General features: G+C 63.7%; 34 protein-coding genes, 1 tRNA gene and 3 pseudogenes. 24 read left to right on the top strand and 14 right to left on the bottom strand.

Annotation, left to right across the window (positions count from 1 at the left end; all coding sequences use genetic code 11):
* Positions 1–107 precede the first annotated feature (107 nt).
* From NX05_RS08830 to NX05_RS08815, 4 genes are all read right to left on the bottom strand, one after another.
* On the bottom strand, positions 108–764 hold the full coding sequence (locus NX05_RS08830; RefSeq protein WP_017112196.1) for an HNH endonuclease: 657 nt from the start codon (positions 762–764) through the stop codon (positions 108–110).
* A gap of 208 nt (positions 765–972) precedes the next feature.
* Positions 973–2,766: an acyl-CoA dehydrogenase C-terminal domain-containing protein gene (locus NX05_RS08825; RefSeq protein WP_039432822.1), complete on the bottom strand. Its 1,794-nt coding sequence runs from the start codon at positions 2,764–2,766 to the stop codon at positions 973–975.
* Between the two features lie 37 nt (positions 2,767–2,803).
* Positions 2,804–3,280, bottom strand: a complete 477-nt coding sequence (locus NX05_RS08820) for an LEA/WHy family protein (RefSeq protein WP_010363493.1) — start codon at positions 3,278–3,280, stop codon at positions 2,804–2,806.
* A 115-nt stretch (positions 3,281–3,395) separates the two neighbouring features.
* Positions 3,396–3,932 (bottom strand): lipocalin family protein, encoded by a 537-nt coding sequence (locus NX05_RS08815; protein WP_039432824.1) that lies wholly within the window; start codon positions 3,930–3,932, stop codon positions 3,396–3,398.
* A gap of 181 nt (positions 3,933–4,113) precedes the next feature.
* Between NX05_RS08815 and NX05_RS08810 the strand changes: the two genes are divergently transcribed.
* Both NX05_RS08810 and NX05_RS08800 read left to right on the top strand, forming a co-directional pair.
* Positions 4,114–4,189 (top strand) — tRNA-Phe (locus NX05_RS08810).
* 464 nt (positions 4,190–4,653) lie between these two features.
* Positions 4,654–4,929: a hypothetical protein gene (locus NX05_RS08800; RefSeq protein WP_039433032.1), complete on the top strand. Its 276-nt coding sequence runs from the start codon at positions 4,654–4,656 to the stop codon at positions 4,927–4,929.
* Positions 4,930–5,253: 324 nt separating this feature from the next.
* Here NX05_RS08800 and NX05_RS08795 read toward each other — a convergent pair whose 3' ends face one another.
* A complete protein-coding gene (locus tag NX05_RS08795; protein WP_010363489.1) occupies positions 5,254–5,454 on the bottom strand; it encodes a KGG domain-containing protein in 201 nt (66 codons plus the stop codon).
* A gap of 374 nt (positions 5,455–5,828) precedes the next feature.
* On the opposite strand from NX05_RS08795, the gene NX05_RS08790 reads away from it, so the two are divergent.
* The gene (locus tag NX05_RS08790; protein ID WP_039433034.1) at positions 5,829–6,410 is read left to right on the top strand and encodes a hypothetical protein; all 582 of its coding nucleotides are present in this window, start codon (positions 5,829–5,831) and stop codon (positions 6,408–6,410) included.
* 16 nt (positions 6,411–6,426) lie between these two features.
* Here the strand turns inward: NX05_RS08790 and NX05_RS08785 are convergent, their stop codons facing one another.
* A complete protein-coding gene (locus NX05_RS08785; RefSeq protein WP_039432827.1) occupies positions 6,427–7,101 on the bottom strand; it encodes a class I SAM-dependent methyltransferase in 675 nt (224 codons plus the stop codon).
* 424 nt (positions 7,102–7,525) lie between these two features.
* Between NX05_RS08785 and NX05_RS08775 the strand changes: the two genes are divergently transcribed.
* Positions 7,526–9,151, top strand: a complete 1,626-nt coding sequence (locus NX05_RS08775; RefSeq protein WP_039432831.1) for a hybrid sensor histidine kinase/response regulator — start codon at positions 7,526–7,528, stop codon at positions 9,149–9,151.
* A gap of 439 nt (positions 9,152–9,590) precedes the next feature.
* Here NX05_RS08775 and NX05_RS08770 read toward each other — a convergent pair whose 3' ends face one another.
* From NX05_RS08770 to NX05_RS08755, 4 genes are all read right to left on the bottom strand, one after another.
* Positions 9,591–9,869 (bottom strand): oxidative damage protection protein, encoded by a 279-nt coding sequence (locus tag NX05_RS08770; protein ID WP_010363477.1) that lies wholly within the window; start codon positions 9,867–9,869, stop codon positions 9,591–9,593.
* Positions 9,870–9,893: 24 nt separating this feature from the next.
* The gene (mutY, locus tag NX05_RS08765) at positions 9,894–10,967 is read right to left on the bottom strand and encodes an A/G-specific adenine glycosylase (protein ID WP_039432842.1); all 1,074 of its coding nucleotides are present in this window, start codon (positions 10,965–10,967) and stop codon (positions 9,894–9,896) included.
* A 337-nt stretch (positions 10,968–11,304) separates the two neighbouring features.
* The gene (gene ftsY / locus NX05_RS08760; protein ID WP_039432844.1) at positions 11,305–12,957 is read right to left on the bottom strand and encodes a signal recognition particle-docking protein FtsY; all 1,653 of its coding nucleotides are present in this window, start codon (positions 12,955–12,957) and stop codon (positions 11,305–11,307) included.
* Positions 12,958–13,163: 206 nt separating this feature from the next.
* Complete coding sequence (locus tag NX05_RS08755) at positions 13,164–13,880, bottom strand: AraC family transcriptional regulator (RefSeq protein ID WP_007965956.1); 717 nt, start codon at positions 13,878–13,880, stop codon at positions 13,164–13,166.
* Positions 13,881–14,040: 160 nt separating this feature from the next.
* On the opposite strand from NX05_RS08755, the gene NX05_RS08750 reads away from it, so the two are divergent.
* The 13 genes from NX05_RS08750 to NX05_RS08690 all read left to right on the top strand — a co-directional run bounded on the left by NX05_RS08750 (position 14,041) and on the right by NX05_RS08690 (position 31,541).
* Entirely contained in the window at positions 14,041–14,979 is a 939-nt protein-coding gene (locus NX05_RS08750) for a proline racemase family protein (protein WP_010363456.1), read from the top strand.
* Positions 14,979–16,256: an NAD(P)/FAD-dependent oxidoreductase gene (locus tag NX05_RS08745; protein WP_039439281.1), complete on the top strand. Its 1,278-nt coding sequence runs from the start codon at positions 14,979–14,981 to the stop codon at positions 16,254–16,256. Before NX05_RS08750 ends, NX05_RS08745 begins: the two co-directional genes overlap by 1 nt.
* On the top strand, positions 16,253–16,498 hold the full coding sequence (locus NX05_RS08740; protein WP_039432854.1) for a 2Fe-2S iron-sulfur cluster-binding protein: 246 nt from the start codon (positions 16,253–16,255) through the stop codon (positions 16,496–16,498). Before NX05_RS08745 ends, NX05_RS08740 begins: the two co-directional genes overlap by 4 nt.
* Positions 16,491–17,804 carry an NAD(P)/FAD-dependent oxidoreductase gene (locus NX05_RS08735; RefSeq protein ID WP_172645778.1) on the top strand — a complete coding sequence of 438 codons (1,314 nt, stop codon included), beginning with the start codon at positions 16,491–16,493 and terminating at the stop codon, positions 17,802–17,804. The genes NX05_RS08740 and NX05_RS08735 overlap by 8 nt, the downstream gene beginning before the upstream one ends.
* The gene (locus NX05_RS08730; RefSeq protein WP_010363448.1) at positions 17,801–18,709 is read left to right on the top strand and encodes a dihydrodipicolinate synthase family protein; all 909 of its coding nucleotides are present in this window, start codon (positions 17,801–17,803) and stop codon (positions 18,707–18,709) included. The genes NX05_RS08735 and NX05_RS08730 overlap by 4 nt, the downstream gene beginning before the upstream one ends.
* 210 nt (positions 18,710–18,919) lie before the next feature.
* Positions 18,920–20,536, top strand: coding sequence for an aldehyde dehydrogenase family protein (locus NX05_RS08725; RefSeq protein ID WP_039432857.1), 1,617 nt, complete (start codon positions 18,920–18,922; stop codon positions 20,534–20,536).
* A complete protein-coding gene (locus NX05_RS08720; protein WP_039432859.1) occupies positions 20,533–21,732 on the top strand; it encodes a M24 family metallopeptidase in 1,200 nt (399 codons plus the stop codon). Before NX05_RS08725 ends, NX05_RS08720 begins: the two co-directional genes overlap by 4 nt.
* Positions 21,733–21,848: 116 nt before the next feature.
* A complete protein-coding gene (locus NX05_RS08715; protein ID WP_039432861.1) occupies positions 21,849–23,681 on the top strand; it encodes a DUF885 domain-containing protein in 1,833 nt (610 codons plus the stop codon).
* The gene (locus NX05_RS08710; RefSeq protein WP_039432863.1) at positions 23,678–25,543 is read left to right on the top strand and encodes a DUF885 domain-containing protein; all 1,866 of its coding nucleotides are present in this window, start codon (positions 23,678–23,680) and stop codon (positions 25,541–25,543) included. Before NX05_RS08715 ends, NX05_RS08710 begins: the two co-directional genes overlap by 4 nt.
* A gap of 56 nt (positions 25,544–25,599) precedes the next feature.
* Positions 25,600–27,186 carry an APC family permease gene (locus tag NX05_RS08705; RefSeq protein ID WP_039432866.1) on the top strand — a complete coding sequence of 529 codons (1,587 nt, stop codon included), beginning with the start codon at positions 25,600–25,602 and terminating at the stop codon, positions 27,184–27,186.
* Entirely contained in the window at positions 27,176–29,515 is a 2,340-nt protein-coding gene (locus tag NX05_RS08700; protein WP_039432869.1) for a S9 family peptidase, read from the top strand. The genes NX05_RS08705 and NX05_RS08700 overlap by 11 nt, the downstream gene beginning before the upstream one ends.
* Positions 29,515–31,152 (top strand): DUF5597 domain-containing protein, encoded by a 1,638-nt coding sequence (locus NX05_RS08695; protein ID WP_080764643.1) that lies wholly within the window; start codon positions 29,515–29,517, stop codon positions 31,150–31,152. The genes NX05_RS08700 and NX05_RS08695 overlap by 1 nt, the downstream gene beginning before the upstream one ends.
* Positions 31,153–31,244: 92 nt before the next feature.
* Positions 31,245–31,541, top strand: a complete 297-nt coding sequence (locus tag NX05_RS08690; protein WP_010363428.1) for a flagellar basal body rod protein FlgC — start codon at positions 31,245–31,247, stop codon at positions 31,539–31,541.
* Positions 31,542–32,060: 519 nt separating this feature from the next.
* Here the strand turns inward: NX05_RS08690 and NX05_RS08685 are convergent.
* Together NX05_RS08685 and NX05_RS08680 are read right to left on the bottom strand one after the other, a co-directional pair.
* Positions 32,061–32,483 (bottom strand): annotated as a pseudogene (locus NX05_RS08685) (DUF5694 domain-containing protein); the annotation flags it as partial.
* 132 nt (positions 32,484–32,615) lie between these two features.
* A complete protein-coding gene (locus tag NX05_RS08680) occupies positions 32,616–34,187 on the bottom strand; it encodes a S53 family peptidase (protein ID WP_039432877.1) in 1,572 nt (523 codons plus the stop codon).
* A 456-nt stretch (positions 34,188–34,643) separates the two neighbouring features.
* On the opposite strand from NX05_RS08680, the gene NX05_RS08675 reads away from it, so the two are divergent.
* The 7 genes and pseudogenes from NX05_RS08675 to NX05_RS08640 all read left to right on the top strand — a co-directional run bounded on the left by NX05_RS08675 (position 34,644) and on the right by NX05_RS08640 (position 55,054).
* Positions 34,644–37,001, top strand: coding sequence for a glucosidase family protein (locus NX05_RS08675; RefSeq protein ID WP_039432880.1), 2,358 nt, complete (start codon positions 34,644–34,646; stop codon positions 36,999–37,001).
* 500 nt (positions 37,002–37,501) lie between these two features.
* Positions 37,502–40,323 (top strand): annotated as a pseudogene (locus tag NX05_RS08670) (TonB-dependent receptor domain-containing protein).
* A gap of 237 nt (positions 40,324–40,560) precedes the next feature.
* Positions 40,561–44,919 (top strand): Ig-like domain-containing protein, encoded by a 4,359-nt coding sequence (locus tag NX05_RS08665; protein WP_039432883.1) that lies wholly within the window; start codon positions 40,561–40,563, stop codon positions 44,917–44,919.
* Positions 44,916–46,502 (top strand): family 43 glycosylhydrolase, encoded by a 1,587-nt coding sequence (locus NX05_RS08660; RefSeq protein WP_039432886.1) that lies wholly within the window; start codon positions 44,916–44,918, stop codon positions 46,500–46,502. Before NX05_RS08665 ends, NX05_RS08660 begins: the two co-directional genes overlap by 4 nt.
* Positions 46,503–46,817: 315 nt before the next feature.
* A pseudogene (locus tag NX05_RS08655) lies at positions 46,818–49,158 on the top strand (S9 family peptidase).
* A gap of 477 nt (positions 49,159–49,635) precedes the next feature.
* A complete protein-coding gene (locus tag NX05_RS08645) occupies positions 49,636–52,530 on the top strand; it encodes a TonB-dependent receptor domain-containing protein (protein ID WP_039432890.1) in 2,895 nt (964 codons plus the stop codon).
* A gap of 148 nt (positions 52,531–52,678) precedes the next feature.
* The gene (locus NX05_RS08640) at positions 52,679–55,054 is read left to right on the top strand and encodes a glycoside hydrolase family 127 protein (RefSeq protein WP_039432891.1); all 2,376 of its coding nucleotides are present in this window, start codon (positions 52,679–52,681) and stop codon (positions 55,052–55,054) included.
* A 232-nt stretch (positions 55,055–55,286) separates the two neighbouring features.
* Here NX05_RS08640 and NX05_RS08635 read toward each other — a convergent pair whose 3' ends face one another.
* Together NX05_RS08635 and NX05_RS08630 are read right to left on the bottom strand one after the other, a co-directional pair.
* Entirely contained in the window at positions 55,287–55,682 is a 396-nt protein-coding gene (locus NX05_RS08635) for a SymE family type I addiction module toxin (protein ID WP_039432894.1), read from the bottom strand.
* 910 nt (positions 55,683–56,592) lie between these two features.
* On the bottom strand, positions 56,593–57,671 hold a 1,079-nt coding region (locus NX05_RS08630; RefSeq protein ID WP_162231358.1), incomplete at its 5' end, for an RHS repeat domain-containing protein.

The raw sequence follows: 57,671 nt of genomic DNA, 5'->3' as shown, positions 1-57,671 counted from the left end.
CCGCTAATGGCGCAACAGCAGCTCCACCCCCGTGGATGTGTTGACGCTCATTGGAAGCTTACGCAGGCCGCTGAGCAGCCACGCGCCGCGACGCGGAACGCGCCGGCCTACAGCGACAGCTTGGAGCGCTTGGGCAGCTGCGCACGCAGGAACGCCATCTGATCGGACAGGATGTTGCGATTGGACAGGATCAGATGCTCGATCCAGCTCGGCCGGTACGGCACCGCCAGCAGCGGCATATGCGCCTGCTGCGGAGTGCGGTTGGCCTTGCGCGAGTTGCATTGGAAGCAGGCGGTCACCACGTTTTCCCAACTGTCGCGGCCGCCCTTGGAAACCGGCATGACATGATCGCGGGTCAGGTGCGGGCGGCTGAAATGCTGGCCGCAGTACATGCACAACTGCGAATCGCGTGCGAACAGCGCGGTGTTGCTGAGGGTGGGGGTCGGGTCCAGCGCGCGCGAACGGGCATGCCCGCGTGCGGCGATGATGGGGTGCAATTCCAGCGTGCTGCGCTCGCCAGTCAGGCGCGAGATGCCACCGTGGATCTGCATGCAGGGCTCGCCCAGCGTCCACGACACCGCATCGCGGGCGTACAGGCAGGCAGCGTCTTGCCAGTTGATCCAGTCCAGCACGCGGCCGTGCGCATCGAGAGACAGTAGGCGAAGCGTGGGGAGTCGTTGGATCGCAGTGACAGCGCTGCCCGCGTCCGGGGCAGAGCTGCCTCCGGGGACGATCACATCACGAATGTGCGTGTCTGTCTCCATCGGAAGAACAGCTTATACCCGATCGTTGACAGTTTGTGTATCGCAGCGAACGGACGGCGCTGAAGCGTGTGTGCTCAGGTAAGGTGTAGCTTAAGAGGGCGTCCTCACATGGCCGGCATCGATCCGGCCCATCGCCTCGCATGACGCGCCTCGCATGCTGTCAGAAGCGCGCTTGCGCTCCTACAAGGTTCGTGGGTCGCAGAGAGCCTCAGCCTTCGCCGAACAATTCCGCTTCCAGCGTCATCAACGGTGCGGCGCCGCTGCGGATGGTGGCTGCATGCGTCAGCGTGCGCGGCAGGATGCGGGCGAAGTAGAAGCGTGCGGTCTCGCGCTTGGCACGCTTGAAGTCCTCGCCATGCGCCGACGCATCGGCCGCGGCCACGCTGCGTGCCCACCAGTACGCCAGCACTACATAGCCCGAATAAAACAAGTAGTCGTAGCTCGCAGCGCCGAGTTCGTCCGGGTTGCGCGCGGCGCGGTCGAGCACATCGCGGGTCAGCATCGCCCACTCGCTGCACTTGTCGCGCAGCGGCTTGATGAACTCGGCCAGCGCCGCGTTGCCGTCCTGTGCCTTGGCGAAGGTTTCCACATCGGCCAGGAACAGCTTCAGCCCGGCGGCCTGGCTGGCGGCGGTCTTGCGGCCGATCAGGTCCAGCGCCTGGATGCTGGTGGTGCCTTCGTAGATGGTGGTGATGCGCGCATCGCGGGCCAATTGCTCCATGCCGTATTCGCGGATGTAGCCGTGGCCGCCGAAGCACTGCAGCGCGTGGTAGGTGTTCTCGATCGACCACTCGGTCTGGCAGGCCTTGGAGATCGGGGTGAGGAAGCTCACCAGCGTCTCGGCATCGGTGCGTTCTTGTTCGGTTCCGCCGCGGTGAGCCACGTCCACTAGGCTGGCCGCGTGCAGCGCCAGCAGGCGGCTGCCTTCGGTCAGCGACTTGATGGTCAGCAGCATGCGGCGCACGTCCGGGTGCACGATGATCGGGTCGGCCGGCTTGTCCGGGAACTTGGCGCCGCTGAGTGCGCGCGACTGCAGGCGTTCGCGGCTGTAGCGCAGCGCATTCTGATAGGCGCGCTCAGATAGCCCGATGCCTTGCAAGCCCACGCCCAGGCGTGCGGTATTCATCATCGTAAACATGGCCTGCAGGCCCTTGTGCGGCTGACCCACCAGATAGCCTTGCGCACCCTCGAAATTCATCACGCAGGTCACCGAACCCTTGATGCCCATCTTGTGCTCGACGGAGCCGCAATGCAGCGCGTTGCGTTCGCCCACGGTGCCGTCGCGGTCCACCTTGAACTTGGGAGTGACGAACAACGAGATGCCCTTGGCGCCGGCCGGTGCGTCCGGCAGCTTGGCCAGCACCAGGTGCACGATGTTGTCGGTGAGGTCGTGCTCGCCGGCGGTGATGAAGATATTGGTGCCGGTGATGGCATAGCTGCCATCGGCATTGGGTTCGGCGCGGGTCTTGAGCAGGCCCAGGTCGGTGCCGCAATGCGGTTCGGTCAGGCACATGGTGCCGGTCCAGCGGCCGTCGATCAGCGGCTTGAGGAAGACGTCCTGCTGCCAGGCTTCACCGTGCTGACGCAGCGCTTCCATCGCGCCATGCGAGAGCAGCGGGAAGTTGCCCCAGGCCAGATTGGCGGCATTGATCATCTCGCTCAGCGGCACGCCCAGTGTGTGCGGCATGCCCTGGCCGCCGAATTGCGGCTCGGCGGTGAGCCCGTTCCAGCCGCCTTCCACGAACTGCTCGTAGGCAGCGCGGAAGCCAGGCGGGGTGGTGACTGCATGGGTGCTCTTGTCGAATGCGCAGCCGATCTCGTCGCCCACGCTGTTGAGCGGCGCCAGCACCTGCGAGGTGAAGCGGCCAGCTTCTTCGAGCACGGCATCGATGATGTCGGTGCTGGCATCGGCATAGCCGAGCCGGGCGAACAAGGCTTGCGCGCCGAGCACATCGTGCAGGGCGAAGCGGAAATCGGTCAGCGGGGCGGTATAGCTGCTCATGCGGGATACTTGAAGCGGGTGCGGGAAGGCGTGCGCGTCAGCGCAGCACGCCGTTGAGGCCGGGGGCCGGGCTGAGCGTGTTGCGCGATTCCACAGTGAAATCGCGCTGCTTCTTGTCTTGCGGGGTCGCCCAGACGGTGCCCTTGAGCATGTACGGAAACGAGCGGCCGCCAGCCAACACATCGGCCACGGTGATGCGGCCCAGCGAGGTGGGTTGGACGGTGACGGTGACCACGTCGGCGGTTTCCGGGCCGATCGACATGCCGACGGTCTGATCGAGCTTGCCGGCCAACTGATCGCCGGCAGAGATTTCCAGCGCCACGCGTTCAAACTGCATCGGGATGCTGCTGTAGTTCTGCAGGCGCAGGTCGACCGACCAGGAGCCGTCGGCACGCACGGTCAGTTGCTGGATGCTGGCAGCCGGCTCGGACACCCGGCGCACCGCGCCGCTGCAGGCGCTCAGCAGCAGCCCGCAGGCCAGCGACACAAGAAGAAGGCGATAGGCACGACGCATGTACTCGGGTCCTTGGCGGAATGAGGCGGCGCCAAGAATACTACGCAGTACGGTCGCTGCTACTGAGCGCGCGCGGCGTCGGTGGCGGCGCAGCGGGCTGGGGCGCGGGCGAGCCTCACAACAACGGCGCGGCCACGATCAACGGCGACAGGTCGTAGCCCATTTTGGTGGCCTGCGCCTTGAGCCGTTCGAACTGTGTGCGCTGCATCTGTGGCGAGCGCGACAGGATCCACAGGTACTTGCGATCCGGCTCGCCGACCACCGCCCATTGGTAATCCGGGTCGAGCGCGATCACCCAGTAGTCGGCCCACACCAGCGGCAACCAGCCCAGCCATTCCGGGGCGAAGCGCACCTGCAACTGCCCGGGCTGGCCCTGGACCGGGCGCGCCACGCCGTCGGCTTGGGTCAGGCTGCCATCGGCGGTGCGGCAGCCGTTACGCACGCCGATCAAGCCATCGTCGCGCAATGTATAGCTGGCGGTGATGTCGCTGCGGCATTTCTTCTGGAACGACACTGGCAGGTGCGCAATCTCGTGCCACTGGCCGGCGTAGCGCGAGATGTCCAGTTGCGGCACCGCACGCACCGACTGTTGCGCAAACGCTGTCAGCGGCAGCAGGGCGACGAACGACAACAGCAGGCGGGGCAGGCGCATGACAATCTCCGGTGGACGCGTGCAGGCTAGGCCATGCACCCGGCCGCGCGGCGTGAACCGGTGCAAGAAACGCCGGCGCCGACAGCCGCAGGCAACAAACGTGGTCAGAGCGCTTGCCCAAACTGCGCCTGCTCGCTATAGTGCGCGTCCTCGCAACGCAGGCACCGTGTTGCAGGTAAGTGGCCGAGTAGCTCAGTTGGTAGAGCAGGGGATTGAAAATCCCCGTGTCGGCGGTTCGATTCCGTCCTCGGCCACCATATCGAAGTAGTGCAGCGCAGGCATTTCGCCACTTCTGCGCGCTGCCGATCCCAACGCCTTCAACTGATTCAATCCGATGTTGCACAAGTTGCGAAACTCGCTGGCCTGAATGCGTCTATCGCCTGGTGTTCCGGCGACAAAGCGGTTGTCGGAGCTGATGGTCACCGCTGCCGTGGCCGCCAAGCACGTAAGGGTGACCGTCTTTCAAGACCGTAACGTACGAGTACTTGAAGTTCGCGTAGCCGGCGTCATCATCACGGCCCAAGAAACAGCGACCGCCCAGCGCAACGATCAGCTACGCGTAATGTTCCGTGCCCATGAGGTGACTCACCCATCGCGCAGCCGCTAACTGGCGCGTGATTGGGGGCATCAGGCATGCCTAGGTGTCTGGGTGCGCATACTCGTTTAGGCGATGCAATCGATTTCCACGCAGTCTTCAAATGCACGTGGCGATACTGCGCGCATGACGCACAAGACACTCCGACGCACCTTGATCCACGGCTACTGCGGTGAATTTCGCGTGGAGACCCTGGAAAGCCAGGCGCCTGGCGCGACACAGTGGCTCTCGACCGCGTTCGTCTACCACCGAGACCGCGCCGCACCCGTCGCCACGATCGAGGGTGCGGGGCAGGGCGAATACCGCGGCGATGCACGCGAGCAGGCGCTGCGCGTGGGCTCCTGTTTAGCTGAGTTTCTGAACCCCAAGGAATACCGCAGCTGCGAGCTGAAACGCAGCTGACGACTCGCTAGCTTTACGCTGCTGCAATGACGTAGCTAAATGGCAGTGGAAGATGACGGCGCGAGCGTCGGCCGCCTCGCAATTTATGGCGACCTACGCATGCATTGCATGCGCTGCACTGGGCGAGATGCCGGATGCACTCTTGTGCGTGGCCTCAGCGACAATCGCTTGCGCGGATGTGTTTCCAGACGCTTGCACACGTCCTGTTGTCATCATGCACGACGTTGCCGGGCGCGGCCTTCAGTTTTCGTGTGGCGTTTAAAAAGCGCTTCCGGAAGAGTGGAAGCTCCCGGAAGCGCTGTGGTAGTTGCAGCGTTGCGCTGCTCAGCGGTTGTTGCCGCCACCGCTTGCCTGGCCGCCTTTCTTGCCGGCTTCGCGGGCTTCTTCCGAGCTGAACTCGTGGGCGTTGCCGCTTTCGTGAGCTGCCTTGCCGCCCTTGGAGGCGATTTCGCGCTGCTTGTCTTCGTCCATCGAAGCAAAGCCGCGGTTGCTGGTGCCACTCTTGTTGTCGTTTTGATTTGCCATTGCAGATCTCGTTTTGTTTGTTGGGGAATGCACCATTGGACGCCGTGGTGCGAGGCCAGCATCGCCGTGGACGCATCAATCGGACGTGGGCATTTCGGCAGCCACGTGTGAGCCGGCAAGCGGGCTTGACGATCGGTCTTCACCGTCAAAAAACGTGTTGCCGCGAAGGAATGCTGCAAACGCTCGACAGTATGTGGATGCATCCAAGCGTGTGTGCTGCAGGGCACGCGGCGGTGGTGCGATGACACGGCCCTGCACGTTGCAGGCGCATGCCGTCGCACCGCTGCAGTAAGGCTGGCTATGCTGGCAGGCTCAACGCAGAACAGGACATGGTGATGACGACACAATGCGGTAGGTGGGCAACAGCGATGGCCATTGCGGCAGCCGTGGCTATGCCAGCTGACGCCACCACGTTGCCTGCGGGCGCCGCCAAATTACTGCCTGCCGGGCAGTCGGTGATGAGTATCGCCAGCGCAGATCTAACAGGCGATGGTCGGCAGGATTACGTGGTTGCGTTGCGCGCAGCTGACGAAAGTACATCTGATGCGCTGCGGTCCAGCGGGCGCGCTGCACCTGCACGCACCTTGCTGGTGTTGGTCGCCAATGCAGATGGCGGCTTTGTCGAAGCCGGGCGGAATACGCAGGTGATCTTCAAGGCCGACGAGGGCGGTCAGTGCGATCCTTTTTCGGATGGCGACCAAGGCCTAGTCGCGAAGGGTGCCTATTTCACCGTGCAAAATGGCGTGGCATGCGGCCAGCACTGGACCGACTACATCACCTTTCGCTACGACCGCAGCCGCCGCGCGTTCGTGTTCCACAAGCGTGTGATCGAAGCATGGGAAATGAACACCCGGGACACGCCCGATGTCGATGCGCTGCGGCTGAGTGAGCACAAGGAAATCGCCGCCGATCCGCGCAAGCCGGTACTGCTGTCTGCGTACACGCCTGCGCCATGATGACGCCGCTGCGCGATCAGCTGCCTGCCGGCCACCAGTTGTCCATGTTGCGCCGGTAGACGAACAGGCGCGGTGCCTTGGCCACCTGCGCCGAGGCCTGGCGTTCGCCGGCGGTCAACGAGAAGCCGATGTCGGCCAGCATGCGCGATAGCGCGTTGGCGTTACCGCGGCCGGGGTCGCTGATGACGATCTCGCAGGACGGTTTGGCCAGCGCTGGGATCAACTTGGCCAGCATGGTGGCGTGGCGTGTTTCATAGAGCACGTCGCTGGCGATGATCATGTCGAACTGGCCCATGTTCGGCGCGCCGGCGTCCCAGTCGAGACGGCGATACGGCACCGATTCCAGCGCATTGAGCGCAGCGTTGTAGGCCAGGAACACTTCTGCCAACGGGTGGTGGTCGCTGGCCACCACATCGGCGCCGCGTCTGCGCAACACCAGGCTCGCCAGGCCCAGGCCGCAGCCAAGCTCAAGAATGCGCTTGCCCTCGATCGGGCGCGTGGCCATGGCCTCAGCCAACAGCTGGCCAGCGGGCCAGACTTGGCCGAACAGGCTCCATTGCGCGGATGAGATGCCGGCTTTGGCGGCTGTCTCGTCAGGGTCGGCGTATTGCTGTTTGTCGGCCAGCGCCCGGATGACGTAGGTCAGCTGCCCGAAAGTCAGCTCGTGGATCTGGGTTTGGTAGCCCGGCATGGTGACATCGCATTGTCGCCAGACGACAGGCGCTGGCGTGAAAAGAACGCGCGCTGGCTCAGCCGGAACCGACCGTCAAGCGCAAGAGCTGCGTACTGCCCGCGCATGCTACGGCAAAACCAGGTGCATGCACGCTTGCGCACGCAGCGCGCGCGTGGCTTTCAGCACGCATTTCAGGGCGATGGCGCGACGCTGCGGGCCTGCAGCTCAGAGGGGATCCGCACCTGTGGCGCCGATGTTGGGCAAGCGCACATGCATCTGACGCGGCCTGGCCGGCGCAGTCAGCAGCGAACGATGTCCTAGCAGCCAATTTGGGTTGGACTAGCGAGCGCTCCCGTACGGGAAAGGCTCATGGATGTGACGAATCGCATCACCGGACCCAACTAGACTGTGGCTACGGGAATGGCCCTGCGGAGAACATCACTTGAACGATCCCGGTCACGGCGAGCTACGGGCGCCTCACCTCAGCGAATCTCGCAGCCTGCCTGTCGAGAAGCATCGCTCGGACATCTTTTTTGCCGCGGTGGAAACCACGCGTATGCCGATGACGGTGACCGACCCGCATCTTCCGGATAACCCCATCGTGTTCGCCAACCGCGCGTTCCTGGAGATGACCGGCTATTCGGCCGATGAAGTCATCGGCAACAACTGCCGCTTCCTGCAGGGGCCGGAGACCGACCCGGCCAGTATCAGCGATCTGCGCGAATCCATCGAAACCCGCAGCGAATTCGCCACCGAGGTTCTCAATTACCGCAAGGATGGCTCGTCGTTCTGGAATGCCTTGTTCGTCTCGCCGGTGTTCGATGACAAGGGCAACCTGGTGTATTTCTTCGGTTCGCAGCTGGATGTGAGCAGACGCCGCGATGCCGAAGATGCGTTGCGTCAAGCGCAGAAAATGGAAGCGCTGGGCCAGCTCACCGGCGGCATTGCGCACGATTTCAATAATTTGCTGCAGGTGATGTCCGGACATCTGGAAGTGATTCAGATGATGGCCAGCGCCGGCGGCGGCAACAAAGCCGAGCGCATCGCCTTCAGTGCCGAACATGCGGCGGCGGCCGCTGCAAAAGCGGCGACATTGACCCAGCAATTGCTGGCGTTTTCGCGCAAGCAAAAATTGCGCGGTCGGGTGGTCAACCTCAACGGGTTGGTCGCTGGCATGAACAATATGGCCGAGCGCGCGCTGGGCGGCGGCATTACCTTGCGCCAGTCGCTGGAAGACGGGCTGTGGAATTGCCAGATCGACACCACCCAGGCAGAAGTGGCGCTGTTGAACGTGTTGATCAACGCACGCGACGCGATGGCGCATGCCGAGCGCAAGGAAGTGACCGTGCAGACCCAGAACGTGGAGGTCACCAGTCACGATCTGGCGATGTATCACCAGTTGGCGCCCGGCCGTTATGTCAGCATTGCGGTGAGCGACACCGGCTCGGGCATGCCGCCGGAAGTGGTCAGCCGGGTGATGGAGCCGTTCTTTACTACCAAGGACGAAGGGCAGGGCACCGGCCTGGGTTTGTCCATGGTGTACGGCTTCGTCAAGCAGTCTGGCGGTACCGTGCGCATCTATAGCGAGGTGGGCGAGGGCACCACGGTGCGGCTGTATTTCCCCGCATCCAGCGAATTCGAAAACGACTTGCAGGCAGCCAAAAGCCGCTCGATCGACAAGGGCGGCAGCGAAACCATCCTGGTGGTGGAAGACAAGCAGGACGTGGCGGTGGTGGCGCGGATGTTTCTGGAAAATGCCGGTTATCGCATCTTGTCGGCGTCGAGCGGACGCGAGGCGGTCGAGGTATTGGAAAAGAACCCGGAGGTGGATGCGCTGTTCACCGACCTGATCATGCCCGGCGGCATGAACGGTGTGATGCTCGCCCGTGAAGCACGCCGCATGTTGCCGAAGATCAAGATCCTGCTCACCACCGGCTATGCCGACGCCAGTATCCAGCGCACCGATGTGGGCGGCGCCGAGTTCGATGTGGTCAACAAGCCCTACACGCAGAAGGAATTGCTCAAGCGCATCCGCATGCTGCTGGATGGGCCGACGGGTGTGGGCTGAGACGTTGGGATAAGACTGCGATGCCGCTGCTGCAGGCGGCATCGCATGGCGACTGGTGTTGGATTTTTAGATTGTTTCAGTCCGCCAACTCTGCGTATGCATCAGCAATAGACAGTGAAGGATGTGATCGCGGCGACATCGTCAGCGGCCCCCGATGCGCCAGGCAGTGGAGGCCGCCGCGTATTCGCCGTCCGATGGATCACATACCAATGCCCGGCGCGTTGGCAAAGCCACCAAAGCAATCAAAGCAATCAAAGCCAAGCGGGCCATCGTGCGCCGACGATGACTCCAATACGGCGTTCGACGGTCTGACCATGGCAGGTCATCCGCGCGACGGGTTGCAGGAACTGCTGGTTAGCTCCTCATGCGCAAAAAGCGTCCGGGCCGCAAGCTATAGGTGCAAATCTCAACTCCCCAATCCCGAATCCCGGACCTCAACCTACTCCTCGCCAAGCGGTGCCACATACCCCTCGGGCTTGTCGGCATTGCGCTCGAACAGAAACTTCTGCAGCTCGGCTTCGAGAAACGCGCGGTGTTTGGGGTCGCGTGGCGACAGCCGGTTTTCGTTGATCAGCATGGTCTGATGTGCCAGCCACGCTTGCCAGGCGGTCTTGCCGATCTGCGCAAAGATGCGCTGGCCGAGTTCGCCTGGATACGGCACGAAATCCAGCCCTTCGGCATCGCTTTGCTGGTATTGGCAGAACACGGTACGGGACATGCGGATTCCTTATGGGAGACGCGCTTATAACGCGTCGAGCAACTTGCGGATCGGCGCCGGCAGGCCCAGCGATGCGAGATCGGCAGGCGCCACCCAGCGTAGATCGTCATTGTCGCGTACCGTGGCACGCAGCGCGACCTTACGCAGGCGCAAGGGCTGCAGATGCAGGCGGTAATGGCTGAAGGTGTGCACGATCAACGACATCTCGTCGGCACGCTCGTAGTCGCCGTCGATATGCGCGGCGAACCAGGCGCGCATGCCGCTATCGGTCTCGGCCTGCGGCAGCGTCCATAGCGAGGCCCAGATGCCGGTCGGCGGGCGACGCTGCAGCAAGATGTGGCCCTGGGCATTCTGCAGCAGCAGTGCGATGGCTTCGCGTTCGGGCAACTGCTTGCCAGGTTTGGGCGTAGGCAGTGCTTCGACCAGGCCATCGCGGCGTGCGCTGCAATCGTTCTGCAGTGGGCACAACACGCATGCGGGTTTGGCGCGCGTGCACAGGGTGGCGCCAAAATCCATTTGCGCCTGGGTGTAGTCGGCCAAGCGGCCAGCCGGGACGTGCGCGACATGCGTGGTGGCCAGTTGCCATAGCTGTTTTTCGATCACCGGCAGGCCGGGATAGCCGGCGATGCCGTGGAAGCGCGTGAGCACGCGTTTGACGTTGCCGTCCATGATGGCAAAGGGATCATTCCAGGCCTGGCTCAGGATGGCGCCCGCAGTGCTGCGTCCGATGCCTGGCAGCGCGAGCAATGCATCGAAGTTGCGTGGCAATTCGCCACCATGCAGGGTGACACATTGTGTGGCAGCGGCATGCAGATTGCGTGCGCGGGCGTAGTAGCCCAGCCCGGCCCAGTGCGCCATCACGGTGTCGTTGTCGGCTGCCGCCAGATCCGCCAGCGCAGGGAAGCGCGCCACGAACTTGTTGAAGTATGGAATGACTACGGCAACCTGGGTCTGTTGCAGCATGATTTCCGACAGCCACACCCGATACGGCGCGCGCGGGTGCTGCCAGGGCAGATCGTGACGGCCGTGGCCGTCGAACCAGTGCAGCAGACGGTCGACGAAGGCGTCAGCGGACGGTGTGGTGCGGTTGGCTGACATGAGCTCTGGTGGCGTTGGGGCGTGGCTGCGGGACGCAGGTTGGAGGTGTTGCGCGGGTCCTGCATGGCGTTTATTCACCGCAGCGGGAACATAAGGCCGACCAGGCACGTTCGCAGAAAAATCCTTCATCGCCAGGCCAATGCGATACGGCCGGCGCGTGGTGGTAAACCACCGCAGCATCGGCGCGGGACTGCTTTGGTAATGCTGCAGGCATGGGTGGAGCAAACTCCAGCTCGCGTCTTGCCTGCGACCAAGCGTGCGACACCTGCCGCACCGTGCAACCTGCCCGTCGCGCCTGCGCGCACAGCGGCTGCAGGTGCGTGCAGGCATCTTCCAATCAACCGCCCAATGCTTCCGGCAGCAGCGCGTCGACGAAGGCGACCGGGTCGAATACGCGCAGATCTTCCGGGCGCTCGCCAATGCCGGCAAAGCGGATCGGAATATTGAACTCGCGCGCCAGTGCGAACACCACGCCGCCCTTGGCGGTGCCATCGAGCTTGGTCACGACCAGACCGGTGACACCAACTGCAGCATGGAACTGGCGCAGCTGGGAAATGGCGTTCTGGCCGGTGGTGCCGTCGATGACCATCAACACTTCGTGCGGCGCGGCGGCATCGATCTTGCCAAGCACGCGGCGGATCTTGCCCAGCTCGTTCATCAGCCCGGTCTGGGTGTGCAGGCGCCCGGCGGTGTCGGCGATCAACACATCGGTGCCGCGTGCCTTGGCTGCCTGCAACGCGTCGAACGCCACCGACGCAGCATCGGCGTTCTGCCCTTGCGCGATCACAGACACGCCGTTGCGATCACCCCAAGCCTGCAACTGCGCCACGGCAGCGGCACGGAAGGTGTCGCCGGCGGCTAGCATCAGGCTGTTGCCTTCGTCCTTGAAACGCTTGGCGAGCTTGCCGATGGTGGTGGTCTTGCCAACGCCGTTGACGCCGACGGTGAGCACCACGAACGGCTTCACCGAGCGGTCGATGACCAGTGGCTTGGAGACAGGCTGCAGCAGTGCGATGAGATCGGCGCGCAGTGCCTTGAACATTGCCTGCGCATCGACGAATTCGCGCGACTTCATGCGCTTGCGCAGGCCTTCGATCAATGCGGTGGTAGCGCCGATGCCGACGTCGGCGGTGATCAGCGCAGTTTCGATTTCATCCAGTAGATCGTCGTCGAGCTTGGGGTTGCGCGAGAACAGGCCGCCGAAGCTGCGTGCAAAGGTGCTGTTGCGCAGGCGCTCGCGCCAGCCGGTTTTGCCTGCCGGCGCAGCAGGGAGGGCGTCGCGCTGGCCGACGATGCTGTCGCTGTCCTGCGTGGTCGGCAGCGGTGCGCTGACGATGGCCGGCGCGGTGACTGTCGGCGCAGCAGTTGCCGGAGTGGCAGCAATGGGAGCTGCGGCAACTGGTGGAGCGATAGGTGCAGGCGCTGCAACCGGGGGAGCGACGACTGGCGGCGTAGCAACCGGCGCTGCGACCACGGCAGGCGCTGCGCTTTGCGGCGGCGTTGCCGGTTGCGCGGGCGCAGCGTCAGGTAGCGTCGGTGTGGTCTGCGGCTGCATCACCACCGGTGGCACCACGACGGTGACTGGTGTGCTTGGCGCACTAGCGGGAATCGGATCTGGCAGCGCCTGCAATGCGGTCGGCGCAGGCGCCGCCGGGGCCACAGGGGTGCTCGTAACGGCCGCAATGCTCTGCGCTTGACCAGTGCGTGCAGCGATCTCCTGCGCAAGCTGGTCGGCGGGCGTGGCGGCAGGCGGCGCAGCGACAGGGGCTGCAGGTTCGGTACGCGGCGCAGCAGGAGTGGCTGGAGCGATAACCGGCGCTGCGGCTGTGTCTATCGCTGGTTGGGCATTCGGCATCGCCTCAACCGGCGAGGCCGGCGTGGCGGCAGACGGCGCGGTGGGAAATGCAGCTGCCAGTTCTTCCAGGCTGTAGCGCGAGGTACGCGAACTGTCGGGCGTGGTTGGCTTGTTACGGCGAAAAAAGCTGGCCATTGGCAACGCAGTAGGGGAAACCGGAAATTCTATCATCCGGGCCTTGTGGCGCCTTGACGCGCCCTTCAGCGCAACACGCTGTGTGAGCGCATCGCATGTACCGCGACGGCCGCTTGTGTGGCGACTCAGCTGCGCTCGCCAACACGAGGCAAATCCTGCCGAATTCGGCATTTGTGCCGGCTATGTGTCAATGCGAACTTCTGTCCTTATAACTGACCTTTCAGTGCACGGTAATCGCGTGGCGTCATGCCGACGGTGGCCTTGAACTGACGCGCAAAGGCGCTCTGGTCGGCAAAGCCGCAGCGTTGCCCGATGCTGGCGATGCTGTCGTCGCCGTACAACAGCCGCATCGCTGATTCGATACGCAATTTGGTCAACAGTTGCTGCGGGGTGACCTGAAAGACGCGGCGGAAGTGGCGTTCCAACTGCGCCACCGACAGCCCGGCCAGGTCTGCAAGGCTTTGCACGCGCAGGTTGTCGCCGAAGTTGGCCTGCATGTGTTCCATCACCTGGCTCAAGCGTTCGTAAGCGGAGTGACGGCTATCGGGCTGGCCCAGATCGCGCGAGATACCAACCACGCCGATCACCTCATTGGCCTCGCACAGCGGGCGTTTGAACGTCAGGCACCAGCCCGGCAGGCGATTGGGATACAGATGCACCTCGAGCTGGTTGTCGATGAGCTCGCCACACAGCACGCGGCGGTCCTGCATCATGTAGCTGCCGCCCAGCGGCAAGGGGAAGACTTCCAGCGGTGAACGGCCGATGATCTCGCTGCGCAGCTTACGTCCCAGCCGGCGCACCAGGGTCAGGTTGCAGTGGGTGTAGCGGCCCTCACTGTCCTTGATGAAGAACACCACATCCGGCAGTGCGTCGAACAGCGTCTGCATTTCCAGGGCGGGTAGGTTGAGATCCATCAGGGTCATGGTAGCGGTCACGATTAGACGGTTGCACGAATGTGCAACCCAGCAATGATCCTAGCGCAAACGCGCGGCTGTGATTGGGGTTGGCGATTGTGCAGATTTCCGCATTTTCACTTCGCATTGGGCGCTAGTCGTCCGCAGGCTGGCAGTGGGAGCATGAGCCATGCACACCATCGACGTCATCGACTCCCATACGGCCGGCGAGCCCACCCGCGTGGTCCTCTCCGGTTTCCCCGATCTGGGCGATGGCGACCTGGCGCAATGCCGCGAGCGTTTCCGCAGCGAGTTCGACCAGTGGCGCAGCGCCATCGCCTGCGAACCGCGTGGGTCGGACACCATGGTGGGCGCCCTGTTGCTGCCGCCGCGCGAGCCGGGTGCCTGCACCGGGGCGATCTTCTTCAATAACGTGGGCTACCTGGGCATGTGCGGGCACGGCACCATCGGCGTGGTACGCACGCTTGCCGAACTGGGGCGCATCGCGCCGGGCCAGCACCGGATCGAGACGCCGGTGGGCACGGTGGGCGTGGAGCTGGCCGACGACGGCACGGTGTCGGTGGACAATGTCGAGAGCTATCGCTTTGCCAGCGGCGTGGAGGTCGAGGTGCCGGGGCATGGTCAGGTGCGTGGCGACGTGGCCTGGGGCGGCAACTGGTTCTTCATCACCGAGCAGGCGCCATGTGCACTGGATCTGGCGCATCAACGCGAGTTGACTACCTACACCGAAGCGATTCGGCTGGCCCTGGAAGCGGCCGGTATCACGGGCGAAGCCGGTGGCGAGATCGACCATATCGAAGTCAATAGCGCCGCGCCCGATGGCAGCGGTGTGGCGCGCAATTTCGTGCTGTGCCCTGGCTTGGCCTACGACCGCTCGCCGTGCGGTACCGGCACCAGCGCCAAGCTGGCGTGTCTGGCGGCCGACGGCAAGCTGGCCGAAGGCGAGCGCTGGGTGCAGCAGGGGATTCTGGGCAGCGCCTTCGAAGGCAGTTATCGCGTGAGCGGGCGCGGCATTGCGCCGCGCATCAGCGGGCAGGCCTTCATCACTGCGCGCTCGCAATTGGTGATCGACCCGGCCGATCCGTTCGCCTGGGGCATCGTGGCCTGATGGATGTCGTGCGGCCCGCGCCGGTGGTTGCGTCGGCCACGTCGTCGGCCGATGCGGTGTCTGCTGCAATAGCGGAGACGTCTGCGGCGCTGTCTGCGTCGACATCGGCACCTGGACTGGGCGGCGACTGCGAATCCGTTTCGGCAACGTCTGCCGCTTCCACGCGGCGCAGTTACGACCTGATCGTGATCGGCGCCGGCATCGTGGGCGCCGCCTGCGCCGAAGCCGCGGCGGGCGAGGGATTGCGCGTGGCGATCGTCGAGCCGGGACCGATCGGCGGCGGCTCCACCGCAGCGGCGATGGGGCACCTAGTGGCGATGGACGACGACCCGGCCGAGCTGGCGTTGTCGGCGTATTCGCTGCGGTTGTGGGAGCGCTTCGCCACGCTGAGCGAAGCCGAATTCAGCCGCTGCGGCACGCTGTGGGTGGCCCGCGACGCGCGCGAATTGGCGGCGGTGCCGGCCAAGATCGCGCGCCTGGCAACGGCCGGCCTGCATGCCGAAGCGATCGATGCAGCGCAGCTGTATGCGCTGGAACCACAGTTGGTACTCGGCTTGGCTGGCGGCATGCGCGTGCCTGATGAAGCTGTGGTGTATCCGCCGCGGGTGGCGCGCCATTTGGTGAGTTTGGCCTGTAGGTCCGGCGCCCGGCTGTTTGCCGGACGTCGCGTGGCGCAGTTGCAGGCGCATGCGGTGCGCCTGGACGATGGGCAGGTGCTCTCGGGCCCGGTGTTGGTCGCCAGCGGTGTGGCCTTGCCGCAGTTGCTGCCTGAGCTGGCATTGCGCCCGCGCAAAGGCCACTTAGTCATCACCGACCGGCACCCGGGGTTGATTCAGCATCAGCTACTGGAACTCGGTTACGCCGATTCGGCGCATGGTGCCGACGACACCAGCGTGGCCTTCAATGTGCAGCCGCGGCCAACCGGGCAGATTCTGATCGGCTCGTCGCGCCAGTTCGGCGAGCACGATCGTGCACTGTCGATGCCGGTGCTGCAGCAGATGTTGCAACGCGCGTTCGCGTATTTGCCGGTGCTGCGCGAGTTGCAGGCGATCCGCGTGTGGACCGGGTTGCGTCCCGCCACGCCGGACGGGCGCCCGTATTTAGGGGCTGTGCCCGGCCGGCGCGATGTGTGGGTGGCCGCAGGCCACGAGGGGCTAGGGGTCACCACGGCGCTGGGGAGCGCACGGGTGATCGTGGATAGTCTGCTCGGGCGGACCCCGGCCATCGACCCGGCGCCGTATGCACCGGCGCGTGCCGTGCAAGGTGCGCCCGCATGAGCGCGACCGTGCGTCTGCATGTGGATGCGCAGTTGGTCGACGTGCCGGCCGGTGCCAGCGTGGCGGCTGCCGTGGCGCAGGCTACGCTGCGGTTCCGCGAATCCAGCGGCGGGCAACCGCGCGCGCCGTTATGCGGCATGGGCGTGTGTTTCGAATGTCGCGTGCGCATTGATGGCGTCGGTCAGCAACGCGCGTGCCTGGTGGATGCGCGCGATGGCATGCAGGTGCGAACCGGTGGCTGAGCGTGTGCTGCATTTCGACGTGTTGGTGATCGGCGCCGGCCCCGCCGGGCTGGCGGCGGCGCAGGCGGCGGCCAGCCAAGGCGTGCGCGTGGGCGTGGTGGACATGCAGCCGCGTGCTGGCGGGCAGGTATGGCGCCGCGACATGCACCATGGCGCGCCGGCCGATGCGCGCGCACTGCTGCAGCAAGTGGCGGGCAATGCAGCAATTACGGTGCTGACGCGCACGCAAATTTTGCTGGCGCAACCGGGCTGGCTATTGGCCGATGGCCCGGACGGCACGCTGCAACTGCACTACGCCGCGTTGGTGCTGGCCACCGGTGCGCGCGAATTGCTGCTGCCGTTTCCAGGCTGGACTCTGCCCGGCGTCACCGGTGCCGGCGCGGCGCAGGCGCTGGCCAAGCAGGGTTGGCCGCTTGCCGGCAAGCGTGTGCTGGTGGCTGGGAGCGGCCCCTTGCTGTTGGCCAGTGCGGCCACGTTGCAACGGCATGGCGCGCAGGTGCTCGGCATCCACGAACAAACCTCGGCAGCGGCGTTGCGCAAGTTCGCGCTGCAATTGTGGCGCTGGCCGAGTAAAGCCGCGCAGGCCGCGGCGTTGCGCCTGCAGCTGCATGCAGTGGCGTATCGCGCCGGCAGCGTTGTGGTTGCCGCGCATGGCGACACGCAGCTGCGCGAAGTCGAACTCGAAGGGCCCACCGGCCGCACGCGTGTTGCCTGCGATCAATTGGCGGTGGGCTATGGCCTGGTGCCCAACACCGAGCTTGCGCAATTGCTGGGTTGCCAGCTGCAGGCATACGGCGCGCACCAGCAGGTGCAGGTAGATGCGTTGCTGCGTACCAGCGTCACCCAGATATTTGCCGCCGGCGAAGCCTGCGGCATCGGCGGGCGCGATTGCGCATTGATTGAAGGTGCGATGGCCGGGTATATGGCCGCCGATGCCCCGGACGCTGCGCTGCGCCTGCAACCAAGGCGTCATGCGGCGCGTGCGTTTGCCGATCTGCTGCAGCAGCAATTCGCGCTGGATCCACGCATCCGCACGCTGGCACAACCGGACACGCTGATCTGCCGCTGCGAAGACGTGCCGCTGGGCGCGCTGGACAGCTTCAACGATGCACGCGATGCCAAGCTCGCGTCGCGCTGCGGCATGGGCGCCTGCCAGGGTCGCATCTGCGGGACTGCGCTGGCCGAACTGGGCCGTTGCCCGCCCGATCTTTCCACCGACGCCGGCCGCCGGCCGCCGTTGTTCCCGGTCCGCCTCGCGGCGCTGGCCGACTCGTTCACTTCCGACTCGCAAGGGAATCATCCATGAGCATTGCTGCGTTCTGGCACGGCGTGTTGCCAGCCATCACCACCCCGTTCACCGCTAACGGCGACATCGACCACGACTTCCTCGGCAAGCACGCCAACCAGTTGGTGGATGCCGGTTGCACCGCAATCGTGCCGCTGGGCTCGTTGGGCGAAGCGGCCACCTTGAGCGTGGAAGACAAGCTGGCGATCCTGCGCACGCTGGTGACCGCCTTGAACGGCCGCGTGCCGGTGGTGCCGGGTATCGCCAGCCTTGCCACCGGAGAAGCAGTCGCGCTAGCCAAAGCGGCCAAGGACATCGGCTGCGGCGGCTTGATGGTGCTGCCGCCGTACGTGTATTCCACCGATTGGCGCGAGATGGGCGCGCATGTGCGCGCGGTGATCGCCGCAACCGATCTGCCGGTGATCCTGTACAACAATCCGGTCGCCTACAAGACCGATTTCGGCCCGGCGCAGATCGCCGAGCTGGCTGCCGAATTCCCGAACCTGCAGGCAGTGAAGGAGTCCTCCGGCGACGTGCGCCGTTTCGCCGCGCTGCAGGAATTGCTGGGCGATCGCCTGGCGCTGCTGGTCGGCATGGACGATGCCATCGTCGAGGGTCTGAGCATGGGCGCCAAGGGCTGGATTGCCGGCCTGGTCAATGCGTATCCAAAAGAATCGGTACGCCTGTTCGAACTCGCCCGCGATGGCGGTTACCCGGCGGCCAAGGAGCTTTACCACTGGTTCCTGCCGCTGCTGCGTCTGGATACCGTGCCCACCTTCGTGCAGCTGATCAAATTGGTGCAGGCAAAAGTAGGCATGGGCAGCGAGCAGGTGCGTGCACCGCGCCTGGTGGTGGCTGGCGCCGAGCGCGATGCTGCGTTGAAGGTGATTGACCATGCCATCGCCACTGCGCCCAAGTTGTCTTGATGGCGCAATGACGCTGTCATCGCACGCTGTGCCTGCGGGTGAGCGCAGGATGCGGCCTGTGCCGATTCGCACCACGCGCCGTACCTATGCGTGGTGCGATGCGTCCGCCGCTGCGGATGTGGCACCCAGTGCTGCATCCGTATCACCTTTTTGGTCGGCCGCTGGCGCACAGTGCGCAGGCCCTGCATCCCTGTCATCGAAGGTGCCGCAATGAACGACACGAACCACTCCACTCCCGCGACCAAAGCAGAGATTCTGCTGGGTGGCCAATGGCAACCCAGCCGTGCCCCCACCGGCCGCTTCCGCGCCGCCAACCCGGCCACCGGTGAGCCGATCGGGCCGCATTTTCCGATCAGTGGTGCGGACGATGTGGAAGCGGCCGTCGTTGCGGCGCAGGCAGTGACAGCGGAACTCGCGGCCGCGCCGGTCGAGCGCATCGCGGCCTTTCTGGACCGCTACGCTGACGCACTGGATGCCGATGCCGACACCTTGGTTGCACTGGCGCATGCCGAGACGGCGTTGCCGGCGCCCACCCGCCTGCGCGGCAACGAACTGCCGCGCACCAGCGGGCAATTACGTCAGGCCGCAAACGCGGTACGTAGTTACAGCTGGACCCAGCCCATCATCGACAGCGCGGCAGATCTGCGTTCGCACCTGGCGCCGCTGGGCAAGCCGGTGTTGGTATTTGGCCCAAACAATTTCCCGTTCGCGTTCAATGCAATTGCCGGCAGCGACTTCGCCTCGGCGATTGCCGCGCGCAACCCGGTCATCGCCAAGGCGCATCCGCTGCATCCGGCCACCAGCCAGCGCATGGCGCAGCTGGCGCATCAGGCGCTGGTCGCGGCCGGTCTTCCTGCGGCGGCCGTGCAGCTGCTGTATCACTTCGACAATGCCATCGGTGTGCGTTTAGCAGGTGATGCGCGACTGGGCGCGATTGGCTTTACCGGCAGCCGTGCCGGTGGGCTGGCGCTGAAGGCAGCCGCAGACGCAGCGGGCGTGCCGTTCTATGCCGAGCTGTCCAGCGTCAACCCGGTGTTCCTGTTGCCCGGCGCGCTGGCCGAACGCGGCGATGCGCTTGCGCAGGAATTCTTCGCATCCTGCACGCTTGGCAGCGGCCAGTTCTGCACCAATCCCGGCGTGGTGGTTGTGCCGCACGGTGCGGCGGGCGATGCATTCGTGGCAGCCACCAAGGCGCATTTCGAAGCGGCCATGCCGATGGTGCTGTTCTCCGCCTCCGGCGTCCACGGTGTGCAACGTGGCGTGGCGGACCTGCGTGCTGCCGGTGCCAGCATGCTGGCCGGCGGTCACACCGGCGAGGATGGCTACCGCTATGCACCCACCTTGTTGAGCGTGGGTGCGCAGGCCTTCATTGCCAAGCCGCATGCGCTGCAGGCCGAAGCCTTCGGCCCGGTGAGCCTGTTGGTGCGCGCAGCCGATGTGGCGCAAATGGCCCAGGTTGCTGCTGCGTTCGAAGGCAATCTCACCGGTACGCTGTACCGCGCCGCCGACGGCACCGACGATGCGGCTTGGCAGGCCATCGCCCCGGTGCTGCGCGCGCGTGTAGGGCGCTTGATCAACAGCAAGATGCCGACCGGCGTGGCGGTGAGCGCAGCGCAGAATCATGGCGGCCCGTTTCCGAGCACCGGGCATCCGGGATTCACTGCGGTGGGCATGCCCGGCGCCATCCGCCGTTTTGCCGCCTTGCACAGTTACGACGCGGTGCCCGATGCGCTGTTGCCCGCCGAATTGCGCCAGCGCAATCCGGGTGGTGTGCAGCGTCTGGTTGATGGGCAATGGAGCACCGCCGATCTTGGAGCGGGCGCATGAGCAGCCAGATCGGCGGGCTGTCGCTGGAGCAGGCGCGCGCGCAACTGGCACCGTGGAACCAACGCGCCGCGCCGATCGCCGCAGACGAATACGAGCGCCGCATCGAGCGCGCGCGCAGTCTGATGCGTGCGCATGGCGTGGATGCGCTATTGATCGGCGCCGGCACGTCGCTGCGCTACTTCACCGGCGTGCCGTGGGGCGCGAGCGAACGTCTGGTGGCGTTGCTGCTGATGCTGGACGGCGACCCGGTGTTGATCTGCCCCGCATTTGAAGAAGGCTCGCTGGATGCGGTGCTGAAGATCCCGGTGGCCAAATACCTGTGGGAAGAACACGACGACCCATATGCGCTGGTGGTGCAGGCCATGGACGAGCGCCATGCGCATGCCTTGGCGCTGGACCCGGGCATTGCATTCGCCGTGCACACTGGTCTGCGTGCGCATCTGGGCAAAGCCATTCGCGATGCCGGCTCCATCATTGACGGCTGCCGCATGTGCAAGTCGCCGGCCGAGTTGGCATTGATGCAGCAGGCCTGCGACATGACCATGCTGGTGCAGCGGCTGGCCGCCGGCATCGCACACGAGGGCATCGGCACCGATCAAGTGGTGCGCTTCATTGATGAGGCGCATCGTGCGCTGGGCGCGGATAACGGCTCGACTTTCTGCATCGTGCAGTACGGCCATGCCACCGCGTTTCCGCATGGCATTCCCGGCGTGCAACACCTGCGCGAAGGCGAGCTGGTGTTGATCGATACCGGCTGCACCGTGCAGGGCTACCACTCCGACATCACCCGCACCTGGATCTATGGCGCCCCCAACGCTGCGCAGCAACGCATCTGGGACCTGGAACAGGCCGCGCAGGCGGCGGCGTTTGCGGCAATTCGCCCTGGGGTGGCGTGCGAGGCGGTGGACCAGGCGGCACGTACCGTATTGGAAGCTGCCGGGCTCGGGCCCGACTATCGGCTGCCAGGCCTGCCGCATCGCACCGGTCACGGCTGCGGTTTAGCGATTCACGAGGCGCCGTATCTGGTGCGCGGCAATGCGCTGCCGCTGCAGCCGGGCATGTGCGCCAGCAACGAGCCGATGATCGTGGTGCCGGAGCAGTTCGGTGTGCGCTTGGAAGACCATTTCTACGTTACCGACGATGGCGCGCAGTGGTTCACGCCGCCATCGGTGGCGATCGATCAACCGTTTGCGTGAGCCTGCACAGGCTCACGCATCCGTAGGAGCGCGCTTGCGCGCGAATGGCTTCCTCGGTAACGCCCATCGCGCGCAAGCGCGCTCCTACGGCCGCCATTGCATCTTGGAGTAACTGCATGAACCACCTGCGTCCTGTCACCATCGGTCCGGTTGTAGCCGGTCTACTCGCAGCCGCGTTGTTCACCGCCTGCAAGCCGGCGCCGCCCGCAGCGGAGCAGGTGGCGGCGCCGGCTTCCGCCTCGAACAGCGAGCAAGCTGCCAAGGCGTTCGATGCGCTGCTGGACAAGCAGTGGCAGTACCAACTGCAGCACAACCCGGAGTTCGCCAGCATCATCGGCGACAAGCGCTATAACGACCTCTGGAGCGATTACTCGCTGGAGGCCGTGCAGGCAGACCGCACCGCAACCGCCGACCTGCTCAAGCAGTTCGAAGCAGTGGATGCCAAGACGCTGGATGCGCAACGCCAGCTCAGCCTGCAGATGATGCTGGGCCAGTTGCGCGACAAGCTGGAAGGCATCGATCTGAAGACCTATGCAATGCCGCTGGAGCCGATTGGTGGCATACAGCTGGCGCTGGCCGGGTATGGCGATGCATTCCCGTTTGAAAACGCCAAGGACTACCAGGATTACATCAAGCGCTTGCAGACACTGCCGACGGTGATCGAGCAGGTCATCGCAGTGTCGCGGCAGGGGGCAAAAGATGGCCTTACCGAGCCGCGTTATTTGCTGGAGCGCATGCCCGAGCAGATCGACAAGATTGCCGGGTTGACCGGGGAGCAGAGTCCGTTCGCCTCGCCGTTGAAAAAGCTCGACGCTGCCGTACCGGCTGATCAACGCGATGCGTTGCGCAAACAATTGCTCGCAGCGATCGATCAAAACGTGCGCCCGGCGTACAGCAAATTGGCCGCGTTCGTGCGCGACGAATACGCCGCGCAAGGGCGCGCGCAGGAGGGCTTATGGTCGCTACCCGACGGTGATCGCCGTTATCGCTATGCCATCCATACCCAGACCACCACCGACATGGCGCCGGAGGAAATCCACCAGATCGGTTTGAAGGAGGTCGCGCGCATCGAAGGCGAGATGACGGTGATTGCCAAAGCGCAGGGCTTTGCCGATCTGGCCAGCTTCCGCAAGGCAGTGGAAACCGACAAGCGCCACTACGCCACCTCTGGCGAGCAAATTTTGCAGCAGTACCGGCAGTACATCGCGGCGATGGAACCGGAGCTGCCCAAGTTGTTCGGCCATCTGCCCAAGACGCCGCTGGAAGTGCAGGCGATGCCGGCATTCCGGCGCACCGCACCCGGCGCCGAGTACTGGCAGAGCAATCCCGAAGGCACCAAACCGGCGATCGTGAAGGTCAACACCAGTGACTTCGCCAGCCGTACGCTGATCAATATCGAAACCACCGCCTATCACGAAGGCGTGCCGGGCCATCACCTGCAGATTTCGCTCGCGCAGACGCTGCCGTTGCCGCCGTTCCGCCAGCAGGCCGGCTACAACGCGTATATCGAAGGCTGGGCGCTGTATGCCGAACGCCTCGGCAAGGAGATCGGTTTCTTCAAGGACCCGTATAACGATTACGGGCGTCTGTCCGGCGAGTTATTGCGCGCAAACCGTTTGGTGCTCGATACCGGTGTGCATTACAAGCACTGGAATCGCCAGCAAATGGTGGATTTCTTCCACGCCCATCCGTCAGATGACGAGCCCAGCATCCAGTCCGAAACCGACCGCTACATCGTGTGGCCGGGCCAGGCACTGGGCTACAAGCTCGGTCAGTTGCAGATTTTGGCGCTGCGTGCGGAAGCGGAAAAGGAACTGGGCGAGCGCTTCGATGTACGCGCCTTCCACGACGCAGTGCTCGGCGGCGGCGCGATGCCGCTGGCGATGCTGCAGCAACGCGTGCGGCACTGGATTGCCCAGGCTAAGGCAGCACCGGAGGCAAAAAAATGACGAGGGGCAGCGTATTACGCGCGAGTGCAATGAGCCTACTGATTGCAGCCAGCCTGAGCGGCGTTGCGCTGCCCACGCAGGCGGCCGACGCTGTTGCTGCGCCCACGCAGAACACCGCATCGGCACGCTTCAAGGCCCTGTACACGCGCGAATGGCGCTGGCGGCAGGCCCAGGCGTCCGGCGCGGTGGATGAGGATAACCAGGCCACGCAGGAGCAGCAATCCGACCATCTGCCCAAGGTCGATGTCGCCACGCAGAACCTGCGCACGGCCTATTGGCAACAAGCGTTGAGGGAACTGGATACCATTCCGCAGGCACAGTTGTCGGCCGAAGATCAGGTGAGTTACCAGGTGTACCGGCAGCAGTTACAGGTGTTGCTGAACCAGCAGCATTTTCGCGCCTGGGAAATGCCGTTTAACAGCGACTCGGCGTTCTGGAGCGATCTGGGGTTCAGCGCCGAAGCCAAGCTGCGCACGCGCGAGGATTACCAGCGCTATCTGAAGATGCTGGCCGACATCCCGCGCTATTTCACCGAGCACACCGACAATATGCGCGCCGGGCTGGCGCGCGGTTTTAGCCAGCCTCGGGTCACGATGACCGGGCGCGACCAATCCATCGCCGATGTGGCGCAGGCCAAAGGTGAGGCCAATCGGTTCTACGCACCGTTCAAGCAAATGCCGGCAACGCTGCCGGCCGATGTGCAGGCACAGCTGCGCCAGGAGGCGGTCAAGGCCATCGATACGCAGGTGGTGCCGGCGTACGCCAAATTGCTGGACTTCATCCGCAATGAGTACCAGCCGCGCGCGCGCACCACGCTGGCTGGCGAAGCGTTGCCGGACGGGCAAGCGTATTACCGCGCGCAGATTCGCGAGTTCACCACGCTGGATCTGAGCCCCGATCAGATCCACCAGATCGGCTTGCAGGAAGTGGCCAAGCTGCGCACGCAGATGGACCAGACCATCGCTGCCAGCGGCTTCAAGCCGCCGGCCGGGCAGGCGGTGTTTCCGGCGTTTCTGCATTTTTTGCGTACCGACCCGCAGTTCTACGCCAAGACCCCGGAAGAGTTGCTCAAGCAGGCAGCCTGGATCGCCAAGCGTGTGGACGCCAAGGTGGGCGACTACGTCGGCCGGCTGCCGCGCCGGCGGTTTGCGATCGAGCCGGTGCCGCCGGAGCTTGCGCCGTTTTACACCGGTGGCCGCGGGGGACCGGGCATTTATTTGGTCAACACCTACAACCTGCCGTCGCGGCCGCTGTACAACCTGACCGCGCTCACGCTGCATGAGTCCTCGCCGGGCCACGCACTGCAGATGCCGCTGGCGGCAGAGGCGCAGGGCTTGCCGGAGTTCCGGCGTTACGGCTACATCTCTGCCTACGGCGAGGGTTGGGCGCTGTATTCGGAGTATCTGGGCCAGGAAATGGGCATGTACGACACGCCCTATGACCGCTTCGGGTATCTGACCTACCAGATGTGGCGCGCCTGCCGCTTGGTGATCGATACCGGCATCCATCACAAGGGCTGGACGCGCGAACAAGCGCAGGCCTACCTGCGCGACAACACCGCGCTGAGTGAGCACGAAGTGACCACCGAGGTGGACCGCTACATCGCCTGGCCGGGACAGGCGCTGTCGTACTACCTGGGCGAGTTGAAGATGCTGGAACTGCGCCACAAGGCAGAAGCTGCACTCGGCGAGAAGTTCGACCTGCGCAACTTCCACGATGCGCTGCTGCAGACCGGTTCGGTGCCATTGCCGGTGCTGGAAGCACGCATCGACCGCTTCATCGCCGATGGTGGCGCGTCGCCATATCCAGTCGACGACGCTGCAGACGTCTCGGCAGAGGCCAAAACGTCTGCCAGCGACTAATGCGTGCGCCACGCCTTTATTGAAATAACCGCGCTTTCCTCACTTCGGGGCGACGTATGACCACACACGGTGCGACTACACAAGGCAAGTTCCACAAGCGGCTTAGCCTGACCGACCTGACCTTTATCGGGCTGGGTTCGATCTTCGGCTCCGGGTGGTTATTTTCGGCCAGCCATGTCTCCTCGATTGCAGGACCAGCCGGCATCGTGTCGTGGATTTTGGGCGGCCTCGCGGTGCTGCTGCTCGGGCTGGTGTATTGCGAGCTCGGTGCGGCCTTGCCGCGCGCGGGCGGGGTGGTGCGCTACCCGGAGTATTCGCATGGTGCCTTGCTCGGCTCGTTGACCGGCTTCATCACCTTGATCGCATTTTCCAGCTTGATTGCGATCGAAGTGGAAGCCGCGCGGCAATACGCAGCAGCGTGGTTCCCGTGGCTGAGTCAGCCGAACAGTACGCATCCCAGCATCTGGGGCTGGCTGGTGCAGCTGGCCTTGCTGGTGCTGTTTTTCCTGCTCAACTATTTCAGCGTCAAGACCTTTGCGCTGGCCAACAACATCGTCAGCATCTTCAAGTTTCTGGTGCCGATCCTGGTGATCGTGCTGCTGATGAAGGATTTCAATGCAGACAATCTCACCGTGCATGGGTTCGCACCCTCGGGCATGGCCGGGGTGGAAGCGGCGATCTCGGCCGGCGGGATTATCTTCGCGTATCTGGGGCTGACCCCGATCGTATCGGTGGCCAGCGAGGTGCGCGACCCGCAGCGCAATATTCCGATTGCGCTGATCCTGTCGGTGGCGTTATCCACGGTGATTTACGTGCTGCTGCAGCTGGCGTTTTTGGGCGGCATTCCGGCCGCGCAACTCGCACAAGGCTGGGCGGGCATCGACAAGGCCTTCTCGCTGCCGTACCACGATATCGCACTGGTCTTGGGCATGGCGTGGCTGGCTGCGCTGGTGATCTGCGATGCGATGGTGTCGCCCAGCGGTACCGGCAACATCTACATGAATGCCACGCCGCGCGTGGTGTATGGCTGGGCGCGGAGCGGGGGATTCTTGCCGGTGCTGACGCGGGTGGACCCGGTGTCCGGCATCCCGCGTCCGGCGTTGTGGTTGAGTCTGGGCTTATCGATCTTCTGGACGCTGCCTTTCCCTTCGTGGGAAACGCTGATCGGCGTGGTATCGGCCGCCTTGGTGCTGAGCTACGCGGTGGCGCCGGTCACCGTGGCAGCCTTGCGCCGTAGCGCACCGGACTTGCCGCGCCCATTTTTCGTGCGCGGCCTGACGGTGCTGGGGCCGCTGTCGTTCATGGTGGCGGCGTTGATTGTGTACTGGTCCACCTGGCCAACCCTGTCGTGGCTGCTCGGCTTGCAGGTGCTCGCATTCGCGCTGTACGTGCTGTATCGCTTGCCTTCGCGTGAGGGGCGCACGCGCTTGTTGCGGCAGGTACGCGCATCGTTGTGGCTGATCGTGTTCTTCGTGCTGGTGATGCTGGTGTCGTGGGCCGGTACGTTCGGGGGACATGGCTGGATCGCGCATCCGTTCGATACGCTGAGCGTGGCGGTGATGGCGTTCTTCATCTACCACTGGGGCGCACGCAGTGGTTTGCGCAGTGACGAGCTGGCGCTGGAGGAAGACGATGGGGAGTGATGCACGCCGCAGCGCGTGCGGTTTGTGTGGGTGGCGTGTGTTGGCCGCGTGCGTGATGGTGGTGTCGGGTGCTGTGCAGGCTGCCCCCAGCGTTGCCGACTACCAACGCTCGCTGGGTCTGCGCGAGCAGTGGATGACGCTGACAGAGAATGTCGCCTGGCCGGCGCAGTGGCAGGACGATGGCAGGTTTTATTATCGCAAGACGGTGCCGGGTGGCTTCGCGTTCGTCAGTGCCGATGTGGCCACGCTGCAGAAGCAGCCGGCCTTCGATCAGGCGCGCGTGGCGCAGGGCCTGACTGCGGCAACCGGCAAGACCTATGCGCCGTTGCGTCTGCCGTTCGAGCGGTTTTTCTTTTCGAAAGAGGGCGCGCGTAGCGATGGCGCCATTGTCTTCGCACTTGAAGACGAAGCCTGGCGCTGCACGCTGACCACCTACCACTGCGCGCCCGATGCACGTCCGCAGCAACAGTCACGTCCACGCGGCTTCGGCGTGGTACGCGACCCACTCGTGCCGGCCGACGCCACGCCGCGTCGTTCGCCGGATGCCAACTGGGAGGTACTGGCCGATGGCTGGAACCTGATGCTGCGCCGTGTCGCCGATGGGCAGGTAACCCGGCTCAGCAGCGACGGCCGCGCCGATGATTATTTCGATCTGGAGAGTGTTGCCTGGTCGCCGGATTCGCAGCAATTGGCGGTCTATCGTGTGCGTCCCGGGCTTGCCCGTCGTGTCACCCGTGTAGAGGCTGCGCCTGCCGGTGGCGGGCAACCGCTGGTGCACACCCAGCTGTACCCCAAGCCGGGCGATGCGGTGGATGTGGAGCGGCCGGTGCTGTTCGCGCTCGACGGAACACTGCGCGATGTGGAGACGGGTTTGTTCGATAACCCGTATTCGCTGTCGCCGCTGCAGTGGCGCAGCGATGGGCGCAGTGTGGCGTTCGAGTACGTGCAGCGTGGTTTTCAACGCATGCGCGTGATCGCAGTGGATGCCCGCACTGCGCGCGCGCATGTGCCCGTTGGTGAAGATGCCCCCACCTTCGTGTATGCCGACCGCAGCTTTCGCCACGATGTCGATGGGCGCGGCGATGAGGTGCTGTGGATTTCCGAACGTGACGGCTGGCGGCACCTGTATCTGTTCGATGGGCGTAACGGCAAGCTGAAACGCCAGCTCACCCGCGGGCCGTGGGTGGTGCGCGATGTACTGCGCGTGGACGATACGCAGCGCCGCGTCTGGTTCACCGCCAGCGGCATGGATGCGGGCAAAGATCCGTACTATCGGCAACTGTACAGCGTGGACTTCGACGGCCGTCGGTTGACGCGCCTGACCCACGCTGATGCCGACCATGATGTAGCGATTGCCGATGATGGCCTGCATTACGTCGACGTCTATTCGCGTCCGAACCTGCCGCCGGTGATGGAGCTGCACGCCATCGATGGGCAACTGCTGCACACCGTGGAGCGCGGCACGATCGACACGCTGCAGGCCGCCGGCTGGCGCGCCCCGGAGACCTTCGTTGCCAAGGGGCGCGACGGCAGGACCGACATTTGGGGCATGGTGGTACGCCCGCGCGATTACGACCCGCGCAAACGCTACCCGGTGATCGAAAACATCTACGCCGGGCCGCATGATGCGTTCGTGCCCAAGACGTTCTGGCCGTTCGGTTATCACTCCGGCGGTGACAAGCAGATCGGCATGCAGGCGCAGGCCGATCTGGGTTTCATCGTGGTGATGATCGATGGCATGGGCACCGCCAATCGCTCCAAGGCGTTTCACGATGTGGCGTGGAAAAACCTGGGCGATTCCGGCTTTGCCGATCGCATCGCCTGGCATCGCGCACTGGCCGCCAAGGATCCGTCTTACGACATCAGTCGCGTTGGTATCTACGGCGCCTCGGCGGGCGGGCAGAGCACGCTGGGTGCGCTGGAACGTCACCCAGAGTTTTACAAGGTGGGCGTGGCCTTCGCTGGCTGCTACGACAACCGCATGGACAAGATCAGCTGGAATGAGCAGTGGATGGGCTGGCCGGTGGATGCGAGCTACGCTGACGCGTCTGGCGTGGTCAATGCAAGCAAGCTGCAGGGCGACCTGTTGCTGATCGTGGGCGAGCAGGACAGCAATGTGGATCCGGCGTCCACCGCGCAAGTGGTCGATGCCTTGATCAAGGCCGGCAAAGAGTTCGACCTGCTCAATGTGCCCGGTGGCGAGCATTCGGTAGGCCGCTCCAGCGGGCCGATCGATTACGTGCAACGCCGCCAGTACGACTTCTTCGTGCGCCACCTGCGCAACGAACCCACGCCGCACTGGAATTCGCTGCCATCGGAGGCGCAATGATGCGTCTGTTTGCTCGATTCAAGCCACAACGGCGCGGCCTGGTTGCCGCTCTTTTGTGGTTCATCGCGTTGCTGGCGGGCAGCATGCCGCTGCTTGCCGCCGCCGAAGAACTGCCACGGTTCTTCACCAAAGACGGCCGCCATGCGGTGTTTGTCGATGGTGCGCCGTACACCATCCTGGCCGCGCAACTGCATAACTCCAGCGCGTGGCCGGCGGTATTGCCGCAAGCCCTGGACGACGTGGTGGCGCTGCATGCCAATACGGTGGAAGCACCGGTGTATTGGGAGCAGTTCGAGCCGGCGCAGGGCCGATTTGACAGCACTAATGTGGACGCGCTGATTGCCGGCGCCCGCAAGCGTGGCCTGCGTGTGGCCTTGCTGTGGTTCGGCAGCTGGAAGAATGGCCAGATGCATTACGTGCCGGAATGGATCAAGCGCGACGCGGCAACGTACCCGCGCATGCGCGATGCCAATGGCGAGCCGGTGGATGTGTTGTCGCCACATGTGGCCGCCAACATGCAGGCCGACGCGCGTGCATTCACTGCATTGATGCAGCACCTACGCAAAGTGGATGGCGACCGCCACACCGTGATTCTGGTGCAGGTTGAAAACGAGCCGGGCGCAATTGGCACGGTGCGCGACCATGGCCCGGCAGGGGAGGCCGCATTCGCGCAACCGGTCCCGGCCGCGATTGCGCGCGCCTTGGGCAAACCGCAGGGCAGCTGGCAGCAGTTGTTCGGCGCCGAGGCTGCGGAAGCCTTCAACGCCTATGCAACCGCCACGTACATCGAGCAAGTGGCCGCCGCCGGCAAGCGTGCGTATCCGCTGCCGTTCTACGTCAACACCTGGCTGCGCTACAAGGGCAAGCGCTATCCAGGCATGGACTATCCCTCTGGCGGTGCCACGGTGAACGTGTTCGCGCTGTGGCGCGCGGCCACGCCGTCGATCGATTTCATCGGCACCGACATCTACACCAACGATTACAACGAATACACCAAGGTCATCGGCCAGTACGCGCGGCCCGACAACCCGGCCTGGGTCTCGGAAACCGGCTTCGAGGCTGCCACCGCACCGTATCTGTTTCATGTGCTGGGGCAGGGAGGCGTCGGCTTTTCGGTTTTCGGCATGGATGGCAATCTTGATAGCGAAGCCAACCGCGCCGCGGTGGCAGCGCATGCTGCCAACTTCAAATTGCTGGCGCCGATGCAACGGGTTCTGGCGCAGGCCGCTTTCGACGGCCGGCTGCAGGCGGTGGCCGAGCAACCCGGCGCACCGCAGCGCACGCTGCGCTTCGGCGAGTGGAAGGCCAAGGTTTCGTTTGGTGCGCCCATGTGGGGCGATGCGCCGGCCATCCTGCCCGGCAACGACGACCACGCAGGCCGGCTGCTGGTGGCCCAACTGGGGCCGGAGGAGTTTCTGGTGACCGGTATGGCCGCACGCATTGAATTTTTCCGCGATGCAGCCGATACCCGTCATGGACAACTGTTGCGGGTAGAGCAGGGGCGATATGTCGATGGGCGCTGGCAGATGGAAAAGCAGCTTAACGGCGACCAGACCGACTACGGCCTCAACTTCGGGCGTGTGGATGCGGACGGCAACGTGCCTGTGGTGTTGCGGGTGTGGGTAGGTACTTACTGAGCCTTGCTGATCGTGTCGTTGCCGCCTCCCGCCTGATGTCTGCAATGGGTTGGGCCTTGTTCGAATTCACTCACCGCCACACCGGAGCCACCATGAGCATCAGCAGCATCGCAAGTTCCGGAATGCAGGTCGCCGCACTGCGTCAGCAGGTGGCGGCCAGCAATGTCGCCCGTCAGCCGGTGGACGGCAGCCCGCGCCAGTCTGTCGCGGCTAGTACGCAGGCCAATGGCGGCGTGGCTGCCAACGTGGTCAATGCCAGTGCTGACCCGTCTGCGCCGGCCAGCGATCTGGTCGAAGGTCTATCGGCCCGCAACGATTTTCAGGCCAATGCCAACGTGTTGCGGCGTTCCGACGAGATGCTGGGTAGCTTGTTGGATGTGTTGACCTAAGCGGTTTGGCCTACACGACGACGGTCGTCGACCTGTTGCATCGGGTGCAAGGCGTGTCTCGCGAGGGGCGAGGGCACCGCGCCCTCCACGCTTCGAGTCTGCAGGATCCTTGCCTGCCCACCATCGCAGGACACGCTGCAAGTACGTCCCTGTAAGCTCCGGGGCGGCATCCATGCCGCCAAGGGTCCTGCGACCGTGAGCGGGCAAGGACCAGTCGCGATGGTCGGTGCGCATGGTTCGGCAAAGCAACCGGCAGACGGCTTTGCCCTTTTCCTTCGCTTTCAAAAAAACCACCAGCCAACTGTCTGGTGTGTGTCGTCACTGCTTGCGGGACCGTTGACGGCATGGATGCCACCATCGAGCCCCATGGACGGGTTACTGCGTGTCCCGCAAGCGGCGATGGCACTGCGCACTCGACGCGTCGATCTCCTTGCAACGCAGACGCGATGCGGGCAGCACGCATTCAAATAATCAGGCGTTGATCTGGAGCGTCATACTGAAATCGCTGTACTCACAGCCTCATTGCCCATCATCGCCCAGCACCTGTGCCGCATCCACGATATCCACGCCCTGCAGCTGTCCCAGCCAGTTGTCGAACCAGGGTTTGTGCATCGCGCCGACCACCGCCAATACCCTTGCGCCGGGTTGGTCGGCAAAGCTGGCATGCACGTTAGACACCATGCGCAGGTTGCGGATTTCCCAACCAGACACGTAGCGATAGCCGTAGTGCTCCTGCGAGCCTTCGCTCAGCGCCGCGCGAAAATCCACGCTAATGGCCAGTTGCTGGCTGGCCGGTAGATTGATCGCGCGGTACAGCTCCAGCAGTTTGCCTTCGCCAGCCAGCTGGCCTTCATGCTCACGCATGGCACGTGCACGTGGCGCGGCCTTGTCCCAGGCCGCCTGAATCGCCTTGCCATAGGCCGCCGGATCGCCCAGATCGATGGCGACGATGCCTTCGATCAAGCCAGGATCGCCAATGCGCTGCCTACGGCGCGCACTCGGAAGGCGATGCTGCCGACCCCTAACTGACAACTGCCCACAACCCGGCATCAAGCGACTAGCGCTCAGCACGTCTCACTCAGGCTGCAGCAACGCCGTCAACCGCGCGCCGTATGGCACTCCAAGCCCAGTGTTTGCATCCCAACCGGTGGATGCGCGGAAGCCGCCGTTGTTGCCAGCAACGATGTCGCGGAAGGCATCCGGTTGGCCGTACAGGCGCGGTAGCACGAAGTGAGGCTGCATGCGGTTTGCGCCGTAGATGCGCGCAAGTAGGGCCGCCCATAACGGTGCGGCCGCGCTGGTGCCGCCCATCACCGCCGGCTGCCCGTTGATCGACAGGTAGTAGCCGGTCTGTGCATCGGCGTTGGCCGCCACATCAGGGACGCCGCGCATGCTCAATTGGCGTGACTGCTGCTGTAGATCGGTGAGACGCAGATCCTTCTGCCAGGCTGGTCGTGCAAAGAACCTGCTTTCTCCGCCGCCACCGTTCGCCCATGCCTGCTCGTTAGCGCTGTCTGCCGTCACCTGTAGCCGGGTGCCGCCGCAGGCGAGGACGAACGGGCTGGATGCGGGGAAGCAGACATTCAAGCCCGGCTGCCCGTTGCTGGCGCCATCGTCGCCTGCGGCGATGCACACGGTGATGCCCATCAATGCAGCGGCCCGAAACGCACAGTCGTAGGCCTGGCGCGATTGCGGCGTCCATTGCGATTCGGTGAAGCCCCAGCTGATGGCGATGATGCCGGGAGAGTGCTCGGCATCGTGGATGGCGGCGTTGATCGCTTCCAGGAAGCCGTTGTCGGTGTTGGGCGCGAAATACACCACCAGTTTGGCACCCGGCACGAGTGTGCCGGCGATCTGGATATCCATTTGCGCTTCGACATCGGCATTTGCAGTGCCGTGACTGACGGTATTGGTGGCGCCGGGTAACAGCACATCCACCAACGTCGGCATGGGGACTTGTAGCTGCGCAAAATAAGCGGCCATCTGCTCGCCTACATAGCCACCGCCCAGCGCGATGATGCCGATGCACTGCCCGCGACCGTCGTGCTCGGGAAAGCCGTACAACTGCGCCAGCTGCGGCGGCGTGTAATGCATGATGGGGCCATCTTCCTTTGCTACCGGCGTGCGTGGCCGCGTCGCGGTTGGCAGGGATGCGGTTGCGTCAGGCGCGCTGGGCAGTGTCTGTGCCTGCTGGCGCGCATCCAGCCCCAGCACCGCGGTGACGATGCCGGTTAATGCCTGTGGAATCGACACAGGGCCGGTGCGGCCGCGATAGCGCAATGTGCCGTGCACGTATTCGCGCAGGCAGACCTGGAACGCGGCTTCGCATTGCTGCACGGTGCCTTCAAGAATCATGTTGCCGCTGTCTGCGTGCGTGCGCTCGACGGTCAACCCATAGCTGGCGGCAAAGTCGGCAACGGCCTGCAGATCTGCGGCACTGGCGGCGAAGCGTTCGCTGAACTCCGCGCGCGTGAACGCAACCGGCAGCGTGTTGGCTTGCAGTTGCAAGAGCACATCGGCGGCGGCATTCAGTGCCGGCATGCGCACCGCGAGCAGCACGCGCAGGCGTTCGTCCTGTGGCGGTTGTCCAGCCTCCGTGGTGAAGGGTGCGGTGTGGCGCTCACTGCCAGTGAGAATCGTGTGCATGCAGGGGAAGTCCATGTAGGTGGGTGAGCCGATAGTGGTTGGTGCAGAAGCGGAGGTACCCCGCTGCAGGAATACCGAAGCAAGCGCTACCGCAGACATCACTGCATTCTGCATGCAATGCGATGCCTTGGGTGTATGTGCGGCTGCTGCCACGTTCGATTGATCGCAACACGACGTGTTGACCTGTTGATCGTTAGATATCCTGGTCGGCTGCTAGCGACGGCAGGGAGGTGCAACACGGTCATGTCACCGGCATGCGCCTCAGATGCAGCGACAGCGCGCCGCGTGGTTTGCAGGGCCGGCGACCTGGTGCATCCAGGGCCACTGCGAATACGACGGTAATCGGCCCACACACCGTGGCGGTGTGCAGATTTCCGCACGGGTGTCTGACCGCTGTCACAAGACGTGATGCGTGAAGGCGCGCACGATGGGCCACGATCATTCGAGGGCGCAACGATGGACCGTAGAACCTTTCTGCGTCAGGGCATGGCGGCGACTGCGGCCGTGGGTACAGGTGCTGCGCTGGCACTACCTGCCACGGCAGCAATGGCAACCACCGCGCCGGCGCCAGCGCTTCCCCGCCTGGAACCGTTGCCTTCGGCGGCGCATGTCGGCAACACGCTGTGCAGCTTTACCCACCTGCAACAGCAGTGGACCGTCTACGAGCATCTGGACGATCCGCAAGGACAGCTCACATTGTGGAGCGACAGCGGCATGCTGCGGCTGGACAAGCGCACCGAGCCGGCCTATCCGGCCGAGGGTAAGCCGTACTTCGGGTTGCCGCTAGCCGAAGTGGCGATGGCCGAAGCCGACCTGCTGGCCGACCGTCTGCTGCGCGATGGCGACCCGGACGAGGCACAGGTGCGCGATGTGGCGCCGCCGCCTGGGTCCTTGCTCGACCCCAAAGATAACGGCGGCCGTTGGCCGTGGACCACCTTCGTCGGCACACGTGAAAGCCTGGACACCATGCCGATCCTGCCCAACGGGCGTAGCCGCACCTCGCGACCGGAGCATGCCTTCAAGGAGTTGGGTGAGGAGGCGCTGATCAGACGCCGCGAAGAAGGCATGCTCGGTGGCTGGATGCCGGCAGTGCGCAAGGTGATGCGCCGCAAGGGCGAACCGGACAGCTGGTACGACGTGCTGGTGTTTGCCGATGTGCGTGCACGCGATCGCTTTGTGGTGCAGACCTGGCATCGCACGATGAAGGTACAGGCAGGCGCCATCGTCGCGGTGCACTACACACACAGCTACCCCGAATTTGCGCCATCACGTAGCGCCGCCACGGCCGAACAGTTCTATGCGGCGTTGATCGATTTCGCTGCGTACTGGCAGCAGGCGCTGGACGGAACCGTGCAGGCGAAGCTTCCCGATGCCAGCTGGAACGACATGGCGCAGTTCGCGTTCGCGCGCGAGTTGGTGGTACGCCCCGGCGGCGATTACCCCAAGTACGGCGCGGTGGAGCGCGACTACTACGGCAACGAATACGACGGCTTCCAGGACACGTTCACCAGTTCGCTCTACGCCAATCTGGAGTGGGGCCGCTTCGCACAAGCTGCTGCGGTACTCGACAATTACTTCGATGACTTCGTGCAGGACGATGGCTTGCCGAATATGCGCGGGCCGGAGGTAGGGCAATTCGGGCTGACCTTGTCGTTGCTGGCGCGGTACCTGCGTTACACCGGCGATGCGCCACGGCTGCGTCGCTTGTTGCCCAAGATCGCCGCTACCGCGCAGGTGTTATGCGCCTTGCACGACCAGGCGCTGGCGTTGCCGCGCAGCGCACATGGCCATGGCCTGCTGCACGGTTGGAACGAATCCGATGCCTGCCTGTTTCCCGATCCATCGCTGTGGTGGAAGCCTTATTACGCCAACAGCGCATTGACTATTCGCGGCTGGGAAGACATCGCACAGGTGTGGAGCACGCTCGGCGGCGATGCAGGCCAGGCCACGCAGTGGCAGCGCCGCGCGAAGCAGCTGCGTGCACGGCTGGAAGCCAGCCTGCGTGCCAACGTGCGTCGCGACCTCTCGCCGCCGTATGTGGGCCCGCTGCCCGGCACCAAACTGACCTTCCGCCAATCGCTGCTGCAGGAAAAACCCAGCGAACAGCAATGGCCGCACCGTGCCTATGCCGAACTGCTGCAGGCCGATGTATTGCCGGACGACCTGGCCAATCTGGTGATCGATTGCGTGCGCGGCCATGGCGGCACAAGTATCGGCGTGGTCGCCAATATCGCGCCGCCCGAGCCAGGCAGCCGCGATCTGCTCGGTTTCATTTCCTATGGGTATGCGCAACAGCTGCTGCGGCTGGATCGCATCGAAGAATATCTGCTGTTCGTTTACGCGCACCGCTATCAGGTGCACACGCGTGGCAGCTGGACGGCCGGCGAAGTCAGTGGCATCACCGGTGGCATGCCGTTGTTCTGCATCCCCGCGCAAATGACCATCCCGCTGCTGCTGCGCTGGATGTTGGTCAGCGACGACAGCCTGGGCGAACAGCTGTTTCTTGCCCGCGCGGTACCGCGCGCATGGTTGGGCAGCGGTGCGCCAGTGGGCATCACCGCTGCGCCCACGCGCTGGGGCACGGTTACGCTGATGTTGCGCAACGATGCTGCGGCGCGTTGCATCAGTGCCGATGTGCAGCTGCCGGAGCGTGCGACCAAACGCACCTGGCTGACCCTGCGCGCACCCGCAGGCACGCGCCTGCAACGTGTGCTGGTCGATGGCAAGCCGGTGCGGCCGCAGGGCCCGCATGCAGATCGCGTCGCCTTGCCCGGCACTGCTGCGTTGGTGAAAGTGCAGGCGTGGTACGTGTGATCGCAGCCGCGCGACGAGCAAGCGTCGCTGACCCGCGGCTGCCTCGCAAAAGATTCAGTGGCTGTGGTGCTGCAGACGAAGCCCACCACAGTGCCCAACACCGTCCGCGCACAAGTGCTGTTGTCGATCGCAAGAGACCAGGGCACATCGGATGGCCGCACCGGCGTGTTGATGCTTAGGCAATAAAGGTATGCCCGGAAACGGGCGCAAGCACGCGATTTTCCGCACGCGGCTCGACTAAATTCGTCAAGACGGCGCGGCGGTGTTGCCGCAAGATTTTTTTAACGTAACGCGTGTATGCCAAAGCACCAGCTCTCAGGGGAGAGCAGTGTCGTTGCAGTTGCAGTCCTTGCATTCGTAGATACCTGCCGTTGAGCCGGCAGGCCGGTGCAGTTTCTGTCGTGATCGATTTCCCATCTGTGCGCTGTTCCGGTGCGGCTTGGCCGTGCGCGGTCGCGCACGAAGGTGGGCCATTCCCTGTGTCAGCACAAGGATTTCAGATGTCGCCCAGCCGCGCTGCTGTTCTTCCCAAACGACTTGCCTTGCAGACCACCACGCTCGCTAGCGCGTTGATGTTCGTGCTGGCGGCCACCGCCGTGCCAGCTGCCGCGCAACAGCGCAGCGATGGCGCAGACGATGACACCCAGACCTTGGATAAGGTCAGCGTCACTGGCACCCATCTGCGCCGCGTCGATGCCGAAACCGCCAGCCCGGTGGTGGTGATCGACCGCCAGCGCATCGAAGACAGCGGGCAGAGTACGCTGGGACAACTGCTGCAGCGCTTGCCCATGATGGCCGGCTTCCAGACCGGGCCTGCGCTTAATTCCAGCTTCAGTCACGGCCGCGCGCTGGTATCGCTCCGTAATCTTGGGCCCGAACGCACGCTGGTGCTGGTCAACGGCCATCGCATGGCGGGGCCTGCCAGCAGCGTGGCATCGGCACCGGGCGTGGACGTCAATGCCATCCCCGCGGCGATGGTGGAGCGGGTGGAAGTACTCACCGACGGCGCCTCGTCGGTGTATGGCTCCGACGCAATCGGCGGCGTGGTCAATGTCATTCTCAAGGACAAATACGACGGTTTTGCAGCCACCGTGGACTACGCGCAGAGCATGCATGGCGATGCCAACCGGCGCACGCTCGGGCTGGAATGGGGCAAGAGCTGGGAGCGCGGCGGACTGATTTTGGGGCTTAGTCGCAACTCGATGAATCCGGTGTTCAATCGCGACCGCAGTTACGCGGCCAAGGCGGTGGAATATCTCGATGGGCAGGTCAGCGAGATCCGCGGTGGCAATACCCGTGCCTTCCTGACCGACGGGCGCGTGCTGACACCGGTGAGTGGCGTTGCGCCGGGTCCGGTCGGCGAAGATGCCTTCCGCCCCTACAATCGGGCCACCGACAGCTACAACGTCTACGACACGCAGTACCTGATCACCCCAATCGAGCGCACCAACGCCTCGCTGCACGGCAGTTTCGACTTCACTTCGAGCGTGCAGGGCTACATCGACGTCTTCTGGACGCGCAGCAAGACGGTCTCGCGGCTGGATGCCTATGGCCTGGAAATGCAGGACGCAGTGGACAACTACTACAACCCGTTCGGCGATCAACTGGACGGCTATTATGTGCGCTCCCCGCAGGCCAATACCCGCGTCTACACCTCCACCATGTTCCAGACCAATATCGTTGCCGGCCTGCGTGGGCGCGTCGCCGACAGCAGCTGGCAGTGGGATGCGGCGGCCGGCTATGCGAACTACAAGGACACCTTGGTACGTAACGGATTCTCGGTGACATCCAAATTGAACAACGCGGTTGGCGCCTCGTTCCTGGACAGCGATGGAGCGGTCAAGTGCGGCGCGCCCGGTGCGGTGATTGCCGGCTGCACGCCGATCAACGTCTTCAATCCCAACGATCCGGCCACCATCGCCGCATTGCGAGACACCCAGCTGGCGGTGGATCTGATCGACAAGAGCCAGATGCGCTTTGTCGATATCAGCGCCAACGGCGATCTGTTCACACTGCCAGCCGGCGCGGTGCAGGCCGCGGTCGGCCTGGTGTATCGCACCAATAAGTTCGCGCAGGGCACGACAAGTGATGTGGCCGCTGCCGATGCCGATGGCAATTGCGACTACAACGACGGCTGCATCCTCAAGCAGGGGCGCGACGAGTCGGTGAGAGAGGCCTATGCAGAATTGCTGGTGCCGCTGCTGAAGGATGCGCCGCTCGCAAACGAATTGAATCTGAATCTCGGCTCGCGCTATTCCAAGTACGACGCCTGGGGCAGCACCACCAACAGCAAGGTCGCGATCGAGTGGCGGCCGGTTGGGAATCTATTGCTGCGCGCCACCGGCTCGCAGGTCTTCCGCGCGCCAGCGTTGGGCGATTTGTATGGCTCGCCCTACAACAGTGTGATCGACAATACCGGCGACTTTCAGGACCCGACCCGTGCACGGGCTTCACCGGTGCGCCAAATCCAGCCTGCGCAAATGTGCCCAACGACGGCAGCTTCACCAACGCCGCGCAGTTCAACGTGGTGACCTCCGGCGCCAACAATGTGGGCTTCAAACTCAAGCCCGAGCGTGGCCGTTCCTACAATGTCGGCTTGGTCTATGACCCGGATCAGGTACGAGGGTTATCGCTCAACGTGGACAGCTGGCGAGTCGTGCTGGACGACATGCTGAGCGGCGTGGGCTTACAACAAGTGGTCAATGATTGCTTCGACGGCAGCGAAGCCGCGTTCTGCCCGCTGATTCAACGCGATGCCGCGGGCCAGCTGACGCGCGTGTCGGTGCCGTTCGCGTACAACAGCGGCAAGGTCGATATTCGCGGCTATGACGGCGGCATCCATTACACGTTGGCCGATACCGCCTGGGGCGCGTTTGCGGCGGGGGTGGATGCCACGTTCTTTTCCAGCTATCGCTTTGCGGGCGATACGCATAACTACGTTGGCGAAAATTCCAGCTGGGGCAACATGCCGCGCTGGCGCGCAGTGGCCAATCTGGCCTGGGACAAAGGCCCGTGGCATGCGAGCTGGAATACACGTTACCTGGGTCGTACCGTCAACGGCAGCCAGTACGAAAATTTCTGCGCCGACACCAATGCCGACGGCAGTTGCGCCTATTTCCGGATCGGCTCGGTGGTGTATCACGACGCCTCGTTGAGCCGGAAGATTACATCGCTGCATGGCACGCTTGCGGTGGGCGTCGACAATCTGGGCGACCGTCAGCCACCACGGTTCTACAGCTACTCCAATGCGGCCAATACCGAAGCGAGCACGTATGACACCTTGGGGCGGTATTTCTGGAGCCGGCTACGAGTAGAGTTTTAGATCGGCGAGTAAAACTTCGCGAGCAGTCGTCGGGCGGGCCTGGACGGCACGCAGAGATGTTCGCTTTGCGTCCCCGTATTTCGTGTTGAGGCATGTGTTGCCAGCACAAATAACTATGGTGAGCAACGCTGCGTTACGTGGGGTGCCATGTAGTGGGGAGTACCGCAGTTGTCTATCGTCCGATGCGTGCCAGCCGCCGCATCGACCGCGCTGTCTGCACGCTAATGGGATGGATGGATGAAGGAGTTACGTTGGACGTCGTTTCTGGCTCGGCACCGGCGCTGGTTGCGCTTGACCCGGCGCGCCGGCGCCGCTGCGCTGTTATGGACATGCATCATGTTTGGCTGGCCACTTGCAGTCGCACAGCAAGCCCCGATCGCCCAGCCCAACGCGATGCTCGGCGAGCCACTGTTCCGCGGCCTGGACCACCCGATGCCCGACAGTGCCGTGCCGTTTGCACCGGGCGGGCAACTGGCGCGGATTTATGCTGCCGATGTTGCGCATGGGGCAGGGCAGGCGCCGGGCAATGATTTCTGGATCGACCGCATGCTGGCGCGTGAAGGAACCGGCGGTGGCTTCGACGATCGCAACGACTGGCTGTTTACCCGTGGGCGTGCCGCATATTTGACGTATCACGCGCCTGATGCGCCGGGATTCGTCGGGCAGGTAGCGTACTGGCATTCCACCGATTACGACGCGCTGTTCCACATCTACACCGCGCTGGGCAAGCGTCGTGTCCAATGGAAGGAGCGTTCGCAGCTGCGGCGGCAGACGCCGAGTTATTTCACGACAGTGTTCGAAGATGCCGGCGCGGGCGTGCGCATGCAGTTGGTCAAGTACATCACCGAGCAGAACGTGGCGGTTGCCAGCGTCGTGCTATCCAGTCTGGATGGCGCGGCGCATTCGGTATCGCTGCAAGCAGTCTCCCCGATTACCCAGCGTGCCGATGGCAAGGAGCTGACCGGCGCATTCGACGCCTACAACCACATCACAACGGTATTTCCGCGTCTATCCGGCGATGGATTCCATGTCGAGGGGCAACGCCTGGTTCGCGAGGTGGACATTCCCGCCAGCGGCGAAACCGCAGCAATCAAGTTGCAGCTTGGCATGCTCACCCACGAGTTGCCCGAAGCGCGCGCCGAGTACACGCGCATTGCCGCGCAAACGCCGCAGCAGGCCTACCAGCAGCATGTGGCCAGCTATAACCACTGGTGGGTGGACAACCTGCCGTACCTGGACACGCCCAACGAGAACATCAGCAAGAGCCTGTTCTACCGTTGGTGGGTGCTGCGCTTCAACTTTCTCGATGCCAACGTCCCCGGCAACGACTACCAGTTTCCGGTCGCCATCGAGGGCGTGCTTGGCTACGACAATGCCATCGTGTTGACGGCCGGGATGTTCCTGGACGATCTGAAATACCTGCGCAATCCGCTTTACGCCTATGGCACCTGGCTCAGCGCGGGCGAAACCGCGGGCGGTGGCAAGTACACCGACAACCCGGGCTCGCCGGAGAACTGGTCCAATTCCTACGCGCAATACATCACGGCCGCGGCATGGCGGTCGATGCAGATCCACGGCGGGCCGGCGGCACTGGCGGGCAAACTGGCACGTTATGGCAGCGGTGACGTGGATGGTGTGTTGGCCGCCTACGATCTCAATCACAACGGCTTGATCGAATACGACTGGGCGGCGATGACCGGGAACGACGCCGATGCGGTGTCGTTCGATTGGGCCGACCAGCATGGCCAGATTCGCATGGACCGTACCGAAAGCGCCTACGTCTACGCCAATGCACAGGCGGCGGCGCAGGCGGCGACACTCGCCGGCGATACGGCGACTGCGCAGCGCATGTGGGCCACCGCACGCCGCATTCGCAAGGCCGCGCTGGAGGTGTTGTGGCAGGATCACAGTGACACGCCCGATTCGGTCGGCCTGTATGGCGATCTGCTCAAGCATCGCCAGGCCGACGGGCCGCGGTTGGCGGTCGATTGGAAGGAAACCAACAACTACTATCCCTTCAGCGTGGGCTTGATACCCAAGCAGGGCGATACTGACTACGATCCCAAGTATGTGCGCGCGCTGCGGCTGTTCGCCGACGCAGCGCAATATCCGCTATTTCCGTTCTACACCGCCAACCAGGTGGACATGCGCGCGCGTGGCAGCGGCCCCGATGTGGGCAGCAATAATTTCTCCACCATCAATGCGACCGTGGCATTCCGTTTGTTCGGCTCTGTCTTGCGCGATTACCCCAGCCCGTATTTGAACGCGCAGAGCTATCGCAAATTGCTGTACTGGAACGCGTGGGCGCCCTTCATCAATGGCGACAACCGCTATCCGGACCAGAACGAATTCTGGGCCAAGGGCAGTGCCAGGACCGGCGGCAAGATCGGCTATCGCTCATGGATCCACCACACCCAGCTGGGCGCAACCAACTTCACCATGATCGAGGATGCGATGGGCTTTCGCCCGCGCAGCGACGGCAAGATCGAGTTGTATCCGATCGATATCGGTTGGGATCATTTTGCCGCCGATAATCTGCGCTATCGCGACCGCAATCTGAGCATTGTCTGGGATCGCGATGGCAGCCACTACGGCGGGCGCATCCCGAAGGGCTACAGCGTCTATCTGGATGGCCGCTTGGCATTCCGCGTGGATCGGCTGGCACACGTGATCTACGACCCGACCAGCGGGCAGGTGAGTGCCGCGCCGGATGCAGTCAATCGCATTGGCGCAGCGCACGTGCTTGAATCGCATCCTGCGTCAGTGGCGTCGATGACACAGGTGTCGTTCGCTGATGGCACGCGGATCGCGCAAGTGCTGGCCAAGGCCGGTGTGGATGTGACGTTGCCGCCAGCGCATAGCCGGAACCTGGCGCAGGGCGCGCGTGTCAGCGCCAGTTTTGCTGCTGCTGGTTTGCCAGCAACGGCGGCAGTGGACGGTAGTACTGCCAGTACGCCGTTCTGGGGCACCGCAGGCTCGCCGTCGGCCAGCGACTGGATTGCACTGGACCTGGGCGGTATGCGGACGCTGGATCAAGTGGTGCTGTACCTCTATCGCAGCTCGTCGCCGGGCGGCGATCAGAATGGCTTTCCGTCCGGAACGCAGCCTGGCTACGCGGCACCGTGGATTTACACCGTGCAATATCAGGACGGCGGCGGGACGTGGAAGACCGTTCCCGGGCAGGTGCGCGATACCACGATGGCCGAAGGCAATCGCAATCGGGTGCGCTTTCCGGCGATCCATACCGCTGCGCTGCGCGTGGTCGTCACCCATGCCGGTGCCGCGCGTACCGGCATCAAGGAAATCCAGGTGTTCGATAGCGGCTTGCCAGCCCCGGCATTTGCCGGCAATACCCCGCCGCAGGTGCAGGCATGGCAGTTGGACACGCCCGGCGCCGACGGCGCGGTGGTGCTGCAGGCACGCGTTGGCGATGACGGCTTGCCCAATGGCACGCTGCAGGCGCGCTGGCGCGTGCAGCAGGCACCGGAAGGCGGCGATGCGGTGTTTGCCGACGCAGCTGCGCTGCAGACCTCGGTGCGCTTCACCCGTGCCGGGCAGTACACCTTGCGCCTGGTTGCCAGCGATGGGGCGCTGATGGGGCATGCCGATGTGCAGGTCAACGCACCTGCCTCTCGCCCGCTACAGCGTATTCCGTTGCAGGCCATGGCCAGTGTCAGTGCGCAACTCACCGGCATGCAGTACCGCGTGCAGTCCTTGAACGATGGGTTTATCCCACAGGCAGGCAGCTTTCCCAGTGGCAACCTGCGCTGGGGCAGCTATGGGCTCGACCAGCCAGCCACGGTGTGGCTGCAGTATCAATGGCCACGCCCGGTGCGGCTGTCGTCCAGTGCGCTCTATCTGTGGAACGACCAGCCCAACGGCGGTGTGGCCGCGCCTGCCGGCTGGAAGTTGCAGATGTTGCAGGATGGACGTTGGCAGGACATCGTCAGCACCAGCGGGTACCCGATTGCGGCAGCAGCCACCGGCGCCGCAAGCACCGCCAGCTTTGCGCCGGTGGTGACCACCGCGCTGCGCGTGGTGTTGACGACTCAGACCACGGCCAACGGACATGCCGCCATTGGTGTGGACGAATGGCAGGCGCTGTCGGAGTTGCCCAAACAGATGGAGGCGATCGATCTACGCACAGCCCCTTGGCAGCTACCGACGCTGCCACAGGAGATCACCGCGTTCTTTGCCGATGGCAGTGTGCTGCCGGTGGCAGTTCAATGGTCCGAGCTGACCGCCAGCCGCCTGGGCCACGAAGGTACGGTGGAACTGCAAGGCCTGGTCGAAGGCGCGATTCCCATCAAGGCCACTATCTGGATACGCGCAACGCCGCCCGGGCAGATCAACACCGTGCAGCCGCTGCCGACGGTGACTGCGGTGGTCGGGCATGCGCCGACGCTACCGGGTTTTGTCACGGTGCAATACAACGATGGCTCGCGTGAACGCCTGCCGGTGCAATGGCCCACGCTGCAAGCCGCACGTTACGCACAGCCTGGCGAGATCCAACTCACCGGCACCGCGCAAGGGCGTGCACCCATTGGAAAAGTGTCGGTGCCGCTGGTGTTGCAGATCAAGGCGGTGACGCCATGATGCGTGCGTTCTTCCGCGTGGTCGTGCTGGCCTGCGGGGTTTCGCTGGCCAGCGCTCCGGCCTGCGCCATGCAGCCGCCGCAGGGAACGCAGCTGCACGCACCCGGCAATCCCGTCCTCGCCGACGGCAGCGAATATTCCGCTGACCCTGCGCCGCTGGTAGCCGATGGCAAGCTGTACATCATTGCCGGCCGCGATACTGCTGCTCCCAATCTCAATGCCTTCGTCATGCCTGGCTGGCAACTATTCGTCAGCAGCGATCCGGCCAGCGGCGAGTGGACCCACTACCGCGATTTGCTACGGCCCCAGCAAGTCTTTGCCTGGGCAGACAAGCGGTATGCCTACGCGTCCCAGATCGTGCAGGGCCCAGATGGGCGCTATTACCTGTATGCGCCGGTGCAGCAGCGCGATTCGCCCAACGACGATCCTTTCGCAATCGGCGTGGCCGTGGCCGACAGTCCACTCGGCCCGTGGACCGATGCACACCCGCAAGGTCCGGTGGTCTCGCAGTCGGTGCCGGGCCGCAACGACATACAGAACATCGACCCGACCGTGATGGTGGACGACGACGGACGGGGGTATCTGTATTGGGGCACCTTCGGCGCGTTGTACGGCGTGGAGCTGCAGCGCGACATGGTCACCTTCAAGGGCACGCCAGTCCTGGTGGACACGCTGGACGGCTATTTCGAAGCACCCTGGTTGTTCAAGCGCAACGGCACCTACTACCTGGCGTATGCGGCCAATAATGCCGGACGTCTTTCGCCATGCACGCCCACGCTGTATCACGCGTGCATCGCCTATGCGAGCGCGCCAACACCGCTCGGCCCGTGGACGTACCGCGGCATCGTGTTGCCGCCGGTGTCCTCCACCACCTCGCATCCGGGCATCGTTGAATTTCAAGGCCAGTGGTATCTGGTGTATCACACTGCCGACGCGCAGGGCGGCGGGCATTTCCGCCGCAGCGTGGCGATCGACCGGCTGCAATGGGACGACAGCACGCAACCGGCCAGCATCCGCACCGTTGTGCCGACGCGGCGCCCCATGCCGCCGGTGCCGCCCATGCGCAATCAAGCGCCGTCGGCCTATGCAACTGCGTCCAATGGCCCGGATATTCCCGTGCAGTACTGGATCGCCGCACTCAACGACGGCATCGTCAAAGCCAACCCATTGCCGCCGGAGATGTGGGCCAGCTGGACGGACAACAACCCACCGCAGCAATGGCTGCAATACAGTTGGGCGCAACCGATCACCGTGAATCGCACGCGCGTCGTGTTCTGGGCCGATCACCCGGCAGGTGCCGACGTCGGCGTGGCGCCGCCAGCGCGCTGGCATCTGGAATACCGGCACGCGGGGCGATGGCAGCCGGTGCAGCCGAGCGATGGCTATGGCACGCGCACCGATCACGATGAAGCGGTGTCGTTTGCGCCGGTAACAACGCGTTGCGTGCGTGTGGTGATGGATGCCTCTGGCAACGCTGCCAGCTACGCTGCGCTGGCGGTGCAGGAGTGGGAAGTGCTGGCCCCACAGCCACAACGCTTGCCACACGCCACTGCCGCCGACAGCAAGCGTTGCGATGCGCCGTGAAGCAACGGACAAATTCCCGCGTGCGGCAGTCGAACGGGTGCTGATGGTGCACAGGCGGCGGAGTGCACTGGCGGTGGATGACGATTCGGAGTCCATGTGCCGGACGTACGTGTCTCATGAGGGCGCACCAGGTTTTTCAGGCGCGCTTATGCGCTTCACACAACATAATCAGCAGAGGTTCCGGACGCAGGTAGCCGGCGCACCGGCACTCACTAGCGACCTGCTGCAACGGACATCGAGTGTGTTTGCCGCAGCGATTGCACTCACCGGCTCGGCCGTCGTCCTTCAACGCCACGCTGTCATTCCACACATTCCATGAGGTCGCAGGTGCCACATCTCCCCGCCACGCGCTTAAGCGCCATCGCAGCGTGGTGCGTCGCTCTCGCACTCATGCCGCTCCTGCCAGCGACTGCAGCGCCCTTGGCCGCGCCCACGCCAGCGCAGTACGCGCTGGCGATGGGCTTGTCCGATCATTACGCCGCGCTGGTGGACCGGCAGCCCACGGCGCCGGTGTGGGTGGATGCCGGGCATTTATCGGCGTGGCGTGGCGCGCAGCAACCAGCTGCCGGCGATCGAATACCGCTTGGTGGATGCCGCGAGCGGCCGCAACGCATTGGCCTTCGACCATGCACGGCTGGCCGCAGCATTGACGCAGGCCGGTGCCAAGGCGGTCGATGCAACGCAACTGCAGCTTGAGGAGCCCACCCTGGAACAGCAGCGCCTGAGCTTCCAGTTGGCGAAGCTGGGCTGGCAATGCGATCTGCAGCGCTATCGCTGTGCGCATCTGCCCGAACGCGACGTGCCGGCCGAATCGATGGACATGCGCCTGCCGCTCAAGCAGGGCGAACGCCAGGCCAAATTGTCGCCGGATGGTCGCTGGCGCGCCTGGGTGGAGCAGGCCAATCTGGTCATCGCGCCGGTCGGCAGTCACGAGCGCAACGTGCTCAGCCACGATGGCAGCGCAGAAGATTACTACGCACTCGACAGCGTGGTGTGGTCGCCGGATTCGCAGCATCTGGCGGCGTATCGGGTCAAGGCGCCACCGCCGCGCATGGTGTATTACATCGAATCGGCGCCCGCCGATCAGCTGCAGCCGAAGTTGCATCAACAGGTCTACCCCAAGCCGGGCGATGTGTTGCCGGTGATGCAACCAGTGTTGTTCGACGTCGCCACGCACGCGGCGCATCCGGTGGCGATGACCTTGCTGCCCAATGCCTTCACCTTGAGCGAGATGGTCTGGTGGAAGGACAGCCGCGGGCTCACCTTTGAATACAACGCACGCGGTCACCAGCTGTACCGGGTGATTGAAGTGGACGCACGCACGGCCGCCGCGCGCACGCTGGTCGAAGAAACATCGCCCACCTTCATCGAATACTCCGAGCTCAGTGGCGAGCATGAAAGCGGTGGCAAGCACGCGCGCCAAGATCTGGACGATGGCGCGCAGATCGTGTGGGCATCCGAGCGCGATGGCTGGGAGCATCTGTATCTGTACGACGGCCACAGCGGCGAGGCGATCCGCCAGATCACCCGTGGCAAATGGGTGGTACGCAAGCTCGATCGCATCGACGAAGCCGCAGGGCAGGTGTACTTCACTGCCTCCGGCATGCAGCCCGGCGAAGACCCGTATTATCGCCACGCCTATCGCATCGGCCTGGATGGCAGCGGGTTGACCGCTTTAACGCCGGTTGCGGCCGATCATGAGGTGCGTTATTCGCCGGATGGCAAATGGATGCTGGACCTGTATTCGCGGGTGGACCTGGGCCCGGTACTGGAGTTGCGGCGCAGCGTAGATGGCAGCCTGGCACGCACCGTGGAGCACACGGATCTGAGTCGCCTGCTGGCGGCCGGGTGGCAAGCGCCGCTGCCGTTCCACACCACCGGGCGCGATGACAAGACCGAGATCTGGGGCGTCATCTATCGCCCGCAGCGGCTCGATCCGCAGCAGCACTACCGCGTCATCGAAGACATCTATGCCGGCCCGCAGGGCTCATTCGTCCCCAAGAGTTTCAGCACCGCCACACCGTCACTCACCGGTCTGGGGTTTGCGGTGGCGTCCATCGATGGCATGGGTACCAACAACCGCTCGCGCGCCTTCCATGATGTGGCCTGGCGCAATCTCAAGGACGCCGGGTTGCCGGATCGTATTGCCTGGCACAAGGCCGCCGCCGCGCGCTACCCGTGGTACGACATCGACGGCGGTGTTGGTGTGTACGGCACCTCGGCAGGCGGGCAGAACGCATTGGGGGCGCTGCTGTTTCATCCGGAATTCTATGTGGCGGGCGTGGCCAATTCCGGTTGTCACGACAACCGCATGGACAAGATCTGGTGGAACGAACAGTGGATGGGCTGGCCGGTGGGCCCGTGGTACGCCGAATCGTCGAACGTGGAGAATGCCGCGCGCCTGCAGGGGCATCTGCTGCTGGTCACCGGCGACATGGACATGAATGTCGACCCGGCCAGCACCTTCCAGGTGGCCGACCGCTTGATCAAGGCCGGCAAGGATTTCGATTTGCTGGTCGTGCCCGGCGGTGATCATGGTGCCGGCGGTGATTACGGCAGGCGCCGTTTGCTGGATTTTTTCGTGCGCTGGATGCAGCAAACGCCAACGCCGGAGTGGAATCGCACCACAGCAGCGCCGGGGGCAACGGCGCGGTGATGCGTGCGCGCTGGGGGCGCGCGCATTGGCCTGAGCACGATGCGCCGGTCTGCGCGCCGATTCTTGCCATCTTCATCTGCACCCACAATCACCGCACAGCAGTGCGCATGCGTGCGAGCGCGACCGCAGTCATGCCACGACGCATGATCGTTCAGTTGCGAAACATGCTGTTTTCCGCATGCGCTGTCGCCAAATGCGACAAGACGTAGCGTCTACGCACAGGCACATTGTGACCAACTGCTGAAACTGGAGCGCATGGGCGCATCCAGTGCGAAATGCACAGTCTTTCTGACAATGCGCGTTGCTACGTGACCGTTCGGTCGCCTGCGTCGCTCCTTGTCTGCGTGTCTGCACCACGGCCGCGGCCAGCGGTTGGCTGCAGCATGCGTCCGCCATCTACGTCGACCTGCGCCGCTGTCTGCCGGCACGGGCGTGTGTTGCCCATCGTTTGTCTGTCTTACCACTCAGGAGCCTTGCATGCCGATGTTGCTGTTGCCTCTCTCCCGTAACACCGGCGCGATCACGCGGCCGTTGCCGAGCATGCTTACTACCGCGCTGTTGCTGGCGCTATCGGCAGGTGCGGCAGCGCCGGTGTCTGCGCAACAGGCCACCGGCGGCGATGCAACGCAGACCCTGGACAGCGTGGTCGTCACCGGCTCGCGCTTGCGCCGCGTGGACACCGAAACCGCCAACCCGGTGGTCACCGTTAGCCAGGAACAGATCGCTGCCACCGGCAAAGCGACCGTGGGCGATTTATTGCAGGAACTGCCATCCATCGCCGGCAACGCCACCAATCCTTACACCAACAACGGTGGCGGCACCGGCGCTTCGGCGATCTCGTTGCGTGGCTTGGGCGACAAACGCACGCTGGTGCTGGTCAACGGCATCCGCCTGGCCTACAACGACGTCAACGCCATTCCTTCCAGCATGATCGAACGCATCGAAGTGCTCAGCGACGGCGCTTCTGCGGTGTACGGCTCCGATGCAATCGGCGGCGTGGTCAACTTCATCCTGCGCTCGCGCTTTGATGGCGTGCAGTTCAGCAGCGACTTCGGCACCAGTAGCGAGGGCGATGGCAACCGTCGCAACTTTACCCTGACCACCGGCAAGACCTGGGAGCGCGGCAGCCTGATCGGCGGCCTGTCGTATCACAACATCGACCCAGTGTCTGCAGCGGCGCGCGATTACTCCAAGGACGCGCTCGCGCTGACCAATGGCCAACCGGTGAAGCAGGGCTCCTCTGCCACGCCCACCGGCACGGTCAATTTCAACGATGGGTCGGATCAATCGCAGCTGCTCGCGCAGTCCAATGGCTGCGGGCGCGTCACCCTCAACAGCGGCGTCAGCGGGCGCGCCGGCCCGAACGATTTCCACTGTTACAGCGCCAGCGCAGACTCCTACAACTACCAGCCGTTCAACCTGTTGCAGACCCCGCAAAAGCGCACCAATGCCTTCTTGCTGGGCACCTATCGCTTCAGCGACAGCGTCGAGGGCTACGTCAATACCTGGTTTAGTAAAACCGAATCGGCTTCGATCATTGCGCCAATTCCGATCTTCTCCAATGGCGACAACATCCTGGTGTCGGCACAAAGTTACTACAATCCGTTTGGCGTCAATTTCGGTACCGATCGCACCACTGGCACCTCCTACAACGACCTCAATACACGGGCCACCGTGCTGGGCAATCGCAGCTACCAGTACAACACCTACAACTTCCAGATCAGCCCGGGCCTGCGCGGCCGCTTTGGCGACACCTCCTGGCAATGGGATGCCACCTTCAACTATGGCAAGGTCAAGCAGAAGTCGAGCAACAACGGCTTTCTCGACTATGCCGCGTTCAATCAAGCCATCGGCCCGTCGTTCCTGGACAGCGACGGCACCGTCAAGTGCGGGAGCGCGGGCGCGGCGATTGCCGGCTGCACGCCGTTGAATTTCTTCAACCTCAACGACAGTTCCAACCTGGCGACGTTGCAGGGCATGGTGGTCAATCCCATCGTCACCAGCGTGTACACGGTCAAGCAATTCGAGGCCAATGCCAACGGCACGCTGTTCGAGTTGCCGGCCGGTGCGGCCAGTCTGGCGGCCGGTATTTCGTATCGCAAGGAACGCTCCACCACCACCTCGGACCCGCTATGGACCGGCGATGAAAATGGCCTGTGCGGCGTGATCGAATTCTGCTCGTCCACCTTGAGCGGCAGTTTCGACGTCAAGGAAGCCTATGCCGAAGCACTGTTCCCGCTGCTCAAGGATCTGCCCGGCATCAATGCGCTGAACGTCACCGTGGGCACGCGGTTTTCCGATTACAGCTCGGTGGGCAGCAAGACCAATAGCAAGCTGTCGCTGGAATATCGCCCCATCGAAAACCTGCTGCTGCGCGGCACTGTCTCGCAGGTGTTTCGCGCACCCAATATCAACGAGCTCTACACCGGCGTGACCGGCGATGCGGCAACAGTCAACGACCCCTGCAATGGCTACACCGGCGGCAACAACGTGGCCTGCGCCAACGTGCCCACCGATGGCAGCTACCAGCAGTCGGACGGGCAGGTGTCGGGCAAGGCTTCCGGTGCGGCAGTGGCGGGCTACCAGCTCAAGCCTGAGACCGGCAAGTCTTACGACGTGGGCTTCGTTTACGACCCGCAATGGATTGATGGCCTGTCGCTGAGTGCGGACTGGTGGCGCATCGATCTGGAAGACACCATCACCACGGTGTCGGCGCAGACCGTGCTGAATCAGTGCTTCGCCAACTCAGCCAGTTCGTTTTGCGCATTGATCCATCGCAATGGCAACGGCACCATCAATTACATCGCCGAGCCCACCGTCAATCTGGGCAAGCTGTGGGCCAAGGGCATGGACTTCAACCTGACCTACCGCTTGCCTGCGATGGCATGGGGCAATGTCACCGCCGGCCTCAACGGCACCTATCTCACCCGTTACGATGTGTTGCCCGACACCACCGATCCCAGCTCGGTCACCATCCACAACGTGGGCCGCTACACCCAGGCCTACGGCAATTTCCCGCGCTGGCGCGCATTGGGCACGCTGAGCTGGGCATTGGACGACTGGAGCGCCACTTGGCGCATCCGCTATGTGGGGCATACCGCTATCGGCAATTCGGATCCGGACCAGAGCCTGTCGGCCGATTCCAGCGAACCGACCGTGGTGCGCAACATCGGCGCCTACGTCTACAACAATCTGCAGCTTGGCTACAACGTGGAGCCCTGGCATACGCGCTTTGAAGTGGGCGTGGACAACATCGCCAACAAGCAGCCGCCGCTGTATTACTCCAACAACGTGGGCAATGCGAACACCGACGTGGCCACGTATGATCTGCTCGGTCGCTTCTACTGGGCACGTGCGACGGTGAAGTTCTGAGTGCGCTGGTGTCCTGCTGCGCTGCGCGGCCGGGTGCGACCGGTCGTGCAGACGCCACGTCACGGCCAGCCTTGCCAGTGCAGCGACGATGACGTTATTGCAACTGCGCGCGCAGTGCGTGCGCGCCATCAGGAGTTGAGCTGACCTCATGACCGATACGCACGCAAGCGAATCGACCTGCACCCACACGCTGTCGCTATCGCGGCGGCGCTTTTTGGCCTGGAGCAGCCTGGCGGTTGCGGCAGGATTCCTGCGGTTTCCGACCCAGGCCAGCGCTGCGCAACCGGGCAGCGTGCGCGCAGTGCCGCTTGCCCAGGTCCGGCTCACGCCATCGCTGTTCCTGGATGCGCTGAACACTAACCGGCGCTATCTCATGCGGCTGCAGCCGGACCGCCTGCTGCATAACTTCGTGCTGTATGCCGGCCTCGACCCGCAGGCGCCGGCCTATGGCGGTTGGGAAGCGGACACCATCGCCGGGCATACGCTCGGCCACTATCTCAGCGCTTTGGCCCTCATGCATGCGCAAACCGGCGATGCGCAGTGCCGCACGCGCGCCGGCTATCTGGTCAGCGAACTGGCGCGCTGCCAGGCACATGCCGGCGATGGCTATGTGGCCGGTTTCACGCGCAAGAATGCAGCAGGAAAAATCGAGAGCGGGCGGGCGGTCTTCGACGAACTCAAACGCGGCAAGATCGACCCGGCGCCGTTTTATCTCAACGGCAGCTGGGCACCCCTGTACACCTGGCACAAACTGTTCGCCGGACTGCTCGACGTGCATGCGCATTGCGATAACGTGCAAGCGCTGCAGGTGGCGGTGAGCTTGGCTGGATACCTGCAGGGAATTTTCTCAGCGCTCGACGACACGCAATTGCAAAAGGTGTTGTCGTGCGAATTCGGCGGCCTCAACGAATCGTTCGTCGAACTGCATGTGCAAACCGGCGACGCGCAATGGTTGGCGCTGGCGCAGCGCCTGCATCACCACGCCGTGCTCGACCCATTGGTCGCCCAGCGCGATGAACTGGTGCACCAGCATTCCAACACCAACATCCCCAAGCTGATCGGCCTTGCCCGCGAGTACGAGGTCACCGGCGATGCCGCATCCGGCGCCGCAGCGCGCTTCTTCTGGCACACCGTCACCGACCACCACACCTATGTGATCGGCGGCAACGGCGACCGCGAATATTTCCAGCAGCCGGACAGCATTTCGACGTTTCTCACCGAGCAGACCTGCGAGCATTGCGCCAGCTACAACATGCTCAAGCTCACCCGCCACCTGTATCAATGGGGGCCGCAGGCGGAGCTGTTCGATTACTACGAGCGCACGCTGCTCAACCATGTGATGGCGCAGCAGCACCCACGTACCGGCATGTTTACCTATATGACACCGCTGCTGGCCGGCGAAGCGCGCGGCTGGTCGTCGCCGTTTGACGATTTCTGGTGTTGCGTCGGCAGCGGCATGGAAGCGCACGCGCAATTCGGCGATTCCATCTACTGGCAGGACGGGCAGGGCGTCTACATCAATCTGTACGTGCCCTCCATGGTGCGCGATGCCGCCGGCCTGGACATGACCTTGCACAGCGCCTTGCCGGAGCAGGGCAGTGCATCGCTACGCATCGATGCCGCGCCGCCAGCGCAACGCACGCTCGCACTGCGCGTGCCGGTTTGGGCGCAACAACCGCGCCTGCAACTCAATGGCCAGCCAGTCGATGGCAGCGCCAGCGATGGCTATCTACGCATCACGCGCGTCTGGCAGCCCGGCGATACCCTGAGCCTGTCGTTCGACATGCCGCTGCGCCTGGAAACGACCCCGGACGATCCCGCCTGGGTCTCGGTGCTGCGCGGGCCGTTGGTGCTTGCGGTCGATCTGGGTGATGCCGCCAAACCGTGGTCGGGCAAGACCCCGGCATTGATCGGTGGCCAGGACATCCTGCAACGCCTGCAGCCAGTGCCGGGCAAGACCGCGTTCACCTACAGCGATGGCGCACAACAGTGGCAGTTGTCGCCGTTCTACGCCCAGTTCGACCGCCGCAGCGCGGTCTACCTGGAACACCGCGACGCCGCCGCATGGCAGCAACGCCAGGCCGAGCTGGCGGCAGCAGAGGCTAAGCAAAACGCACTCGACACCCGCGCGCTCGATCGCATCGCGCTGGGCGACGAAGCCTCCGAAAAAGCACACGCCCTAAAAAGCGAAAGCTCGTATCCACTTAGCTACCGCCGCCGCGCGGGACGCGACGCCCGCACCGGCGGCTTCATCGCCTTCACCCTGCGCAACACCGCCCAGGCCCGCATCCTGCGCCTACGCTACTGGGGCGACGAAACCCGCCGCCGCTTCCGCATCCTCGCCGACGGCGAACTCATCGCCAACGAACGCCTGGACGGCAACCGCGGCCTGGACTTCGTCGATGTGGACTACCCACTGCCAGCGGCGGTCGCCGGCCGCGCCACGCTGCAGATCCGTATCGAACCGGAGACTGGTTATTCGGCTGGGCCTGCGTTTGGTTGTTGGGTGTTGGCGTCGGTTTGAGTGTGAGCGCTGTAGCAAGCGCATCTTGAAAGTATGACGAGGTCCTCGCGCGACCTCTGCAGAGCGCATGGCACCGCAGAGCAAAGAAACTGCGCCCGCAGTTACGCGTAAGAACTCGGACATGCAAGATCGAGCCCCTCTCCCCGCGGGAGAGGGCTTGGGGTGAGGGTACGGCGGCGAAGCCCCTGTGCGGTTTCAGTAGTGCAGAAAGGCCTCATTACTGACTTGCGAGCTAATCCTCCGCCACCGTCACCACCAGTTCGCCATTACGTGCAGTGATCCGCAGCTTGCTGCCAACCGCAAACCCAAACTTTTCTAGCCAAAGCCCGCGCAAGCGCACGCTGGGAATCCGCTGGCTGTGTGGCCGGCCCGGCGCTGCATCGTAGAACACATAGCCCACGGTGCAGCGGGTGGGCGTGCGGGGCTTACGAGGCGGCCGCGGCGGAATGTCATCCGGATGCAGCGCGGTCCGGTGGTCGAAGGCCAGGTTGTCCACATCGAACGTGGGCGATGGCACCAGCCGCATTGGTTGCGCGTCTGTTGCCGGTTTGGCAGCTCGCTTGGCGGTAGTGGTGCGATTGGCATTGGGCTCGGAACGCTTTGCGGTCGGTGACTGCGCCTGGCTCATCGCCTCGGCTCCGTCGTCACCATGGAGCAACGACGCCCACCAACCTGCAATACCGATGCATCTATCATGACAACGCCTCCTTCGAAGAACAGGCACCGTCGCCGGCTGGCGACGGGATGTCGGGAGGTTAGAAACCGCTAGTAGTCGGCGGGCGTATTCCTCCCGAAGGAGTGTTGTATTAGCCGCCCTCCCGACGCAGGCATCGCGTCGGCTTGCGCCTGCAAGCAGGCACAAAAAACCCACCAGTTTGACGGAGGTGGGTGCCGCTACTAGAGGAGTTTCTACGCTCCTTGAGGCAGAGGTTGCTACTAATTGTTTGGGATGTCAACTGCGCAAAATGAGTGGAGTAGGATCAGATGAAAAGTAAGCTTTGTCGTACCAGCGGTCAGGGCAAATATCGTGATCGTGCGATCCGTTGCGATGTTTATCAGCAAAAGAGCTCCTGAAGGTTCTCAAGCTCAGCTCACTGCGCTCAACCGCGACCAGTGTGGCCGGCTACGGATATGGATATCGATTTTCCTGTTCTCCGTAATATCCTTTATTTCATTTTGACTGGGTGTCGCAGCTACTGAAATCAGCTTTAGGTCTTTCGCTCCAGTTGTGGCCAGTTACAGTACTAAAGCAGAGGTGGTAGCAGCCTCCGCCTACCTTATGTCCATCCGGACTGGATTGGCAGGTGATCAGACAGTCGGCAGAAGGAGTGCACTCTTTCTTGAGTAAGTTAATTTCACACTTCTCAATGTTGGATAGTTTTCTTCTGGCAATGGCCTGGCAATTATGAAATTCTCCAAGATCGCCATAATCGCTGCCTACGCTAATTTGCGTGGGCGGTTCGGTGTCACCTCGCCCACATGCCGTTGTTAGCATGGATATGCTGCCCGTAAAAAAGATAAGTAGGTATTTGAAAATATTATTCAAAGGCAGATCCGCAGCCAAAGCATTTTTGCTGCAAGTACCTAGCGACACCCTCGTAGTTTTGCTGAAGGCTAAGCGAAAGTGGGCTGCCAAGTACCAAGTGCACAGCTTCATGGGCGATGACCGAGGCCATTGAGCAGCATCCTGCTCCTGAGAAGATGGCATTGCCGATGCCGATAGCATTTGGGTCCAAATTTGGATTTGCATAACCGCAGGTTCCGACAGAGTTGTCACGATAGATGGTGGCGAACATCACTTTGGAGATTACCTCCGCCTTCTGCGACTCGGTTATTTTGTAAGGGTTGCCCGGATCGCAATCTTCTACATTGCACCTTTGCAGCTTTGCAATCGCCTCGGCCCGCGCAAGCTCCTTGTGATTTTCGAATCTATAGCCAGGTCCTGGGGTTCCCAGCAAGCCGTTCCGATCCAGAGAATTGATCGGATTGGCCGCTACGTAGCTATATGTGCTTGTCCCGCCTTTCAATCCAATGAGATCACTTTGCCCATATCGCCCAGTAGCCGCGTCATAGTCTCGGAAGTAGTTCTGATTCAACCCACTCGCCGCATCAAACCGCTGCCCCGGAAACCGCATATCCAACACCAGCGCCGCACCATCCCCATCCGGATCCTGATTCGGCGCCGTGTTGCCGAAGGCTTCGCCCTTCAGGCTCCACGTCCACACTGCAACATCGCGGGCGGGGTCGATCACCACGCGCGGGCTGCCCAGGTGGTCGGGTTCGATGTAGTGCAGTTTGTTGGTTTTGGCCAGCAGACCGACTGGTAGGTCATCTAGCCAGATCGCTTGCTGCTTGGGCGCGCCGTTGCTGTCGTAGTCGCCTAGCCAGTGGCCTGCTTCATCGTAGAGCGTGTAGGTGTTGGTGGTGCCGAGGAAGCGGCGCACCTGCTCGCCTTTTCCGTTGTAGCGGTAGTTCATGGTCACCGCGCCAGCGCGGCGGGCCTGGGTCATGCGGCCGCTGGTGTCGTAGGTGTATTGGCGCGCAGTGCCGCCGATGGCGGTGGTGTTGCCGGTGGCGTCATAGGTGCGGGCCACACCGGCGACGGCGCTGAGGCGGT

Source organism: Xanthomonas vasicola (genome assembly GCF_000772705.2).
Classification (GTDB): domain Bacteria; phylum Pseudomonadota; class Gammaproteobacteria; order Xanthomonadales; family Xanthomonadaceae; genus Xanthomonas; species Xanthomonas vasicola.
The sequence above is the reverse complement of the archived record's forward strand: the minus strand, read 5'-3'. Positions and strand labels throughout refer to the sequence as shown.

Excerpts from the sequence above, each read along its gene's own strand:
- NX05_RS08830 (WP_017112196.1), bottom strand. The coding sequence starts at position 764 with ATGGAGACAGACACGCACATTCGTGATGTGATCGTCCCCGGAGGCAGC.
- NX05_RS08825 (WP_039432822.1), bottom strand. The coding sequence starts at position 2,766 with ATGAGCAGCTATACCGCCCCGCTGACCGATTTCCGCTTCGCCCTGCAC.
- NX05_RS08820 (WP_010363493.1), bottom strand. The coding sequence starts at position 3,280 with ATGCGTCGTGCCTATCGCCTTCTTCTTGTGTCGCTGGCCTGCGGGCTG.
- NX05_RS08815 (WP_039432824.1), bottom strand. The coding sequence starts at position 3,932 with ATGCGCCTGCCCCGCCTGCTGTTGTCGTTCGTCGCCCTGCTGCCGCTG.
- NX05_RS08800 (WP_039433032.1), top strand. The coding sequence starts at position 4,654 with ATGACGCACAAGACACTCCGACGCACCTTGATCCACGGCTACTGCGGT.
- NX05_RS08795 (WP_010363489.1), bottom strand. The coding sequence starts at position 5,454 with ATGGCAAATCAAAACGACAACAAGAGTGGCACCAGCAACCGCGGCTTT.
- NX05_RS08785 (WP_039432827.1), bottom strand. The coding sequence starts at position 7,101 with ATGCCGGGCTACCAAACCCAGATCCACGAGCTGACTTTCGGGCAGCTG.
- NX05_RS08770 (WP_010363477.1), bottom strand. The coding sequence starts at position 9,869 with ATGTCCCGTACCGTGTTCTGCCAATACCAGCAAAGCGATGCCGAAGGG.
- mutY (WP_039432842.1), bottom strand. The coding sequence starts at position 10,967 with ATGTCAGCCAACCGCACCACACCGTCCGCTGACGCCTTCGTCGACCGT.
- ftsY (WP_039432844.1), bottom strand. The coding sequence starts at position 12,957 with ATGGCCAGCTTTTTTCGCCGTAACAAGCCAACCACGCCCGACAGTTCG.
- NX05_RS08755 (WP_007965956.1), bottom strand. The coding sequence starts at position 13,880 with ATGACCCTGATGGATCTCAACCTACCCGCCCTGGAAATGCAGACGCTG.
- NX05_RS08750 (WP_010363456.1), top strand. The coding sequence starts at position 14,041 with ATGCACACCATCGACGTCATCGACTCCCATACGGCCGGCGAGCCCACC.
- NX05_RS08745 (WP_039439281.1), top strand. The coding sequence starts at position 14,979 with ATGGATGTCGTGCGGCCCGCGCCGGTGGTTGCGTCGGCCACGTCGTCG.
- NX05_RS08740 (WP_039432854.1), top strand. The coding sequence starts at position 16,253 with ATGAGCGCGACCGTGCGTCTGCATGTGGATGCGCAGTTGGTCGACGTG.
- NX05_RS08730 (WP_010363448.1), top strand. The coding sequence starts at position 17,801 with ATGAGCATTGCTGCGTTCTGGCACGGCGTGTTGCCAGCCATCACCACC.
- NX05_RS08725 (WP_039432857.1), top strand. The coding sequence starts at position 18,920 with ATGAACGACACGAACCACTCCACTCCCGCGACCAAAGCAGAGATTCTG.
- NX05_RS08720 (WP_039432859.1), top strand. The coding sequence starts at position 20,533 with ATGAGCAGCCAGATCGGCGGGCTGTCGCTGGAGCAGGCGCGCGCGCAA.
- NX05_RS08715 (WP_039432861.1), top strand. The coding sequence starts at position 21,849 with ATGAACCACCTGCGTCCTGTCACCATCGGTCCGGTTGTAGCCGGTCTA.
- NX05_RS08710 (WP_039432863.1), top strand. The coding sequence starts at position 23,678 with ATGACGAGGGGCAGCGTATTACGCGCGAGTGCAATGAGCCTACTGATT.
- NX05_RS08705 (WP_039432866.1), top strand. The coding sequence starts at position 25,600 with ATGACCACACACGGTGCGACTACACAAGGCAAGTTCCACAAGCGGCTT.
- NX05_RS08700 (WP_039432869.1), top strand. The coding sequence starts at position 27,176 with ATGGGGAGTGATGCACGCCGCAGCGCGTGCGGTTTGTGTGGGTGGCGT.
- NX05_RS08695 (WP_080764643.1), top strand. The coding sequence starts at position 29,515 with ATGCGTCTGTTTGCTCGATTCAAGCCACAACGGCGCGGCCTGGTTGCC.
- NX05_RS08690 (WP_010363428.1), top strand. The coding sequence starts at position 31,245 with ATGAGCATCAGCAGCATCGCAAGTTCCGGAATGCAGGTCGCCGCACTG.
- NX05_RS08680 (WP_039432877.1), bottom strand. The coding sequence starts at position 34,187 with ATGCACACGATTCTCACTGGCAGTGAGCGCCACACCGCACCCTTCACC.
- NX05_RS08675 (WP_039432880.1), top strand. The coding sequence starts at position 34,644 with ATGGACCGTAGAACCTTTCTGCGTCAGGGCATGGCGGCGACTGCGGCC.
- NX05_RS08665 (WP_039432883.1), top strand. The coding sequence starts at position 40,561 with ATGAAGGAGTTACGTTGGACGTCGTTTCTGGCTCGGCACCGGCGCTGG.
- NX05_RS08660 (WP_039432886.1), top strand. The coding sequence starts at position 44,916 with ATGATGCGTGCGTTCTTCCGCGTGGTCGTGCTGGCCTGCGGGGTTTCG.
- NX05_RS08645 (WP_039432890.1), top strand. The coding sequence starts at position 49,636 with ATGCCGATGTTGCTGTTGCCTCTCTCCCGTAACACCGGCGCGATCACG.
- NX05_RS08640 (WP_039432891.1), top strand. The coding sequence starts at position 52,679 with ATGACCGATACGCACGCAAGCGAATCGACCTGCACCCACACGCTGTCG.
- NX05_RS08635 (WP_039432894.1), bottom strand. The coding sequence starts at position 55,682 with ATGAGCCAGGCGCAGTCACCGACCGCAAAGCGTTCCGAGCCCAATGCC.